The sequence below is a fragment of the Pseudomonas sp. CIP-10 genome (genome assembly GCF_020911845.1).
Taxonomy (GTDB): Bacteria; Pseudomonadota; Gammaproteobacteria; order Pseudomonadales; family Pseudomonadaceae; genus Aquipseudomonas; species Aquipseudomonas alloputida.
Genome location: NZ_CP087160.1, coordinates 3,646,637 through 3,704,307 on the forward strand (window position 1 = coordinate 3,646,637; position 57,671 = coordinate 3,704,307).

A 57,671-nucleotide genomic window follows, 5' to 3' on the forward strand; every position below is an offset into this window, starting at 1 on the left:
CCCTTGGCCGAAAAGCTGAGTACAGCCTGGGCACGCATCCTCCAGGTGCCGCGCCTGGACGCCAGGTTGAGCTTTGTCGAGCTGGGCGGCGACTCGCTGTCGTTCGTACAGGCTTCGCGCGTGCTCGAAGCACTCATCGGCCACCTGCCTGAACGTTGGGAAACCCTGCCGGTGTGCCAACTGGCCGAGCTGAGTGCGCCACCCAAAGGCACGTGGCGGGTAATGGAGATGCCGGTGTTCATCCGCATGCTCGCCATCATCCTGATTGTGGTCGGCCACCTGGGCGAGTTCGACCACTGGCTGATCGTCGGCGAAACCTCGGTGCTGTTTCTGGTCTCCGGCATCGCCCTGGCGCGCTTTCAGCTCAAGGCCATCGAAGCGCGTGGCGATGCACGCACGCTGCTCAGGTCACTGGCAGCCATCGTGGTGCCAACACTGTTGTATACCGCATTGATCCAGCTGGTATTCGACCGGCTGCATTGGCAATCGCTGCTGCTGGTTTCCAACTGGTTCCCCGCCAGCGAGGTCAGCCTGTTCAACTATTGGTACATCGAAGTGTTGGTGCAGATGATCGTGATCATTGGCCTGGTGCTGTCGATCAAGCGCGTGCGCCAGGTGCTGGTTGCCGATCCGTTTCGCTGGCTGATCATCGCTGCCTGTGCACTGGTAGCGCTGGATGTGTTCCTCAACCAGTTCGTATTCGACGCCAGTGCCCTGCTCAACCGGGTACCCCAGCACTTCCTGGCGGTGATGGTGCTGGGCATGGCCGTGCACCATGCCGACACGACCTCACGCAAATGGGTGGCCAGTGCGGTGGCCGTGCTGGTGGTGGGTGAGCTGGACCTGATGGCGGTTGCCGGTGTTGGCTGGCAAGCGTTCACACGCTATGTCGACATCGCCCTCCCAGCGATACTGGCGCTTGTCTGGTTCCGCTCGGTGCCAGTACCCGCCCTGGTTGCGCGGGCAGGTGCGGTGATCGCTTCGTCAACCTTGTATATCTACCTGACGCATTTCCAGTTCGAGTCGGTGGCGGACCATGTTTTCAGGCACCCGCTGTTCGAGGTGGCCCTGGCAATCGCTGGAGGGGTATTGGTGAGCTATTGCTGGAACACCCTGTTACGTCTGCTGTTTACCCGCAGGCGCAAGCAGCACCAGGCGCGTGGAGCCGATCCAGCTGAGCGCGCCACCTCTGCCTGAACGAAGATGTCCCCGCCGGCGCATGCACTACGCGCGTCCGGCCAGTTCAGCCAGCACCTCGGCCGAGGTGGTGACCTGGCGGAAGTGGTGCTTCCACAGGTCGGTCCCCAGCTTGCCCGAGCGGTCCAGCGATGACCCTATTGTCATGTCTGTCACCAGCGTGGGCATCAGCCCTGCATCGAACAGGGCAAAGCCGGCGGCCAGCACGCAGGTTTCGGTCTGCAACCCACACACCAGCACCCGCTCGACACCCAGTTGCCGGATGTAGTCGATAGCTTCGGCACTTTGCCCATAGCCATGCTTGACGAACACCTGGTCGGCCTCGACCAGGCTCTCGTCCTCGGCCGCCGGGTGCCAACCGAGCTGGCGCTCGAACGGCGTGACCTGTTCATCGTGCAACTCGACCGAGGCTATGGTGGGAATGTTCGCTGACAACCGCCGCAAACCATCGACCAGCCACTCGGGCGGGCTGAAGGTGGACTGAACATCGACGATGAGCAAAACCTGGCGCATGGGCGGATTCCGGCACGGGCAAAAGGCGCGAAGTATAACGCGAAGCAACTGCCGTGGTCGCTGGACAGGCCCGGGGAACCATTCGGCGACTCTTTGCGCAGAAAAAGGGGCTGCTGCGCAGCCCCCCTGTTGTACCCGTAACAGCTAACCCCAGCGCCCCTCAACCGGCCAGGATGAAGTCTGCGGCGGTCACCGTGGTTGCATCTGCCACCCCCACCAAACGTATGGAGTCGGCAGCACCGATGCTTACCAAGGTGTCCGCACCAACATCGGCGATGGTCACACTGGCACCAAAGGTGGCTGCGGTGATGTTGAGGGCGGTGATATCCAGCCGGTCCTGGCCACCTGCCGCAATGGCATCGAAATTGATGATCAAGTCGTTGCCAAAGCCTGCAGCGAACTGGAACACATCGTTGCCATCGGTGGCTATCAGGGTGTCGTTACCGGCCCCACCCACCACCGTATCGTTACCTGCCGCACCGTTGAGGAAGTCGTTGCCGGCCCCCCCGATCAGGGTGTCGGTACCCACGTCGCCGAACAGTGTGTCGTTACCATCGCCGCCCTGCAGGGTATCATTGCCGTTGCCGCCATCCAGGCTGTCATCGCCAGCGCCCCCGTTCAGGTTGTCGTTACCGGCCTCGCCCAGCAACGTGTCGTTGCCGCCACCGGCATCGAGGCTGTCGTCCCCCCCTCCACCGCGCAGTTGGTCGTCACCCAGGCCGCCGAACAGCTGGTCGTTCCCGGCGTCGCCGTTGAGGATGTCGTTGCCGGCATTGCCGTTGAGCACATCGTTACCGCCGTCGCCGCTGAGCGTGTCATTACCTGCCCCACCGTCGATGATGTTGGCCAGCCCGTTACCCGTGCCGGTGAAGTTGCCCACCCCGGTATAGGCCAGGTTCTCGACGTTGGCGGCCATGGTGTGGCTGGCCAGCGTGGTACGTACAAGGTCCGTACCGGCCCCCGTTGCCTCGACCACTACATCCCCGGCGTCATCCACCACATAGGTGTCGTTGCCCACGCCACCCACCAAGCGGTCGGCACCCGCACCGCCGTTGAGCAGGTCGTTGCCGGCCCCCCCTGTGAGGGTGTTGGCCAGCGCGTTACCGGTACCGGTAAAGGCGCTGCTGCCGGTATAGGTCAGGTTCTCGACGTTGGCGCCAAGGGTGTAGCTGGCCAGGCTGGTCTGCACCTGGTCCGTGCCACCATTGAGTGCCTCGGTGACCGTATCCCCGGCGTTGTCGACCAGGAAGGTATCGTTGCCGGCACCGCCGTTCATGGCATCTGCGCCAAGCCCGCCGTTGAGGGTGTCGTTGCCATCCTCGCCATTGAGGAAGTCGGGGTCGTCACCGCCATTGAGGATGTCGTTGCCAATGCCACCGAACAGCTGGTCGCTGCCGCCCAGGCCGTTGAGCGTGTCGTTGCCGCCCAAGCCCGAGATCACGTCATTGCCTGCGCCACCGGTCAGGGTGTTGGCTCCATTGGTACCAACCAGTACAACACCCGGTGGCACGGTGACTGCAGCGGTCGCCGCCGAGGTCAGCGACTCCAGGGTGCCGAAGCCGTCGGTGTAGCGCACGATCACCCGTAGCTGCTGGTTACCCTGGGCGAAGCCGGGGGTGAAGGTGGCCGCCGTGGCCCCGGCAATATCGGCGAAGGTGCCGCCGGTGCCTTGCTGCCACTGGAAGCTGAAGGCCCCCAGGCCGTCGATGTCGGCAATTGCGCCGGTGAGCGCGGTCAGCGTCTGGCCTTGGTCGGGCGTGGTGTCGCTGATCAGCAACGCACCGGTCGGCGCATCGTTGACGTTGGCCACCGGGTCGAGAATGTCGGAGGCGACGCTTTCCTGCACGCCAAAGTCATCCACGTAGCTGACCACCACACGCATGTTCTGCCCCACTTGCGCCTGGGTCAGGACGAACGTGCTGCTGATGGCGCCGGCGATGTTGACCCAACCAACACCCCGGTTGGACTGCCACTGGAAGGTGAACTGAGGGTTGCTCAGGCCGTCGGCGTCGACGATGGTGGCCGGGTTGGCGGTGAGCGTTTGATTCTGCACCAGCAGCCCGGTCACGGTCGGCCCGGCGCTCGGCGCGCTGTTCGGCGTCGAATCGACGATTTCCAGCGTGCCCTTGGCATCCTGGTACACCGCACGCACGCGGATGTTCAGGCCGGCGACGTCGTCCGTGACGCGGTAGGTCGTACCGGTGACCCGTGTCGCTTCACCAGCGGCCACAACCGTGATGTCTTCATAAACCCCGGAACCCGGCAGCGCCTCGACTTGCCAGTAGTAGGCCACGGGGCCGTTCACCGCACCGGTCGCATTGGTTGCGCTGACATTGTCCGCGTCATGCACGGCGAGGTTGCTTACCCTCAGAAGCTGGCCACTGACTGGCGTATCGTCGCGCAGGCCGGTGGTAGCATCGAGAATCGCCAGGTGGCCGGTGGGGCCGGCGTTGACTGCCGTACCGACGCCAGAGGCCTGCGAACTGTCAGAGAACTGCAGGCGCTCGATGCCGGTCAGGTGGTCGACGCCATCACGACCAGCCACCAGGTCGGTGACGGTCACCGAGTTGCCATCGACCACCACGCTGTAGTCGGTGGACACCCCAGAGTACACCGCCGTGTCGTAGTGGTCGGTGCCGCTGAGTATCTCCCGCACGATCACCAGCTGGCCCGGCTTGTAGGTGCCATTGAGCATGAACGGCACCATCGGCTCCATGCTGTTGAAGCTGGCGATTTCCGGGCCGGTGCCATCAGGGTTGGCGCGTACGCTGATGCGCACGTTCAGCCACTTGTCGCCGTCGAGGATATCGTCGCCACCCCGGCCTTCGAGCAGGTCGCTACCGCTGCCACCGAGGATGATATTGCCACCGTCATAGAAGGTCGCCCCGGCCGCCAGCAGGCCGGCCAGGCCGTCGATCAGGCTAATGTTGGTCAGCACGCTGCCGGTAGCACCTGCAGTAGGCAGCGAGGTGGCGTCTTCGCTGTCGCCGCGCAGGAAGTCGCCATGCGCCGAGCCCGACAGGCCTTCCATGATGTCGAAGCGCACCAGCGTCGAAGCGCCCGAACCCGGTACCAGCGGCACATCGAAGAAGCGGTCGCTCATGTCGATGGACACGCCTTGGGCCAAGTCCTTGAAGGTTGCCCAGTCGTAGCCTGAGCCACCAATGTAGCGGTCACCAAACCCCAGGCTGCCGACCATGATGTCGTCGCCGCCTTCACCGTTGAACTTGTCGTTCTCGTTGCCGCCGACAAATACGTCGTTACCGATGATCGGGTCGTTACCGAGCGGGTCGAAGTTGTCGCCAGGCGCGCCGTCCGAGGTGCCCTTCTCGATCCAGTCGTCACCTTCGTTGCCCATGTCCTGCTCGTTGGCCTTGCTGCCGAGGATGAAGTCATTGCCCTGACCGCCGATGGCTTCGGAGGCGTCCTCACCAGTGACGATAAAGTCATTGCCGAAACCGCCGATGATCAGGTTGATGCCATTACCGCCATGCAACACATCGTTGCCGTCGCCGCCCTGGATGTTGTCGTCACCGCCCATGTCGCTGATGATGTCGTCCCCGGCCCCACCGCGCAGCTGGTCGTTGCCGTCGCCACCCTCGATGCGGTCGTTGCCGGCATCACCCCAGACCGTGTCGTCGCCTTCGCTGGAGACCAGAATATCGTCCCCGTTGGTGCCGCCCAGCACGATGTGCTCGGCACCGGCATAGCGGATGTAGTGGGTGTCCGGGCCAGCCGTCAGCGGGCTGTCGCGGAACACCACCTGCTCGCCGTTTTCGCCCAGCGGGTCGGCGCTGCCAAGGCCCTCGTTGTACTGCTTGGTCTGGTCCAGTTCCAGGTAGAAGCCAGGGTCGGAAAACACCAGGCCTGGCAGGTGGGTGGCCGAGCTGTTGGCCATGATCAGCTTGGCGAACGAGTTGCTTTCCAGCTCGGCGTTCATCGACAGGCCCGCGGTGCGCTCCAAATAGTAGAAACGGTCGCCGTCCTGCAGTTTCTCCATCTGGTTCTCGAACACAAAGTTGAAGGTGCTGCCGAGCATGCCGCCAAACGGTGCTTTTGCTTCCGCCAGGCCGCCGATCCACAGGTCGATGGCATCGACACCGGTCACGGTGACTGCCTTGAGGTCATCGGCAGTACCCAGTACACCGTCCTTGCCGGGCAGGGTCACATTGGCCCAGGCGCCGCTGCTGTTGAGGAAGTCCATGCGGTCGGCGGGTGCGCCATCGCCGCCGAACACCAAGGCCATGGCCGCGGCGCGTTTTTCCAGCAGGGTGGTGGCAGCGGTGATGGTGCTGTGGGTGCCGTAGGCCGCGATGAAGTTGATCAGCGACTCTGGATGTTTCAGGTGTTGCACCAGGTCGACCCAACTGCTGTACGGTTTGAGCTGGGTATCGCCGGTTTGCCCGTAGATTTCGCGGCGCACAGCGTTCAGCGAAGGGATACCGACGTCGCGGCCACGGGCGATGTTGATCGCTGGCAGGTCCAGTGGCAGGCCGAGCAGGTTGTTGCGCAGCGCCTCGGTGACGAACTCGTCGATTTCGTTACCGGCCTGGCGAGTGACCCCGCGCACGATAGCGCTGGTGGCGTCCTCGGGGGTTACGCCACTGGCGGCATAAGCCAGCGGGTTGAGGAAGGCCGCTATCAGCCCCAGTTGCTGATCGGGGTTGGCGCTGGCCGGGTCCTGGATGACGTTGAAGTCGATGTCGAAGCGGTCGACAGTCTCGGTCAGCATCGAGTGGCCGAAGCGGTACACGGTGTGGGCGAACTCGGCCACGATCGAGGCATCGAGGTCGACGTCGTACACCTGGGTCGGGGCAAAGAACAGGTCGACCCGAGGTTGCACGGTGCGGGCGAACTCCTCGAACACCAGGTGCTGGTACTGCATTTCGGTGCCGAACTTGGCCGCCTGGAACAGCCGCTCGCCATTCCACACCAGGGCACCGATCTCGGCCGGGGTGACTGGCAAGGCGCTGACCGGGTTGAGCAGCCATTCGTTGAGGAAGGCCAGGTCACCCGAGTCGAGCACGGTGTCCATGGTCTGCGCCACCAGCCGGTTGTGCTCGGAGTGGAAGATCGCATGCACGGCGGTCAGGCCGATGTTCTCGTTGACCCGGCCGTCACCGGCGATGTAGTGCGCGTCCAGCAGTTCGTTGTCGTAGGCCAGGTTGGCACCGGTCTGCGGGTTGACCGGCACGGCATTGCCGGCCACGTTGTCGGCATCCGGCGCCAGCACGCCGCCACTGAACACCGGCACGGCATTGTGGGCGATGTCGGCAAGGAACTGGTGCCCGGTACGCACGGCGTTGGTCAGGTCGAGCGGCGCCAGCGGGTTGCCTTCGACCTCCTGGTCATCAGCGGTGCCGGCAATACCGTCCAGGCCTTTCATCACCACCATCGGGTAGCCGTTGGGGCCTTTGATGAAGTTGCCGTAGGCGTCGGTGGCCAGCAGCGGCACGTTGTCGACGTCGGCATCGGTCAGGTTGATGCCGAGCAGGTCGCGGGCCTGGGCCTTGACCACCTTCCAGGTGGCCATGCCGCCAATTTCGGTGTCGTCGGCCGTGCCGAACCTGCCATCAGCGCCCAGGTCGCGATTGGTGATCAATCGGCCCGTGGCGACCGGGCCGTCGTCAGTCATGACATAGGCGCGCAGGAACACCTGGTGCGAGGGATGCGAGCTGTAGGTCTGGTTCTGGTCGACGAACGGCGTGGTGGTGTTGGTGTGTTCGCGGATGTCGTCGGCGTTGCCAAGGATGCCGTCCGGCCCAGGCAGGTTGGTGGCACGGGTTACCACCATGAAGTTGGTGAAGCCACCCTCCACGTACAGCGGGTCATCCGGTTGCAGCGGGATGTAGATGGTACCGGAGCCGCCCTTGGTGACCAGGTCCAGGCCATGGTCGAAGAACTGCCCGAAGAAGGTCATCCACGCGTTGAACGGCGCAGACAGCCCGGCATCGGCAGCGGTGTTCTCGAACAGGTACACGTCATGGTCGTCGGTGGTGCCGAACTGGCCGTCCATGCCTGGGCTGGCGACGATGCGCACGCCATCCTTGAGCACGTCGTCGTTGCCTGCGGCGCCGAAGTTGAGCACGCCATCCGCACCCGGGTCATACGCGGTGGCATAGGCTGCCGGGTTGTTGGAGGTCTGGTCGACAATCAGGTTGCTGATGGTACGTGGCTGCGAATCGAACACCGGCCCGCTGGTCTGCTGGTACGACGACCCCGGGATCGCCGGGGAACCTGGGCCGAAGAAACCGGCTGGCGCACCTTCGGCCGGGTTGAATACCGGGTCGGTCACGCGCGGGAAGACGTTGTCGGCGGCACCGTATTGGGTGTTGTTGTTGCCGTTCAGGTTCATCAGGTTGTTGTTCGAGCCATCCACCGCACGCAGGCCCATGGCTGCGCGGACGTTGGGGATCAGCGAGAGGATGTCCTGCCCGGCGGCATCGGCCTCGGCAATCTTGATTTGCGCGAGGATGAAGTTCAGGTCGGAGCGCACCATGTGCAGGCCGGCACCGCCGTCACTGGCATCCACCACCGGGGTGGCCACTGTCGGCACCACGGGCGCGCCAGGTTGCACCACGGTGGTAGGCTGCGAGTAAAGCACTTCGGTGGTGCCATGGGCATCCTGATAGATCGCCTTGACCCGCAGGCTCAGCCCGGCCAGGTCTGGCGACACCTTGAACGAAGTGCCATCGGCGCTCTGGAAGGCCAGGTCGCCGGCCGGTAGCAGGATGATGTCCTGGAACACACCGCTGCCCGGGTCGGCCTCGAACTGCCAGTAGTAAGACACCGAACGGTCGGCGAGCGAGCCCGTCGGGTTGCCCGCACTGATGTTGTCGGCGTCGAGCACGGCGGCCACGCTCACCGTCAGCATATCACCCACGGTAATCGCACCGCCGTTGCTGTCGAGCAGGGTCGGGCTGCCGGTGGGTTGTGCGTTCACCCCCTCCACCAGTACGCGCTGGCTATCGGCAAACTGCAGGCGCTCGATGTGCAACAGGGTATCGACGCCATCGCGGCCGGCCACGGTGTCGGTGACGGTCCAGACGTCATCGGCAACATCGGCGGTGCCCTTGGTGTTCTGGGTCACCACGTACTCGCTCTGTAGCCCAGAGAATATTGCCGTGTCGAAGGCGGCCCCGCCGGTCGAAGTGCCGGGCAGGATTTCGCGCACGGCCTTGAGCTGGCCGGGGTTGTAGGTGCGGTCAAGCATGAACGGAATCATGTCGGCCATGCTGTCGAAGCTGGCGATTTCCGGGCCGGTGTGGTCGACGTCGCCAGGGGCGTACACGGCGATGCGCACGTTGAGCCACTTGTCGCCATCGATCAGGTCATCGCCACCCCGGCCTTCGATCAGGTCACTGCCATTGCCGCCGAGCATGATGTTGCCAGTGGCAAAGCCGGTGGTGGGCAGGCCGGCATCGGCCAGGAACTGCTGCAGCCCACGTATCAGCGCCACGTTGGTCAGCGCACTGCCGGTGGCGCCGCCATGGTTGAGAATGGTCACGGCATCGACGTCGTCGCCCTTGAGCACATCGGCGTAGGCCGAACCGGACACCCCTTCGACCTCGGCGAACCTGTCCAGAATCGAGGCAGGCGAAGCGCCCACCGGGTTGAACACGCCAGCGTTCTGGTTAGGCGCGTTGCCATGGGGCTGAGCCAAGGCGGCCAGGCTGAGGTCCACGGTGACACCCACGCGGTCATTCTTGTTGGTGACCCAGTCGAAACCGGACATGCCATCCATTTTGTCTTGGGCATCGCTGCCGACGAAGATATCGTCGCCGCCCTCACCGATCATTTCGTCGAAGCCGCCGCCCCCGACGAAGATGTCGTTGCCAATGACTTCGTCACCCAGCAAGGGCGCGAAGTTGTCACCAGGTGCGCCGTCCTGGGTGCCCTTCTCGATCCAGTCGTCACCTTCGTTACCGGTAGGTGGCAGGTTGGTCTTGGCGCCGAGGATGAAGTCGTCGCCCTGGCCGCCGAAGGTGGTGCTGATGTCCTCGGTGGTGATGATGAAGTCCTGGCCATCGCCACCCAGGATCAGGTTACCGGCAACCCCCATGCTGCCAGCGACGATCACGTCGTTGCCGGCATTGCCTTCAAGGCGGTTGTCGCCGAACGAATCGGTGATGATGTCGTCGCCCGCGCCACCCAGCACCGCGTCGTTGCCGGCACCGCCTTCGAGCAGGTCATCACCGGCATCGCCATAGAGGGTATCGTCGCCTTCGCTGGAGATGATGATGTCGTTGCCAGCGGTGCCACCCAGCACCACATGGTCTTCACCGGTGTAATGCAGGAAGTTGCCGTCTGGCCCGACAGTATCGGGGTTATCGCGGATCACCAACGGAACGATTTCAACCCCGTTGATCTCGATGCCGCCAGTGGGGTCGGCCTTGCCGTCGGCACCCAGCCCGGTGAACTGGTTGGCCTGGTTCACTTCCAGGGTAAACGTGGGAGTGAGGAACACGGTGTTGGACAGGTGGGTGACGTCGGAGTTGGCCATGATCAGCTTGGCGAAGGAGTTGTTTTCCAGCTCCGTACCAAAATTCATGCCCGCCGTGCGCGACAGGTAGTAGAAGCGGTCACCGTTCTGCAGCGCTTCCAGCTGGGTTTCGAAGACAAAGTTGAAGCTGGAACCGAGCATGCCGCCAAACGGCATTTTCTTCTCGGCCAGGCCGCCGACCCAGAAGTCGATGGCGTCGACCCCGGTCACGGTCACCCCGGCAATGTCGTCGGCCGTGCCGGCGATGCCGTCCGCGCCGGCCAGCGTCACGTTGGCATAGGCACCGGTGCCGTTGAGGAAGTCGAGGCGGTCAAGGGGGGCGCCGTCTCCGCCAAGTACCAGTGCCACGGCGGCGGCGCGCTTGGCGGCCTCGGTGGTGGCCCCGGTAATGCTGCTGTGGGTGCCGTAGGCGGCAATGAAGTTGATCAGCGACGCCGGGTGCTTGAGGTGATCGGCAAAGTCGACCCAGCTGATGTAGGGCTTGAGCTGGCTGTCGCCGGTGGCGGCATAGAACTCGCGGCGGGCCTCGTTCAGGCTGGGGATGCCGGTATCACGACCGCGGGCGATGTTCAGCGCAGGCAGGTCCAGTGGCAGGCCGAGCAGGTTGTTGCGCAGGGCTTCGGTGACGAACTCGTCGATCTCGTTGCCCACCTGGCGGGTAACGCCGCGGATGATTGCACCCGCCGCTTCATCGGCCGTGGCCCCGCTACCGGCGAACGCCAGCGGGTTGAGGAACGCGGCAATCAGTCCCAACTGCTGGTCGGGGTTGGCCGGGTCGGCAGAAACCGGGTTGAACGCCGGGTCGTAGCGGTCGACGGTTTCGGTCAGCATCGAGTGTCCGAAGCGGTACACCACATGGGCGAACTCGGCGAGGATGGCCGGGTTGATCGAGGTGTCGTAGCCGTTGGGGGCGAGGAACTCGTCGATCTGCGGCTGGATGGTGCGGGCGAACTCTTCGAACACCAGGTGCTGGTACTGCATCTCGGTGCCGAACTTGGCGGCCTGGAACAGCCGCTCGCCATCCCACACCAGCGCGGCGATGTCGGCAGGCGTGGTGGGGATAGCGGTTACGTCGTCGATCAGCCACTCATTGAGGAACGCCAGGTCGCCCGCGGCCAGCAGAGTATCCTTGGTCTGCTGCACCAGGCGGTTGTGCTCGGAGTGGAACACATGGTGCACGGCAGTCAGGCCGATGTTCTCGTTCACCCGGCCGTCACCGGCGATGTAGTGCGCGTCGAGCAATTCGTTGTCGTAGGTCAGGTTGTTGCCACCCTGCCCGACCGGCTGTGCGTTGCCCACCAGGGTGTCGGCGTCAGCCTGCAGCACACCCCCAACCACCACGGGCGCGGCATTGTGGGCGATGTCGTCAAGGAAGCCATGCCCGGTGCTCACGGCATTGGCCAGGCTGATCGGCGCATTGCGGTCGCCCTCGACCAGCTGGGTGACGTCATCGGCGGTGCCAGCGATGCCATCGGCGCCGTTGTTCACGCGCATGACCACCTGCGGCATGCCGTTGGGTCCGCGCAGGAAGTTGCCGTAGGCATCGGTGGCCAGCAGCGGCACGCTATGCACGTCGGCATCGGTCAGGTTGATACCCAGCAGGTCACGGGCCTGGGCCTTGACCACTGCCCAGGTGGCCATGCCACCGCTTTCGCCGTTGCCATCGTCGGCGGTACCGAACTTGCCGTCGGCGCCCAGATCACGGTTGGTGATCAGGCGCCCGGTAGCCACCGGCTCACCTGCCGCGTTGACCGTGTATTCGCGCAGGAACACCTGGTGCGAGGGATGCGAGCTGTAGGTCTGGCTCTGGTCGACGAAGGGCGAGGTGGTGTTGGGCTGGCTATCGTCGGCGGTACCCACCACGCCATCGGCGCCGGCGGTGCGCACGGCGCGGGACAGCACCATGAAGTTGGTCGGGCTGCCGGCCACGAACAGTGGGTCGTCCGGGCGCAGCGGGATGAACACGATGTCGGTGCTGCTCTTGCTGACCAGGTCCAGGCCGTGGTCGAAGAACTGGCCGAAGAAGGTCATCCAGGCGTTGAAGCCGGCGGTCAGCCCGGCGTCTGGCGACACGTTGGGGATGAAGAACACAGGCTTGTCGTCAGCGGTGCCAAACACGCCATCGATACCAGGGCTCATCACCGGCGCGGCACCGCCGTTGGCCTCGACGGCGGCCGGGTTGTTGGCTGTCTGGTCGACGATCAGGTTGCTGATGGTGCGCGGTTGCGAATCGACGACATTGCCGGTGCCGACATAGTTGGCGCGGTAAGACGCTTCGAGCAGGCGCAGGAACGAGTTGTCGGCTGCGCCGAACTCGCTCTGCCCGGTGACCAGGTTGTTGTAGCTGCCATCCACCGTGCGCAGGCCAAAGGGTACCTGGCTGTTGGGCAACAGGTCGATCAGGCTGGCGCCATCGGCGTGTGCCTCAGCGATGAAGATCTGTTTGAGGATGAATTCAAGGTCCGACTTGCTGAAATTGGCCATTGCAGTTGCCCTCGATCTGTCCGGAGATGACACAGGGCAACAGGGTCCTTCCCGCGCCCAGTCAGTGTTGACGTGCGCAGAATCTGGTGGATGTACCGGGCTCAGTAGCCCAGCACTCGTGTGCTGAAACCTCTGGCCTCTTCTTGGCAAGCTGGCCCCCGTTGCAGGAGGGGCCCTGTAAACCGTGCGCAACAGGTGTAACGCGCGTGTATCGATCCCAGCTCGCACAGGGCCCGAATACTTCAGACTAAAGTCGTAGGCCAAAAGCTTGTCAATATTTCGTCAAAAAAATCTTAGCCGTTGATAATCAGATGCAACTCACTGTTTTTTCGTGACTTATAAAAAGTTCAAAGTATTTATAGAGCGAAATGATATTACTGGATGTTTCGTTGCAACCTACGCTGCTGTCTGTGGGAGCAACGCAGCGTTTGGGCAATATCGCCATCAGTGCGACCCGCCTGCGAGCCGACCAAGAAGCCACAACAGCCGTTGTACGGGGCGCCGCAAGGGCTTCCCGCTTTGTGATAAAGGGAGGCCCCCGATGCCTAAGCCACCACGCACCCGCTCCGAGCTGGCCGACGTGCTGTTTCGCTTGCGCCGCAGCTTCTACGCCCTGGCCGCCTTCAGCGGCGTGATAAACGTCATGATGTTGACGCCAGCCATTTATATGTTGCAGGTGTACGACCGCGCCCTGGTCAGCCGCAATGTCACGACCTTGGGCATGCTCACCTTGCTGGTGGTCGGGCTGTTCCTGCTGATGTCGGCCCTGGAGATGGTCCGCACCCGGGTGTTGATAAGGGTGGGCAACGGCCTGGACATGAGCCTGAACCGGCGCCTCTTCAGCGCTGCCTTCGAACGCAACCTGAGCCGTGCCGGCGGTAACCCGGCCCAGGCCCTGCAGGACTTGGCGCAGGTTCGGCAGTTTCTCACCGGCAACGGCCTGTTCGCGTTCTTCGACGCCCCCTGGACACCGATCTATCTGCTGGTTTGCTACCTGATCCACCCCTGGCTCGGGCTGGTCACCACGATTGGCTCGCTGATCCTCGTCGGGCTGGCCTACCTCACTGAAAAGGCTACGCAAAAGCCCTTGGCCGAAGCCAACCAGGCAGCCATGTCGTCTGCCAGCTACGCCAACAACAACCTGCGCAACGCCGAAGTGATCGAAGCCATGGGCATGCTGCCGTCAATCGGCAAGCGCTGGTACCAGGGCCACTTGCGCATCCTGCAGATGCAGACCCTGGCCTCCGATCGCGCGGCGCTGATCAGCAGCACCGGGCGCTTCGTGCGCATCACCCTGCAGTCGCTGATCCTCGGCACCGGCGCGCTGCTGGCGATCGAGGGCACGATCACCCCCGGCATGATGATCGCCTGCTCGATCCTGACCGGCCGAGCCTTGGGCCCGGTGGAACAGGTGATCGCCGCGTGGAAGCAACTGCTGGGCTGCCGCCTGGCCTGGGGCAGGCTCAATGACCTGCTGCAGGACTACCCGCAACGGCCACCAAGCATGTCGCTGCAGCGGCCGATGGGCATGCTGGCCGTGGAGAACGTGATCGCCGGCGCCCCTGGCAGCACCACCAGCATCGTACGCGGGGTGAGCTTCAGCCTGGCCCCGGGTGACAGCCTGGGTGTCATCGGCCCTTCGGCCTCGGGCAAGTCCACCCTCGCCCGCCTGCTGGTAGGTGTGTGGCCGGCCCAGGCCGGCAAGGTGCGCCTGGACGGCGCCGATATCTTCACCTGGAACAAGGCCGAACTGGGCCCGTGGCTGGGCTACCTGCCGCAGGACGTGGAGCTGTTCGAAGGCACCATCGCCGAAAACATCGCCCGCTTTGCCGAGGTGGACAGCGACGCGGTGATCCGTGCTGCCCGCAGCAGCGGTGTACACGACATGATCCTGCGCTTCCCGCAGGGTTACGACACCCGCCTGGCCGCCGATGGCAGCCCATTGTCTGGCGGCCAGAAGCAACGCATCGCGCTGGCCCGCGCCCTGTATGGCGAGCCCAACCTGGTGGTGCTGGACGAGCCCAACGCCAACCTCGATGACGTGGGTGAAAAAGCCCTGGTCGATGCCCTGTCCGAGCTCAAGGCACGCGGCGCCACGGTGGTGCTGATTTCCCACCGGCCCAATGTGCTGTGCGCGGTCGACCAGATACTGATGCTGCGCGACGGTGGTGTGCACATGCTTGGCAGCCGCGACGAAGTGTTCGCCGCGCTGCGCAAGGCCGCGGTGATTCCGGCAACGGCTGCGGCACCGCTGGCTTCGGTCAAAGTACGGGAGTAACCAACCATGCAGATGACTCAACATGCCGAACTGATCCCCGCCGAGACCAGCCACCTGATCGACCTGGACGCGGGCCGCCCGGTACGCTGGGGCGTATGGCTGGTCATCGCCGGCTTCGGCGGCTTCCTGCTGTGGTCCTGCCTGGCGCCACTGGACGCCGGCGTGGTCGCCACCGGTACGGTCAAGGTCACCAGCAACCGAAAGGCGGTCCAGCACCTGAGCGGGGGCACCGTTGAAGCGATCATGGTGCGCGAAGGCGACGTGGTGAAGAAAGGCCAGGAAGTGGTGCGCCTCGATGCCCTGCGTGCGGTGGCCGAACAAGGCGCACTCAGCGCCCAGTACATCGTCAGCAAGACCGTGGAAAACCGCCTGGAAGCCGAGCGCGATGGCCGCGATACCGTGACGTTCGACCCTGCCCTGCTGGAAACCTACGCCAATGACCCACGCCTCCTGGCCGCCATGGACCTGCAACAGCGCCTGCTCGATACCCGCCGCGCGGGCCTTGCCGGTGAACTGAGCATCCTTGAAGAAAACCTGACTGCCTCGGCAGTGCAACTGAAGGGCCTGCAGCAGGTGTACGGCGCCCGCGCCTCGCAGATCGGCTTCCTCAACCAGGAACTGCAAGGCACCCGGGTACTGGCCGCCGAAGGCTATGTACCCCGCAATCGCCTGCTGGAGCTGGAGCGCAGCAATGCCGACCTGTCCGCCGGCCAGGCCGAAAACCTCAATAACATTGCCCGGGCGCGCAGCCAGGCCACCGAGATCAAGCTGCGCATCCTGCAGCGCCAGCACGATTACCTGAAGGAGGTGGAGTCGCAACTGACCGATACTGCCAAGGAAAACACCACCCTGGCCGATCGCTTGCGCGCACTGGACTATGAAGTGACCCACACGGTGATCCGCTCGCCGATCGACGGCATGGTGCAGGGCCTGAGCATCGCCACGGTCGGCGGCATCATCCAGCCCGGGGCCAAGATCATGGAAGTGGTACCGCTCGACCAGCCGCTGCAGGTCGATGCGATGATCCCGGTGCAGGCGATCGACAAGATGGTCCCAGGCCTTGCCGTGGACATCGCTTTCCCGGCCTTCAACCATGCGCAGACACCGAACATTCCCGGCCGGGTAAAAACCATTTCCGCCGACCGGCTGCTCGACGAAGAAAGCAAGCAGCCGTTCTACCTGGCCCAGGTCGAAGTGACGCCGGCCGGCATGGGCTTGCTGGGCAGCAACCACATCCGCCCCGGCATGCCTGCCACCGTCACCATCAAGACCGGCGAGCGCAACCTGCTCAGCTACCTGCTCAAACCAATGCTCGAACGTGTGGACGCCGCGTTCAAGGAGCAATGACATGAAACGCCCATGCCTGATGGTGTGCCTGCTGGGAGTTGCCGTACAGGCCAGTGCCATGGACCTGAAGCAAGCCTGGGACCTGTTGCAGTACCAGGGCCCGATCTACCGCGCTGCCGTGCATGAGAAACAAGCCGGTGGCGAAAACCGCGCCATCGGCGAGGCCGGCCTGCTGCCGCAGATCAACGCCTCGGCCTACTTCAACCAGGTCAATGGCAGCCAGCGCCAGAATGGCCAGGACAATGACCTCGACTATGACTCCAAGGGCGCCAACGTGCGCCTGCGCCAGCCGCTGTTCAACAAGCAGAAGATGGCCGAGTACCGCCAGGGCCAGCAACGCGCCGACTACAGCGTGGCGGTGTTCGATGCCAAGAGCCAGGACGCAGCGGTGCGCCTGGCCGACGCTTACTTCGACGTGCTGCTGGCCAGCGAAACCATCACCCTGGCCAAGGCCAAGCTGAACGCGTTCGAGGAACAGCTGGCATCGGCGAAGCGGCGCAAGGAACTGGGCGCCGGCACCATTACCGACGTCGACGAGTCGGTGGCCCGGCGCGACCTGGCCGAGGCCGACCTGATCGACGCCCAGGACAACCTGGTCAACGCCCGGCGCAAGCTGGAGGAATACATTGGTGAAACCCCGCAGGCGTTGACCACCCTGCAGGCGGGCTTCAGCACCCCGCCGCTGATGCCGGGCAACCTGCAGGAGTGGCTGGTCAAAGCTCAGGCTGACAGCCCGCTGATTCATGCGCGCCGGCACAGCTACGCGCTGGCCGAGGAAGAAGTCAACCGCGCCCGCGCCGGACACTACCCGACCCTGGATTTCGTGGCGGGTTACACCGCGGGCAGCAGCCAGTCGATTTCCGAGCTGAACCAGCGCAACCACTACAGCTCGATCGGGCTGGAGCTGAACATCCCGCTGTACAGTGGTGGCAGCACCCGTGCCCTGGCCCGCCAGGCCAGCGCCAACAGCGCCAAGGCCCTGGATGAACTGGACGCCACTCGCCAGGAGGTGATTTCCAACACGACCCGCGAATACCGTGGCGTGCAGAGTGGCGCCCTGCGCATTCAGGCACTGGAAAAGGCCGTGACCTCCAACGAGCGTTCGCTGACCTCGACCCGCAAGGGCTTCAAGGAAGGTGGCACCAGCACCAACTCGGATGTGCTCAATGCCGAGGAGCTGCTGTATGACGCCCGCCATGACCTGTTCGAGGCCAAGCTCAACTACCTGATGTCGCGCCTGCGGCTGGCCTCGTCGGTGGGCAGCCTGGGGGATGATGATATCGAGCAGATCAATGATTACCTGGGGCCGGAGCTGATAGTCAGCAATTGATAGCGACCTCAAGCTATGCAGTGTCCCTGCACGAGCAGCCTTGTACTGCGAACAGGCCAGCAAGGCCTGACCGGTGGCAACGATCCACGAGACCCGCCCCTTTCGATGCGGTCGTTGCCAGTTTCAAGGAAGGGGCACCCGCCCTGCAGGCTGCCGTAGCTGCGACGTATTCCTTCAGGCTATGATCGGTCACCCTGCCGCGGACACCCTGAGCCATGCCCGTAGACCTGCAAGCGTTGTATCCCAGGCTGATCCACCTGATGCTGGACACGGTATTCGTGGTCGACAGGGACAACCAGATCGTGTTCGTCAGTGATGCCTGCAAGACACTGCTGGGCTACGAGGCCTGCGAACTGATCGGCGCGCCGATCACCCGCTACATGCACCCTGACGACCTCGCGGCCACGCGCGCCTCGATCATGCGGGTGATGAACGGCCAGCCGCACTACGACTTTTGCAACCGTTACCTTCGCAAGGACGGCAGCGTGGTGCACATTCTGTGGGCGGCCTGCTGGTCCGATGAGGCCCAGGCGCGTATCGGCGTGGCGCGGGACGTTACCGCCCAGCGCAAGGCCGAAGACGAACTGCGCTTCCTCGCCCATCATGACCCGCTGACCCGGCTGGCCAACCGCGCCATGTTCAATGAACGGCTGGACACTGCCCTGGCCGCGGCCCGGCGTCACAACCGCAGGCTGGCCTTGCTGTTCCTCGATATCAATGACTTCAAGCAGATCAACGACAACCACGGCCACAGCGTGGGTGACCGGGTCCTGTGCACACTGGCCCGCCGCCTGGAACGCTGCGTAGGGGCGGCTGGCACGGTAGCGCGGATGGGCGGTGACGAATTCACCGTGTTATTGCCCGATTGCCCGTCGCCGGAGGCCATTGCCACGCACGTACAGCACATTCTCGCGGTCATGGCCGAACCGCTCGACGCCGAGTTTGCTGGCATCGATGCACCGTCCTGCAGTATTGGCGTGGCCCGCTTTCCCGAAGACGGCAACGATGCCGACATGTTACTGCGCCATGCTGACGGGCACATGTACCGAATCAAGCGCCAACGCGCTGCGACTGGCTGAAAGCAAGGGCACACCGCATGGCTGAACACCTGCAAGCAACTGCCGGGCAAACACCCGCCTCTGTCGGCCTGGGCCAGGCATTGCTGTTCTGGCTGAAGCTGGGTTTCGTCAGTTTCGGCGGCCCGGCCGGGCAGATTGCGATCATGCACCAGGAGCTGGTGGAGCGGCGCCGCTGGATCAGTGAACGGCGTTTCCTGCATGCCCTCAACTACTGCATGTTGCTGCCCGGGCCCGAGGCCCAGCAACTGGCCACCTACATCGGCTGGCTGATGCACCGCACCTGGGGCGGGGTGATGGCAGGCGCTCTGTTCGTGCTCCCGTCGCTGTTCATCCTGATCGGCCTGTCGTGGGTGTACCTGACCTGGAGCGAAGTACCGGTGGTCGCCGGGATTTTCGAAGGGATCAAGCCGGCCGTGACCGCCATCGTCGTGCATGCCGCCCACCGCATTGGCACGCGGGCGCTGAGGAACGGCTGGTTATGGGCCATTGCCGCGGCCTCGTTCGTGGCCATTTTCGCGCTTGACGTCCCCTTCCCGCTGATCGTGCTGGCGGCCGCACTGCTGGGTTATGTCGGTGGCCGGCTGCTGCCGGCACAGTTCGCGCCCGGTGGTGGCCACAGCGCAGCCAGCCCCCGCCAGCGCCCGGCGTTGATCGACGACGATACCCCGATACCCGCGCACGCCCGCTTCAGCTGGGGCCGCCTGGTGACCTTGCTGCTGGCAGTTGCAGCGCTTTGGCTTCTGCCCATGGGCCTGCTGATGGCGGCCTTTGGCTGGCACGGCACACTGACGCAAATGGGCTGGTTCTTCACCAAGGCGGCGCTGCTGACTTTCGGCGGTGCCTATGCGGTGCTGCCCTATGTCTATCAAGGGGCTGTCGGCCACTATGGCTGGCTGTCGCCCACGCAGATGATCGATGGCCTGGCGCTGGGCGAGACCACGCCCGGGCCGCTGATCATGGTCGTGGCCTTTGTCGGTTTCGTCGGCGGCTACCTGCAGCCGATGTTCGGTGCCCACCAGGCGTTCCTCGCGGGCGCAGTGGCAGCGAGCCTGGTGACCTGGTTCACCTTCCTGCCCTCGTTCCTGTTCATCCTCGCCGGAGGCCCGCTGGTGGAGTCGACCCACAACGAACTGAAGTTCACCGCCCCACTGACCGGGATCACTGCGGCGGTGGTGGGGGTAATCCTCAACCTTGCGCTGTTCTTCGGCTACCACGTGCTGTGGCCGGCCGGGTTCGATGGCGCGTTCCACTGGTCCTCGGCGGTGATAGCGCTCGCGGCGGCTGTGGCGCTGTTCCGCTACAAGCGCGGGGTGATACACGTGTTGATCGGCTGCGCCGTTGCCGGGCTTGCCCTTCACCTTTTCCGCTGATGGAGCCGATCATGCGCAACCCTGAAGACGCCTTGCTCGACAGTTGGCACCATAACGCCCAAGTCTGGATCGACGCCGTACGCAGCGGCGCCATCGAAAGCCGTCGCCAGGTCACCGACCAGGCCATCCTGCTGGCCATCCTCGGCCGCCAGCCCGAACGGGTGCTCGACCTGGGCTGCGGTGAGGGCTGGCTGCTGCGCGCGCTGGCCAGCCGGGGTATCGAGGCCGTGGGCGTCGACGGCGACAGTACCCTGGTGGATGCAGCGCAGGCTGCGGGCGCGGGTGAGGTGCACCTGGCCAGCTATGCGCAGCTGGCTGAGGCGAAGGTGCATGTTGGCAAGGACTATGACGTGATCTGCGCCAACTTCGCGCTGTTGCACCAGGACATCATTGAACTGTTGTCGGCCATGCGTACTTTGCTGGTGCCAGGCGGTGCACTGGTGATCCAGACCCTGCACCCGTGGAGCGTGGCCGGCGGGGCTTATCAGGATGGCTGGCGAGAGGAGTCTTTTGCCGGGTTTGCCGGGGATTGGCAACCGATGCCTTGGTATTTCCGCACCCTGGCCAGCTGGCTGAATGCGCTGGACATGGCGGGGTTGAGACTGGTCAGTCTGCAGGAACCGCAGCACCCGCAGAGCGCGGTGCCGCAGTCGTTGTTGATGGTGGCTGAGCGTCACTGAATCGGGCCGTAACGATCCTGCGGAAGCAGGGTTCACCCCGCTCCCACAAGACAGGCCGGTGCAGGCGACTACAGCACCGGCTTGCGCGCCGCCCCGCTACGGGCCTTGGCCATGGCTGCCAGGCGCACCGCAACGTTGGCAGCGCCGTAACCGGCGTACCCCGCCTTGCGCTGGATGATCTCGAAGAAGAAACGCTCCTCGAACGGCTCGGTATAGACGTGGAACAGCTCGCCACCTTGAGCGTCACGGTCGTACAGCACGTTGTAGTACGCCAGTTCGCTGAGGAACTCGTCGTCGAAATCGAAACGCGCCGCCAGGTCGTCGTAGTAGTTCAGCGGGATTTCCAGCAGCGGTACCCCTGCCAGCTTGGCCCGCGCCACTTCGCGGAAGATGTCGTCACAATCGAAGGCGATGTGATGCACGCCCGAACCACGGTAGCTTGACAGCGCATGGGCGATGGCGGTGTTGCGGTTCTCCGAGATGTTCAGCGGCAGGCGCAAGGTGCCGCATTGGCTGCGCAGGGCGCGGCTCTTGACCAGGCCATACGGGTCGGGCAGCACCACTTCGTCGTCGGCGGCGAAGTCGAACAAACTCTTGTAGAACAGCACCCAGCTGTCCAGCGACTCGGCCGGCAGGGCCAGGGCCATGTGGTCGATGCGGCGCAGGCCGCCGGTAGCGGTTGCGTTGTTGTCCAGGCTGAAGTCGGTGTCGTACAGGGTGTGGCCGGCAGTGCCCTGCTCTACCAGGTACAGCAGGCTGCCATCGGGCGCACGCACCGCCGGCACTTCGCATTCGTTGGGGCCGACCAGGCCGCGGAACGGCTGGCCACGGAAGGCGGTGGCCCGCTTCAGGGCCGCTTGCTGGTCCTTGACCCGCAACGCAGTGGCGCACAGCGACGGGCCATGGGCCTCGAAGAAGTTGTGGCCAAAGGAATACGGTTCGGCGTTCAGCACAATGTTGATATCACCCTGGCGCAGCAGTTGCACTTCTTTGCTGCGGTGCTTGCCGGCTTCGGCAAAGCCCAGGCGCTTCAGCCAGTTGCCCAGGCGCGCGCCGACGGCTTCGTCGACCGCGAACTCCAGGAACTCCACGCCGTCATAAGCGCTGGCCGGCGGCGGGGAGAACAGCACGCCAGGTTCGATCGGCGTGTTTTCCTGCTCCAGGCGCAAGCGGGTCTGCTCTTCGAGGTACAGCAGCGAACGCAAGCCGTCGGCGGCATTCTGCCGGGTCGGTGCGGCGCGGAAGCCGTCGTTGAAGATTTCCAGCGACAGCGGGCCACGATAACCCGTGGCGAGGATCGGCGCGAGGAAACCGGCCATGTCCATTTCGCCCTGCCCCGGGAAGCAGCGAAAGTGGCGGCTCCACTCCAGCACATCCATGGCCAGGATCGGCGCATCGGCCATTTGCACGAAGAAAATCTTGTCGCCGGGGATGTCGCGGATCGCGCTGGGGTCACCTTTGAGCGACAAGGTGTGGAAGCTGTCGAGGATCACCCCGAGTGCCGGGTGGTCGGCCTGGCGCACCAGGTTCCACACTTGCTGGTAAGTGTTGACGTGGCGGCCCCAGGCCAGCGCTTCGTAACCAATGCGCAGGCCACGCTTGCCGGCATGTTCGCCCAGCAGGCGCAGGTCGTCGACCAACAGTTGCTCGTCACCCAGGGCATCGGCCTGGACGTTGCTGCACACCAGCACCAGGTCGGTACCCAGCTCCTGCATCAGGTCGAACTTGCGTTCGGCGCGGTCGAGGTTTTTCTGCAGGCGGTCACGGCGGCAGCCTTCAAAGTCGCGGAAAGGCTGGAACAAGGTGATGGCAATGCCCAGGTCGGCGCACATCTGGCGTACCTGGCGCGGGCTACCAGCGTAATAGAGCAGATCGTTCTCGAAGATCTCGACGCCGTCAAAACCGGCGGCGGCGATGGCTTCGAGCTTTTCCGGCAGAGTGCCGCTCAAGGACACGGTAGCGATCGAACGCTGCATGGCGGGAGTTCCTTGTTGTTGGAAGAATACGGTGCCATTCGGGCAAACAACCCCTGTCACAGTTTATGGCACGATCGATTATTCGCAGGTAAAGTCGTCGCTTCAATCTCTTTGTACGGAATGGTTAGTTTTGCGTTCGATTATCGCACAAAACCCGATTTAGCGAATTGCTAGACCGCGGGCCCGTGGTCAACATGGACCACAGACGCAGGCACACCGACCGTTGCCTCCTGCCTTGGCATAACCTCTGGCGGAACCTGCGCAAACAACAATAACAACGGAGACAACGATGGCTCACTCCAGCTCGCAAGCAAAGAAAGCGACCGCCAGTGGATGGATAGGCTCGGCACTCGAGTACTACGACTTCTTCATCTACGCCCAGGCCGCTGCGCTGATTTTCCCGCAGATTTTCTTCCCTAACACCGACCCGAAAATGGCCATCATTGCCTCGTTGGCCACCTATGGCGTGGGCTACCTGGCACGCCCGATCGGCGCCTTCGTACTGGGCCACTGGGGTGACACCCGCGGTCGCAAGAACGTCCTGCTGCTGTGCATGTTCCTGATGGGCCTGTCGACCATGGCTGTCGGCCTGCTACCCACCTACCACGACATCGGCTACCTCGCACCGGCCTTGCTGGTGGTGTTGCGCCTGATCCAGGGCTTTGCCGTGGCCGGGGAAATTTCCGGTGCCAGCTCGATGATCATGGAGCACGCGCCGTTTGGCCGAAGAGGCTACTACGCCAGTTTCACCCTGCAAGGTGTGCAAGCGGGCCAGGTCCTGGCGGCGGCGGTATTCCTGCCACTGGCGTACTTCATGCCCAGCGAAGCCTTTACCGAATGGGGCTGGCGCATTCCGTTCCTGATGAGCGCCATCGTGCTGATTGCCGGCTTCATCATCCGTAAGGAAGTGCACGAAACCCCAGCGTTCGTCAAAGAAGAGAAACAGGACAAGGTTGTCAAGTCGCCCATCAGCGAAGCCTTCCGCCACAGCTGGAAGCACATGGTGCTGGTAATGTTCATGGCCCTGATGAACGTGATCCCGGTCGTGGCCACCATCTTCGGCGCGGCCTACGCGGTGCAGCCGGCGTATGGCATCGGCTTCGACAAGAGCGTGTACCTGTGGATTCCGGTGGTCGGCAACATCGTTGCGGTGCTGGTGATCCCGTTCGTGGGCAACCTGTCTGACAAGATCGGCCGTCGCCCGACCATGATCGCTGGCTGCCTGGGCTCTGGCCTGCTGGCCTTCGTCTACCTGTATGCGATCAGCATCCAGAACGTGCCAATGGCGTTCGCCGCCTCGATCGTCATGTGGGGCATGGTCTACCAGGGTTACAACGCAGTGTTCCCAAGCTTCTACCCAGAGCTGTTCCACACCCGCTACCGCGTTACGGCCATGGCCATCGCGCAGAACATCGGCACCATGCTGACCGCCATGCTGCCCGCGCTGTTCGCAATGGTTGCCCCACCTGGCTCGGACAACATTCCGCTGGTAGTCGGTGGGCTGGCCTTCTTCATCACCGGCGTGTGCGCCCTGGCGGCCTACATTGCCCCGGAAACCCATCGCCTGGCGATGGACGACCTGGGCAACCCAGACGCCAAGCCGATGGAAAAGGCTGCCTATGAAGCCAGCCGTAAAGGTAGCTTTCAGGCGGTGAGCCACTGATAGATTGCAGGGGCTGCTTTGCAGCCCCTTCGCGGGCAAGCCCGCTCACACAGGTACCGTACAGGCTTCAGCCCTGATGCGATCCCTTGAGAGCGGGCTTGCCCGCGAAGGCTTCAGCCCTTGATCACGTCCTGCAGACGTGCCCACAGCCGCTGCACATCCCCCCGCTCGGTCGGCAGCGCACCAATCGAAACCCGCACCATCCACCGCCCGTCCAGTGTAGCCGGCGTCACATAAGCATCGCCGGATGCATTCAGCCGCTCGGCCCAACCCTTGGTATGCGTATCCAGCGCCTCCCCTTCAAGCCCCGCCGGTCGATGGCGAATGCACAAGGTCTGCAGCTTTACTGGCGCCAACACTTCCCACTCCGCCGCCGCCTCGACCTGCCCCGCCAGCCACTGGGCATTATCCAGGTCACGCCGCAGCCGCGCCTGCAATGCATCGACACCCTCGCTGCGCAACATGAACCACAGCTTCAACGCACGGAACCGACGGCCCAGCGGAATGCCCCAGTCGCGCAGGTTCTTCACCTCGCCATCCACCGCCGACTGCAGGTAGCTGGGATTGGTGCTCATCACGCGAATCAGGTGCTGCGGATCGCGCACGTAGTAGATCGAGCAATCGAAGGCCACACCCAGCCATTTGTGCGCGTTGACCACCACCGAATCGGCCAGCTCGATGCCGTCCCACATCCAGCGGCACTCGGGCAGGATCATCGCCGAGCCGGCCATGGCCGAATCAACGTGCAACCACAGCCCATTGGCCTGGGCGATTTCGCCCACCGCGCGCAGCGGGTCGAGGGCAGTGGTCGTCGTGGTGCCGGTGGTGGCAACCACGGCGCAGGGCTGGTTGCCGGCAGCCAGGTCCTGTTCGATCGCCGCCTGCAGTGCTTCTGGGCGAAGGGCGTAGCGGTCGTCGGTGGGGATCAGGCGGATATTGTCGCGGCCAAAACCTGCCAGCAGTGCAGCCTTGTCCACCGAGCTGTGGGCGTGGGCGCTGACATACACGATCAAAGGCTTGGGCTCGGCCTGCAGGCCACCACGTACCAAGGCGTAGTCAGTGGCGCGTTCACGGGCACTGATCAGCGCCACCAGGGTGCTGGTCGAGGCAGTGTCCTGGATCACCCCACTCCACTGGCCAGACAGGCCAAGCAACTGGCGCAGCCAGTCGAGGGTGGTTTCTTCCAGTTCGCTCAGGGCCGGGCTGGATTGCCAGGACAGGCCCAGCACGCCCAGACCGGTACTGAGGAAGTCCCCCAGCACCGAGGACAGGGTGCCATTGGAAGGGAAATAGCCATAGAAATCCGGGTGCTGCCAATGGGACAGGCCGGGCATGACCAGGTTATTGACGTCGTCGAGAATGGCCGCGAAAGGTTCGCCTTGTTGAGGGGCAGTTGCGGGCAAGGCGGCCTTGAGATAGCCAGGTTCGACCTGGGCCATGACCGGGCGTTCGCCCACGGTCTGGCGGTAGTCGGCAATCAGGTCGATCAGTTGGTGGCCGTACTGGCGGAATTGTTCGGGGGTCACGCTAGCTCTCCTGGGGTTATCCATTGCCTGTGCTGGCCCTTTCGCGGGTAAACCCGCGCCTACAGCCGCGAAGAAGCCGCACAATCAACACAATGCCCCAGTCTAGGCACCTATCCCCAGCCGAATAACCCCCGCTTCACGCATAGCTGCTATGGCAAACCCGCATGCCCACCCTGCACCCCGAACTGCGACTGACGCCACAGCTCGAACACCCGGTTGCGCAACCAGCGGTGCTCGGCCGAAGCCTGCAGGCGCTGGTGCCACACCACCCAATAGCGCTGGCTGTGGTCAATGAAGCCCAGTGGCCGCCAGGCCAGGTGATGTAAACGGCACAACTGCCGGGCAATATGCTCGGGGACCGTGGCCACTGCCTGACTGTTGGCAATCACTTGTACCGTGGCGCAGAAGAACGGCACTTCCAGGCTGACCCGCCGCTGCAGGCCCTGTGCACGCAAGTGCCGGTCGATGAAGCTGTCCTTGTCGCCACCGCCCGAAATGCGCACATGCTTGTACGCCAGGTAGTCGGCCTGGCTGAGCGCGGCCTGCGCGGCCAGCGGGTGATCCTGGCGCATCAGGCATACCGCGCGGTCCTCACCCAGCAGCCGTCCATGCAGGTTGGGCGGCGACTCGTCGAACAAGGTGGTCGCCAGGTCGATTTCTCCGCTGGCCAGCAAGGCGTACTGGCCGGCCTGCCAGGTGCGGTACTCCAGCGACACACCTGGCGCTTCGCGCTCCAGCGCCGCCACCAGCAGCGGCAGCATGTGCTCGGCCACATAGTCCGAAGCGGCCAGGCAGAACCGCCGCTCGCAACGCGCCGGGTCGAAGATGGCGGGCTGGCGCAGCGCGTGCAGTTCTTCGAGCACCTGGCGCAAAGGCTCGACCAGGGCTTCGGCGTGTTCGCTAAGCACGTAACCACGCCCTTGGCGCACCAGCAATGGATCATCGAAGGCTTCGCGCAGGTGGGCCAACTGGCGGCTCAGGGCCGATTGGCTGACACCCAGGCGCTCGGCTGCGTGGCTGAGGTTTTTAAGCTGCAACAGGTGGTCGAGGGTACGCAGGTGGGCGAGGCTGAGGGAGGCGAAGGTGGGGTTCATGCAGGCTCCCTGCGGTGGAATTCAAGGGCCCTCTCGCGGGCAAGCCCGCTCTCACAGGGTTCTCACATCGTTCAGCATCGTGAAGAACCTGCGGGAGCGGGCTTGCCCGCGAACAGGCCGCAACGCGGCCCCGACGATTACTCGGTCAGGCCAACATAGACGTTCTGCACGTCATCGTGCTCGTCGATCGCCTCGAGGAACGCTTCGACCTCGGCCAACGCTTCAGCACTCAGGCTGGCCGCGCTTACCGGGTTTTTAGGGGTGTAGCCGATTTTTGCTGCGGTCACGGTGAAACCATGCTCTGGCAGGGCCTTCTGCACCGCGTCCAGGTCGGTGGTGTCGGTGATGAACAGGGTCGAGCCCTCTTCTTCACCTTCCTCGAAGTCCTGGGCACCGGCTTCGATCGCGGCCATTTCCGGATCAGCGTCAGCGCTCGCAGGCGTGGCTTCGATCAGGCCTACATGGTTGAAGTCCCACGCTACCGAACCGCTGGCACCCAGCTGGCCCTTGCGGAACAGCACGCGGATCTGCGCGACGGTGCGGTTGATGTTGTCGGTCAGGCACTCGACGATCAGCGGTACCTGGTGCGGTGCGAAACCTTCATAGCTCACCGCATGGTATTGCACGGCATCACCGTCCAGGCCAGCGCCCTTGCGGATTGCCCGATCCAGGGTCTCGCGAGTCATCGAAGCTTTCTTGGCTTGCACGATGGCCAGGCGCAGGCGCGGGTTCATGTCGGGATCGGCACCCGACTTGGCCGCGATCTGGATTTCCTTGGACAGCTTGCCCATGATCTTGCCTTTGGCATTGGCCGCTGTTTCTCTATGTTTGGCTTTCCACTGTGCGCCCATGTCGACTCTCTTGTTTCAGCGGCCGGTTCAGGAAGCGACCGGCCAAAAGTGGGTGCATTTTATACGCCCTCGAGCATGGGATCGACAAGAAATCTCATCAGCCTTTATCGGCCTTGCCCGCCGCTGCGGCAAACCGCGCCAACCGCACGTCCAGCCTTCGCGGGCGCACACCACGATCTTCGGCCTGCTCCTTGCGGCGGATGGCATTGCGCACCATCAGCGAGCCCAGGTAGCGGATCGGCTCGGGCGGGAACAACCCCAGCGGCCCTTTGACCAGCGGCGACCGGGTCCACGGGTTGTCCAGCCCCAGCGCCAGCGACGAAAGAATCTGCCCGCCCATGTGGCACGGGCCAACACCGCTGCCGGAGTAACCAAAGCCGTAGAACACGTTGCCCTGCCCGTCCAACCGACCAAAGAACGGCAGGCCGGTTACCGAGCGATCCGACGGCCCGTTCCAACTGGCCGCCAGTGGCACCTCGGCCAAGGCCGGGAAAAAGCCGCCAAGGCTTTCGCGCAGCAACCGCCGATACGGCGACGGCTGGTCGAACACCGGCAACATGCGCCCGCCATAGGCAAACGTGTTGCCGCCCTTGCCGAGCATCAGCCGGCCATCGGAGGTGTTGTGGTAGTAGTGCACGAAAATACGCGAGTCGAGCACGCTGATGCCGCTGTCCAGGCCGATCTGGCGCAGCAGCTCGGGGCACGGTTCGGTAATGACCATGTCGCTGGAAACGATCGCCACACTGCGCTCGAACTGCGGGAAGACGCGCGCCATCCAGGCATTGAGGCCCAGCACGACACGGTCGGCGCGCAGCGAGCCGTGTGCCGTGCGTACCTGCACCGGGGCGCCGTGTTCCAGGCCGGTCATGGCGGTGCCTTCGTAGAGGCGCACGCCGCGCTGCAAGGCCACGCGGCGCAGGCCGCGCACCAGTTTGCCCGGCTGCACGGTGGCGGCGGCCGGCGAGAACCAGCCCTCCAGGTGCCGTGCCGAACCGGCCAGGCGCTGCACCTGCTCCAGCGGCAAGCGGCGGAACGAGTTGATGCCCTTGTGCTCCAACGCGGCGATCACCGCGTCGGTGGCACCGACCTGCGCTGCGTTGGTGGCCGTGTACAGCGTGCCGTCCAGGCGGTAGTCGCAGTCGATGCCATTGGCCGTGCAGAACACACCAATGTCTGCGATGCTGCGCTCCGACTCGCGCACCAGCCGCACCGCCTCCGCCGCCCCGAACAGGCGTTCGAGGGTGAAGTACTTGGCCGACCAGGACAACGCACACCCCCCATTGCGGCCGCTGGCACCGGCACCACAGATGTCGGCCTCGATCAGCACCACATCCAGGGCCGGCACCGCTTCCTTGAGCATCAGTGCCGTCCACAGGCCGGTGTAGCCGCCACCGACAATGCACACATCGCAACGGGTATCGCCTTGCAGCGGCGGGCATACCGCCTCCCGCGCCGAATCCAGGGCCTGTTGCAGCCAGAAGGGTCTCATTCGCTCGCTTTCCTTTAAGTACGCAGTGGCTTGATTGCCATGCTGGTGTTCGGTGCCACGTCGGTGCATTGCGCGCTGCTGGCCGGGCGGCTGTTCCAGTGCGGCAGCAACACCAGCGCCGAGAACAGCGCACAGCCCGCGAACACGATGAACACCGTGACGCCGTCGAAGTAACCCGGCAGCAGCCCACCCAGCACCGCGCCCACCGAGCCACAGCCGTTGACGAAACCTGCTGCGGTGGCGCCGGCCTTGGCGGTGCCGAAGTCGATGGCTGCAGCGCCGCTGATCATCGAGTCCGGCCCGTACAGGGTCAGGCCCATGACGAACAGCAGCGCCACCACCAGCAGCACGCTGCCGGTGTGCATGGCCGCCATGAACGCCGCCAGTGTCACGGTCAGCAGCACCAGGCTGATCACGCAGGCCGGCATGCGCCGGGCGCCAAACAGTTTGTCGGAGGCCAGGCCGATCATGATCGGGCCAAGCAGCCCGGCCAGTTCGAAAGCAGTCGGGATGATTGCCGCGCCCACTTTGCCCACCGAGGGCATCTGCTCGAAGACGATCACAGGGCCCCACAGCAAGATGGCGTAGCGCGCCGGCTTCAGCAGGAAATACGCCAGGCCCAGGGTCAACACCGTGCGGTTGCGCAAGATTTCCCGCAGGGGTGCCCACACGCTGCACAGGTTGTCGGCCGGGGCCATGCTTTGCGGCTCGGGCTCAACCGCCGGCAAGCCGACGTCCTCGGGTTTGTTGCGCTGCAGGAAGAAGAACAGCACTGCCACCAGCGCCACCACGACAGCGCTGGAGAAGAACGCCGCATGCCAGGTGCCCACCAGGGTGTAGGCCCACCAGCCCGCGAACGGCGAGGCCACCAGGCCGCCGAAGGCATAGCAGGAACTCCACAGGCCCAGCACCCGCCCGCGCTGCGAAGCCGGGAAGAAGCTGCCGATGTTCTTGCACAAGCCGGCCCAGCCGGTGGATTGCGCCAGGCCCTGTACCAGCATGCAGGTGGCGAAGATCGGGAAGGTTGCGTAACTGCCCATCACGACTGCTGCCGCCGCAGAAATCAGCAACCCGCCCAGCACGACCACGCGCGGGCCGAAGCGGTCGGCAAGCATGCCCCAGGTGAATTGGCCCACGGCATAGGCGGCCAGGTAGATGGCGTCCAGGTTGGCCATGGCGGCCTTGTCGAGCATGAAGCCTGGGTCTTCGGCGATGCCCAGTTTGGCCACCGAGAAGGCTTTGCGGGTGAAGTAGAAGGCGGCGTAAGCCAGCCAGGTGATGGCGAAAATCTGGATGCGCCAGCGTTTGAACGCGGCTAGGGATTGATTCATGTAAGTCTGACCTCTTGCTCAAGTGTGCCGGCAGAATGTGAAGAAACGCCTGTCTTGTTCTTGTGTTACGCACAGCGATGACGAGGCTGTCATCGGGTCAGGTGGCGCCGTGTGAGCGCCATGGCCCTGGCGGCATTCGTGGTGCCAGCGTCGGGCTGAAATCCATGGAAACAGTTGCTGTAAGATAAATAAAATCGATTTATCGTATTACACACATAAGCCCAGCTTGTTACTGAGGTCGTCATGTCGGTTTCCCACGCTCAACTCAAGGCTTTCCACGCGGTGGCCGTGCACGGCAGCTTTACCCGCGCCGCTGAAAGGCTGTTTCTTACCCAGCCTGCGGTGTCCGATCAGGTGCGCAAACTGGAGGAGCGCTTCGGCGTATTGCTGTTCCACCGCAACAAACGCTCAGTCCAGCTCACCGACCTTGGCGAGCGGCTACTGGGCATCAGCCAGCGCCTGTTCGCCTGCGAGGCCGAGGCACAAGAGCTGCTGCACGACTCGCGTGCGCTGCACACCGGCAGCCTGGTGCTGGCAGTGGATGCACCGGTGCACGTGCTGCCGCAGATCGCCCGCTTCTGCCAGCGTTATCCGGGTATCCAGGTGAAGATCGAAACGGGCAATACCGACGAATCGCTGGCGCGGCTGTTCAGCTATCAGGCCGACCTGGCCCTGCTGGGGCGGGATGTCGACGATGAGCGCCTGCATTGCCTGCCGCTGCGTCGTGACCCGATGGTGGCGTTCGTTTCCCACCACCACCCATGGGCCAGCCGTGGCTCGATCAGCCTGGCCGACCTGGACGACACGCCACTGGTGCTGCGCGAGCCCGGCTCGGTAACGCGGCAAACGCTGGAAGAAGAGATGCAACGTGCCGGCCTGCGGATACGCGCAGCGATCCAGGTGGAGGGCCGGGAGGCGGCGCGTGAAGCGGTGGTGGTAGGCATTGGCGTGGGCGTGGTGTCGGCGGCGGAGTTCGGTGCCGATGCGCGGGTGTGTGCGTTGCCGATTGTCGATTGCCAGCGGCATTTGACCGAGACTCTGGTGTGCCTGAGCGAGCAGCGTACGCGCCGGGTGGTGGCGACTTTCCTGCAGATGGTCGAGGAAGGGGTGTAGGCCTGTGCTGGCCCCTTCGCGGGCTCGCCCGCTCCCACAGATCCTGCGCAGCATCCGGAACCTGTGGTGATGCTGCGGAAGCGGGCAAGACCGCGAAGGGGCCAGATCAGGCCACCCAACTATGCTGGGATAACCTCTATTCGTGGGCACCCCACCCATGCTCTACCGCCTTGCCGCCGACACCCTGGTGCTGCTGCACCTGGCCTTCATCCTGCTGGTGCTGTTCGGCGGGCTGCTGGTGCTGCGCTGGCGCCCTGCCCTGTTGCTGCACTTGCCGGCCCTGGCCTGGGGCCTGGCGGTGGAGTGCCTGCACCTGGGCTGCCCGCTGACCACCTGGGAAAACCGCATGCGCAATGCCGCCGGTGACGCAGGTTACCAGGGCAGCTTCGTCGAGCACTACGTCTGGCCACTGATCTACCCCGCCGGCCTGACCCCGCAGATCCAGCTGCTGCTGGGCACCCTCGTGCTGGCGCTGAACCTCGGCATCTACAGCTACGTGGCCTGGCGCTGGCGCCGCCCTAGCGGGTAGCGATCACGAACAACCGCGGGAAGGGCAACAGGACCTTGCCATCAGAGGCCGGCGGATAATCGCGCTGCATGGCCTGCAGGTACATCTGCAGGAAGTCGGCCTGCTCCTGCTCATCAAGCCTGGCCAGATAAGGCCGCAACGCCGAGCCCTTGAACCATTCCACTACCGCTTCGGCGCCCCCCATCAACGGGTGATGATAGGTGGTGCGCCACACATCCACCCGTGCGCACAGCGGGCTGAGCAAGTCGTAGTAGAACGCCGCGTTGTGCCGTGGCGGCAGCTGCAAGTCGGCGAATTTCGCCGCCCAGGGGCCTTGGCTTGCGATCTCGCGCAACTGCCGGTGGGCCGGCTCGTCGAGGTTGTCCGGGGTCTGCACGGCCAGGCTGGCGCCTTCGCTGAGCTGGCGCACCAGGTGCGGATACAGCAAGGCGTGGTCAGGTACCCATTGCAGCGAGGCATTGGCCAGGATCAGGTCCTGCGGCTCGGGGGCAGCCCAGCCGGCAATGTCGGCAATGACCGTGCGCACACGCGGGATGCACAGCCGCTTGCGCTCACGGGCCTTGTCGATCATGTCCGGGTCGCTGTCCAGCGCCGTCACCTGAGCATCGGGGTAACGTTGCAGCAGCACTTCGGTCGAGTTACCGGGACCGCACCCCAGGTCGGTGGCGTGGCGCACCGGCCGTGGCGGGATGGCGGCAATCAGGTCGCGTACGGCGCGTGTGCGTTCGTCTTCGAACAGGGAATACTGGTTGGCAGACCAGGCCATGTGCGGCTCCTTTGGGCGGGCAATGTGCCTAGCATATGCCATCTGTCGCCCGGCGGGACGGTTGCGAACGGATTACCCCGGAACTGATCACCTCTGCTTGAAGTCAGTCCTTGCATGCGCACGCCCTTGAAGACCTACATCGCCCTCGCCATCCTGGCCCTGATCGCTGCGGCCGCCCTGCTCGGTTCACCGTGGATGAACCAGCGTTTCCACATGCCTGCAGAAAAAGCCCAGGCCCAACAACGCGAAACGGCCGGGTCCCCAAGGGAGCCGGCCGTTTCCAGACGCGAGTGACGCTTAGTGCTGCTTGCTACCAGAGCGGATCTGGTGCACCACACCCATCGCCACCACGACCGCCGCAGCGATACCGGTGGAAATGACCAGAATCTGGTAGTCAGGCATGAAGGCCATGGTGACCAGGGCAGCCACGATGAACGCGATCACCAGGTAGGTCAGCCACGGGAACAGCCACATCTTCAGGCGTACTTCCTTGCCCTCGGCAATCAGCTTGCGGCGCATGCGCAGCTGCGAGAAGGCGATGACCAGGTACACCAGCAGGGCGATCATACCGGTGGTGTTCATCAGGGTGTCCAGCACGTCTTTCGGGCGCAGGGTCTCGCTGAAGTTGATCAATGCACACACCACGGCCACGGCGCACGAGCCCATGATCGCGTACACCGGTACACCGGTACCGGCGCGGGTGATCTTGAAGAACGACGGCGCATCGCCACGCTGGGCCAGGGAGAACAGCATGCGCGAAGCGGTGTAGTGGCCCGAGATCAGGCAGCTGCTCACCGAAGTCAGCACCACGAAGTTCATCAGCAGCTCGGCATACGGCACGCCCAGCAGTTCCAGGGTACGGCGATAGGCGCCATAGCCAGAAACACCCAGGTGCGGGTCGTTCCACGGTACCAGGCAGACGATCAGGAAGATCGAGCCGACGTAGAACAGGCACACACGCCAGACCACCGAGTTGGTCGCCTTGACGATCTGCGCAGCCGGGTCTTTGGCTTCGGAAGCGGCGATGGTGACGATTTCGGCGCCGAGGAAGGCGAACATCACCCCGAGCAAGGCACCGATCACAGTGGTGATGCCATTGGGCATGAAGCCTTCGGCGGTGAGGTGGCTGATGCCACGCACTTCACCGAACTGCCAGATGTTCATCACGGCAGCGGTACACACGATCAGGAAGCAGACGATCGCAATCACCTTGATCAAGGCGAACCAGAACTCGAACTCACCGTAGTGCTTGACGTTGAAGAAGTTGACGGTGATCAGCAACAGGGTCGTGGCCAGCACGAACACGTTGACGCTGACGTCGGGGAAGAAACCATGCAGGATCTTGCCCGCCACATAAGCTTCCCAGGCCATGAGGATGACCCAGTACCACCAGTACAGCCAGCCGATGGTGAAACCGGCCCAACGGCCAATGGCGCGGTCGGCGTAGGTTGAGAACGAGCCGGTGTCAGGCGAGGAAGTCGCCATTTCACCCAGCATGCGCATGATCAGCACCACCAGGATGCCGCCTGCCAGGTAGGCCAGGACAGCGGCTGGGCCGGCACTGTGGATCACGCTGCCGGAACCGACGAACAAGGCGCCGCCAATAACCCCGGCGATCGACATCATCGTCAGGTGGCGCGACTTCAGCGAGGCACTGAGCTTGCTCTCGTGCCCGCTTTTCGCGGTGGTGGTTGTGGATGTTGCGTCCATCAGTTGTGTACCCCGTGCTTCTTTTTATCCAAGGAAAACTGTGAAACCCCGATGGCTGGCGATTTCACCTGTACATCAGTGCTAATGCGGGCAGGATGGTGTGAACTTACACACGCAGGCCTTCCATGGCGGCCTGCTGACGCGCCCCAGGGCGACTGCCTGAGGCGAACTGAACATGCTTTATGTGGCGATATCCGACACCTAATGTAAAAATGTCCGACGCAGAGAGCCATGCACAGTGGCATGAATCTCGCACTGCACTGTATAGGTCGCCCATGCAGTACACCCTGCAGACGCCAGGCGATACGCACCCTGAAGGCCCCGAATGTTCGAATTACATCCAGACTCCTCTACCCCGCTGGTCAACCAGATCATCGATGGGCTGCGCGAGCTGATCGACAACCAAACCCTCAAGCCAGGCGCCAAGGTCCCGTCGATCCGCGCCTTTGCCGCCAGCTATTCGGTGAGTACCTTCACCGTGGTCGAGGCCTACGACCGCCTGGTCGCCCAGGGGCTGCTGGTGAGCCGTGGCAATGCGGGGTTCTTCGTCAACCGTGCGGCGGGCGAACTGCTGGAGCAGCACAACACCGAGGCCGACACCAGTCGACCAACGTTCAACTCCGAGTGGTACCTGCAGCAGATTTTCGAAATCCGCCAGTTGCCGTACAAACCGGGGTGCGGCTGGCTGCCCAACGACTGGATGTACGAAGACGGCCTGCGCCGCGGCCTGCGCCAGGTGGCCGGCAGCCCGCTGGAGTTGTCGGGGTACGGCGACCCCATGGGCCTGATGGAGCTGCGTGCGCTGACCGCCCAGAACCTGCAACAAGAGCTGTCGATCGTCGCCAACCCAGCACAGCTGATGCTCACCCACGGCGCCAGCCAGGCCCTGGACCTGGCCGCACGCACACTGGTGCGCCCGGGCGATGTGGTGCTGGTGGACGACCCCGGCTACCCGAACCTCATGAGCATTCTGCGTACCCAGGGCGCGACCTTGGTCGGCGTGCCGCGCACCCCGGCCGGCTACGACCTGAATCAGCTGGAACAGTTGCTGACACACCACCGTCCGACCGCGTTTTTCACCCAGCCACACCTGCACAGCCCGACCTGCTCGCGCACCCCGCTGCCGCAGTTGCACCGCTTGCTGCAACTGGCCAGCCAGCACGGCTTCCGCCTGGTGGAGAACAACCTGTACGCCGACATGGTTGCCGAGCCGCAACCGTGCCTGGCCAGCCTCGATCACCTGCAGCAGGTGGTGTACGTGGGCAGCTACTCGAAGAGCATCTCGCCCAACGTGCGGGTCGGCTACATGCTGGCCAATCCTGAGCTGATGCAGAAACTGCTGCACCTGAAAATGCGTTCGGGCCTGACCACTTCGCAGGTGATGGAGCGCGTGGTGTACGCCGCGATCATCGACGGCCGCTGGCGTAAGCACCTCAAGCGCCTGCGCCAGCGGCTGGCCGAGGCGCACCAGGAAGTTGGCCGGCATCTGCATCGATTAGGCTTCGAACTGTTTACCGAATCGGATGAAGGCATGTACATCTGGACCCGCCACCCGGCCATTCCCGACAGTGCCGCGTTGCTGGATGATGCGCTGGAGAAAGGCATCATGCTCGGCCCAGGGCAGTTGTTCATGGTCGACGCCAAGGCGACCGGGTGGATGCGCTTCAACGTGGCGTTCAGTACGGACCCGGCGATGTGGGAGTTGTTGGAGAAGGTCTTCGTCAAGCATGTGCGCCGGGGTGGGATGTAGTTCGCCACGACATCCGCACCGCCTGTGAGATCAAGCGCCGCCCGCGCGCCACGACATCTCACAGGCATTGAAGATCTTGTGGCCTGCACTTATTGGCTCCATCACCCCCTTCGCGCTTGCTCCTCTCGCCCCAAATATTCCTGGCGCGTTAGAGCCTGTGACTACAAGGAGCAGGTGCAGGAAAGTGACTGGGGCAGGGAGCAGGTTTGAACTGTGTGATCAAAGAAGTTAAGAAGAAGTGTTGTGCCTCATGAGCCACCGAATTATAAAGACTGCATCTACTGCTTCCCGCCAGAGTCAGGCCTACCGCCACTGTAGGTGGTTTTCAATTCTCCCTATCCCGGCGTGAGAATTATAGGGGCTTACAGCTGACGCCCCTACAACCTGGACAAAGCCGGGGGCCCAATCGAACGAATGGATTGGAGAGAGGCCCGGATCACAGCAGGCGGCGTCGAGTTAGTCAAATTACAAACAAGTCGACTTCTGCCGTCAGGCGCGAACAAAATGATGATAGATAGACTCGAAAAAAATCTACAGCGCACACTACAAGCAACCGACATCGACAAGCGATTTTTCATACATGAAATAAGGGGGCTTGAGCACCTCCGCGCCCTTGGCATTGCTGATAAAATTCTACCAACTGATGGCGGCGAGACTTGGAACAATATTCACGCAGCCACGTTGGAAGACTATCAGCCTGAATCAGACGCCGAGCTATTATATACAGCGCAAGCGCTAGAAGCAGAGGTAATCCAGCTTGAGCGGGAAAACCATGGATACCATTCACGATGTAATTAAAAACGAATCTCCTACGGATGTAATTTTATTTTTCACCAGAGGCACTGGCATCTCCCACCCGCAACTAGACAGGCTTTACACCCAGAACAATTGGATTCACTTAGGTGACTGCATTGGCCTCATCGAACTGATCAGAAAAATGACGAGCGACGGCTTGATTGAGCAAAAAGCCGGTGGATATGTGAAAGGTCCAAAATGGACGGCACCAAAATTCATGCTCGAAAATAAGTACACTTTCAATCAAAGTTGACAGCACACCAGCGGGCGTTGGCCGGCGTACCCGGTGCGGTGCAGTTCGTTGGCGACACTGATGCCATCGGCACCGCGAATGGCCAGCGCCTCGGCCAGCGCGAGGCTGCCGGTGAACACCGCCGAGCCGAACAGGGCCGGGATGAAACGCGCGCCCTCCTCGTTGGTCCATACGGCAATTTCCAGTGGCTTGCGGGTTTGGATGTCCAGGTCGCTCAGGCGGCGCACCACTTGACCGAGGCCTGACGCCACAACTTGGATCCCATCTTGTGACGAGGTATGCTAGGCAATAGCTAAACGCCACTACCCAGGCAGGCTTGATGCCTGCCTTCAAGGATGAGCCCTTTGCCCAGCCACCCGACCCGCCACACCATCGCCCGCCAGTGGCAACTGCTCAAGTTACTGCCCAGCCGCCACCCAGGCATGAGCTCCACCCAGTTGCAGGCTGCCCTGACAACCGTGGGCCATTCCACCAGCAAACGCACCGTCGAGCGCGACCTGGTGGAGCTCGCCGCACTGTTCCCGCTACAGTGCAACAGTAAAGGCATGCCTTATGGCTGGTACTGGCAACCGGGCTTGAGCCTGGGCGAAGCGCAGCAGCTGCAACCCGACGCACTTACCCCCCCGACACACGTTGTACTGTATGCCTGGGTCGATGACGCGCTGGCCCGCCGCCTGGAACAGTCACCCCTGTCCGTCGATATGCAACTGACGCCGCAGGCTGGCGGCGGCGCCGCGCTGGTGGCCACCGTCGACGACAACCGCGCGCTGATGGGCTGGCTGCTGTCCCAGGCGGGTTCGATCCGCATCCAGGCGCCGCAGGCGCTACGTGCGGCCATGATTGAACAATTGCGCCAGAGCCTGGCGCTGCATGAGGGCGAAGGCGGCTGCAAGCAATAGCGCCAACGGCGTCAGTAGGTTCCCGGATACGCCCCGCCATCAATCAGCAGGTTCTGCCCGGTGATGTACCCGGCATGCGCACTGCACAGAAATGCGCAATACGCGCCAAACTCCGCGGCTTCGCCAAAACGCGACGCCGGAATGGCCTTGCGCCGCGCCTGGGCAGTGACTTCCACATCACCACCCGCAGCCTTCAAGGTCTTTTGCAGGCGCGCCGTGTCGAACGCCCCAGGCAACAGGTTGTTGAGTGTCACATTGCGGCCCGCCAGGCGCTGCTGCCGGGCCAGGCCGGCAATGAATCCGGTCAGGCCACTGCGGGCACCGTTGGATAAACCCAGCATGTCGATCGGTGCCTTCACCGCGCCGGAGGTGATGTTCACCACCCGGCCAAAACCACGTTCGGCCATACCATCGACCACCGCCTTGATCAGCTCGATGGGCGTGAGCATGTTGGCATCCAGCGCCTTCAGCCAGTCATCACGCCCCCAATCACGGAAGTCCCCCGGTGGCGGGCCACCGGCGTTGTTGACCAGAATGTCGACCTGCGGGCAGGCCGCCAACAGCGCCAGGCGCACCTTGGGATCGGCCACATCACCTGCCACGGTATGGACCTCGATGCCCGGGCAGGCCCTGCGCAACTCGCTGGCGGTCTGCTCCAGGGTGGCCTGGGTACGGGCATTGATGACCAGGTTGACGCCTTCTTTGCCCAGCGCTTCGGCGCAGCCTTTGCCAAGGCCTTGGCTGGCCGCGCAGACGATGGCCCAGCGGCCGGTGATGCCTAGATCCATTGGTTTGCTCCTAGATGCAATCAGGGTTACAGGGTGACTGACAGGCACTGCCGGGGCAATCTAGAGCACAGGACAGGGCCACCGGTAATGAAAAGAACTGATCCACCGATAACCGCCGCTTATCCCTGCCAGCGCTTCGGCAACGGGCTGGAAATAGAGGGGTAGCGTCACACTTCACCCGCCGTCAGTTCCTCCACCAGCAATCGTGCCGCAGGCGATAACGGCGCCGCGACCCGGTGGACGATGCCGAACGGCTCGCTCAGCGCCCGTAGCGGCACCGCCAGCGACACCAGCAACCCGCGCTGCTCGGCAAAGGCCGCCACTGCACGGGGAATGACCGCCACCAACGTCGGGTCATCTTCAAGCAGCATGAAGGTGGCGAAGGTGGAGAAGGTCTCCAGCGGATAACGCGACACCTCCACCCCCGCCTCGCTCAACTCGCGTTCCAGCGCTTGGCGCATGGGCATGTTGGCCGGATAAACCACCCAGCGATAATGGCTAAGGTCGCTGATCTTGAGTGCCGCCGCCCCGGCCAGCGGATGCTGCGGATGCGCGACCACCGCCAGCGGCTCCTGGGCCAGTTCGACAAAGCCATATTCCGCCGCGTTGCGGCCCAGCCCTGGCCGGCAGATGGCCAGGTCCAGGCGCCCTTCGTCCAGCTGGGCGAGCAGGTTGGCGCTGGTATTCTCAGCAATTTCCACTGCCAGTTGCGGCTGTTTGCGGCGCAAGCGCCCGAGGGCGCTGACCAGTGTGGGCATTGCCCCCATGATACTGCCCACCGCCAGCCGCCCGCCCTGGCCTTGGACGATGCCCAACACCTCTTCGCGCAGATGCCCCAGGTCACTGTGGATAAGCCGCGCGTAGCGCACCACGCAGCGGCCCACGTCGTTGGCAACCAGGCCACTGGGCATTCGCTGGAACAACGGTACGCCCAGCACCTCCTCGACCTCGCGCAGGGCCTTGGTGGCGCCGGGCTGGGAAATGGCCATGGCTTCAGCTGCCTTGTGCAGCGAGCCACAGCGGTCCAGCTCAATCAGCAAGCGCAACTGGCGCAGGCGCAGGCGAGAAAAAATGGCGTCCAGAGAAGGAATCATCAGGCAGGCTCGGCAGGGGTTTCGTCATGCCGAGCACTATAGAGGGTCGTCTGCGGGGGCGTGTTGCGTTTTCAGCAAATGACCCTTGATCGCAGAACGCATGCACGCTTTTTTCTGCAGGCTGTTTTACCGCGGAACACGACGCGCCAGGCAGGCATAGGCCAAGCCCAGTACGCTGGCCGCCAGTATGCCAAGCAGTATCATCAGCTCACGGCTGTAACGGGCCACCATGGCCGGAAAACCGATGACTTCGCGGTACACTTGCACATTGGCCTCACCATCGGCATGACTGATACTGACCCCGCCATGGCGAATCTGCGAGTAGTCGGCATCGAAATACACCCACACCTTGCAGGTGCCACCTGGCTCGATGGCCGGGATATCAACCTGGGCGGCGGGGGTTTCCAGCAGCGTGTCGTTGCCGGCAGCATCGCGCACCTGCACCAGGCCTTTGGCTGGCAGGCGGATTTTTACCTGCCGGACCTGCGCATTACCGCTGTTGTGCAGTTCGATCAGCAGGCCGGCACGGTGGTCGACCAGCCCGGCCTCGAAAGGCTTGGCGAACAGCTGGGCATAAGGGGCCTGCGCCATTTCGATGAGCCGCTCGACCTGATCATGGCCCAGCTGGCCTTGAACGATACCGTTGATTTGCCCCTGCAACTGCTCGTACTTCAGCTGTTCGCTGGCCTTGCTGATCCGCTCGCTGAACTGGCTGGGGTAAGTGAGGTAGGCATAGGTCAGTGACGCCTCAAGGCGCGGATTGCCCCTGAGCAACGCATAGGCGGCCAACAGGACCACCAGGCCGATCAGCACGGCGACGAGAAGCTTCCCCACCTTGTCCCAGCTCAATGCATGCTTCCTTCTGTCGTGTTGCAGACGATTAAAACCGCCCAAGGGTGCCAAGTTCGCGGCCCCCAGGCAAGCCTGGCTAGGCTTCGCCCCCGCCTTCGCGCGCCTGACGTATCTGCAGCAGCTGGCCGTCGATCAGTGACTTGGCCATCCCGGCCAGGTAGTACGTGGCCTTCATCATCACCTGGCGGTCGTCAGGCCTGTCGATGGCCTTGCGGGTGATCTCGGTGATGCAGCCCATGATGCCCGAAGCTTCCATCAGTGCGGTGCGTATTGGCAGTTGCGGTTTCATTTGCACCAGTTCGGCATCGCTGTTGCCAAAGCGGCTCGCGGCTTGCACGACATAGGGCTTGCTGCTGTTTTTCGGCGTTTCGCTGTCCATGTCCATTCCTCAAGGTTAGGCGCTTGCCGAGGCTAGGCCGCTGCCTACCCCATTACAATGACAAAGGGGTGGAAAGGGTCACTTTAGGAAATGGACTACAAGAACCCTGCACAGGGAGCGCCGAGCCCCCGCTCAGCCCCCTTGACCCGCCCCCGGCAGTGGCGGACGATCAACCTCCCCCACACAAGGACGAACACCATGCTGCGGATACTGGGAAGAGCCTCTTCCATCAATGTGCGAAAAGTCCTGTGGGCCTGCGCCGAATTCGAGATCGCGTTCGAGCGCGAAGACTGGGGTTCTGGCTTCAAGGCCACGGACAGCACCGAGTTTCTCGCGCTGAACCCCAACGCCATGGTTCCGGTGATCCAGGACGGCGACTTCACCTTGTGGGAATCCAATAGCATCATCCGCTACCTGGCCAGCCGCTGCGGCGCCACCGCGTTCTATCCCGGCGAGGCCCAGGCGCGGGCGCGGATCGACCAGTGGATCGACTGGCAGGCCTCGGACCTCAACCGCTCTTGGAGCTACGCGTTCATGTCGCTGGTCAGGCATTCGCCCGCTCACCAGGACCCGCAAGCACTGGCTGCCGGTTGTGCCGAGTGGTCACGGTACATGCGCATCCTCGACCGCCAGCTGGCCAGCACCGGTGCCTATGTGGCCGGCAGCCAGTTCACCCTGGCCGACATCCCTATCGGCCTGTCGGTCAACCGCTGGTTCGAAACGCCGTTCGAGCACCCGCACCTGCCCGCGGTGCGCGATTATTACGAGCGCCTGAGCGAGCGCCCTGCCTATCACCTGCATGGCCGAAACGGTACCCCGTAGTACCCGCAAGGACGTGTATCGAGGGGCGCAAAGCGCCCCAAGGTTCCGGCCTGTTACAGCGCAACCTGCCGCCCGGCTACCACCCCTCGCCCACGCCAGGCAAGCAGCAGCACCAGCACCAGCCCCAGCGCCGCCATCGCAGCCCCCGCCAGGGAAATCGCCGGGTAGCCCAGCCCGGCGTTGATCACCGCGCCGCCCAGCGCCGCACCGATCGCATTGCCCAGGTTGAACGCGCCAATGTTAACCGCCGAGGCCAGGTTGGGCGCATCCTTGGCCGCTTCCATGACCCGCATTTGCAGCGGCGGCACCAGGGCAAAGCTGGCCGCCCCCCAAACCAGGATCGCCAGGGCAGTCGGCAGCGGCCAGTCCAGTACCAGCGGAAACACCAGCAGCACGGCAATCAGCCCAGCCAGTGACAGGATCAGGGTACGATCGATCGAGCGGTCCGCCGCCTTGCCGCCCCACACGTTGCCCAAGGTCAGGCCGACACCGAACAGCACCAGCATGGCCGTCACGAAAGGGGTGGACGCCGCCGCTTCATGCTGCAGGATCGGCGCAATGTAGGTGAACACCGTGAACATGGCGCTGGAACCCACCACGGTCAGCAACAAGGCCGCCAGTACCGGCCTGCGGCCCAGCACACGGATCTCGGCCAGGGCACCCTCGCCCTTGGGCGACGCAACATTGGGCAGTGCGTACCAGAGCGTGGTCATCGCCACCAGGCCAAGCCCGGCAATCCCCCAGAACGCCGTGCGCCAACCCAGCATTTCACCCAACCAGGTCGCCAACGGCACGCCACCGATGGTGGCCAGGGTCAACCCCATGAACATTGCAGCCACGGCCCCGGCGCGCTTCGCCGGCGGCACCACACTGGCCGCGACGATCGAGCCGATGCCAAAGAAGGCGCCGTGGTTGAGTGAAGTGACCACGCGGGCCACCAGCAGGCTGGCGTAGTCGCTGGCCAGGGCCGCCATCAGGTTGCCCAAGGTGAAAATGGCCATCAGCCCGATCAACAGGTAACGGCGCGGGATCTTCACCGTGGCCAGGGTCATCAGCGGCGCGCCGATCAGCACGCCGATGGCATAGGCACTGACCAGCAGCCCGGCAGTAGGGATGGAAACGCCAAGGTCGGTAGCGATACCGGGCAACATGCCCATGGGGGCGAACTCTGTAACGCCGATGCCGAAGGCACCGATGGCGAGTGCGATAAGCGGTGGATTGATACGCATGGCAAGCTCCTTATCTATGCCGCAAATGCTACGATCCGTTCCAAACGCGCACTAGACTGCATTTTTGCGAACCACCTTTGCTTGAGAGGCACAAATGGACTTCAGTGGCAGATCCGGAGAGATGGAGATTTTTGCCAAGGTGGCGCAAGCGGGCAGCCTGTCTGCCGCCGCCCGGGCGCTGGGCCTGACACCCTCGGCGGTCAGCCGTATTCTCGCCCGCACGGAACAGCGCCTGGGTACCCGCCTGCTGCTGCGCACGACCCGGGCGCTCACCCTCACCCCCGAGGGAGAGGCCTACCTGCGCGGCGCACGGCGAGTGCTGGCGGACATGCTGGAAGTGGAAGAAGCCATCACTGACCAAGGCGTGCCACGCGGGCGCTTGCGGGTCAGCGCTGCGCTGGGCCATGCCCGGTTGACCGTAGTGCCGCTGCTGGCGGCCTTCAGCGCACGCTACCCGCAAGTGCTGGTTGACCTGACCCTCAGCGACGAGGTGGCTGACATTCTCGGCGGCCAGGCCGACGTGGCGCTGCGCTTCGGTCACCTGCCGGACAGCTCGTTGAGCGCTCGCGCCATTGGCGAGACCGGCCAGGTAGTGGTGGCCTCGCCCGATTACCTGCAACGCCACGGTACCCCGCTTGCACCTGAAGACCTGGCCCAGCACAACTGCCTGCGCTTCAACTTCCGCCGCGCGATGCCCGACTGGCCGTTTCACCGCGACGGGCATACGTTCTCACTGAAGGTTAAAGGGAATATCGAATGCAGCAGCGGCGAGGCGCTGGCGCAGTTGGCCAGGCTGGGCGCCGGCGTGGCGCGTATCGGCACCTTTACCGTGGCCGATGACCTGGCCAACGGGCAACTGGTGCCGTTGCTGGAGGCTTACAACCCGGGTGATCGGGAACCGATTCATGCGGTGTTCGTCGGCGGCCCGGCGATGCCGGCGCGGGTGCGGGTGTTTGTGGATTTTCTGGTGGAACAGCTATCTGACGGCCTGTAGGGCCGGCCTCATGTCGCGACAGGGCCGCCCACGCGCGCGCTGATCAGTCTCTTCGCGCTTGCATGCCGGCCAGGATAAAGCCCATGAACCGCCGCACATCCGCCCGGTGTGCCGTCATGTCCAGCGGCTCGCGGCTGCAAAGGCGCAGCAACTGAAGGTGCCCGTAATCGTTGATCAGGAACGCCGCATAGCCCACGTCCAGCCCAGCCGCCAGCCTGCCGCTGTCGCACAAGTCCTGTAGCAGGCATTTCAACTCGTTGACCAACGCGTCGTTGACGCGCCTGTAGGCATCCGGCACGCCCTGCTGCTCAGCCCCCAGCAACGGCAGCAACGGCGGCAATATCTCGCGCCAGAGCGGTGCAGGCAGCACCTCGAATGCGTAATCGGTCAAGTGCGCTTCGTAGCAGCACAGGGCCTCCAGCGCATCGTCGAATTCCGGCAGGCGCCGCCGGGCTTCGGTCACCGCCCGGTGGTCGGCCTCGCGGAGCTTCTCCAGCAAAATTTCCTGCTTGCTGCCGAAATAAGCAAACACCGTGGGCACCGACACTGCGGCCAAGCGCGCGATCTGCTCCATGGTGGTGGTCTGGTAACCCTGCGTTTCAAACAGGCCTAGCGCCGTTCGGCTGATGGTTTCACGACGCATCGCCTTCTGCTGCTCGCGCAGTCCGCTCACATTCACACCTTTTTCGAATCGTACACGTCGGCGCACAGCATAACGCAAAGCTGCGCCGTAAAAATATTTTATTGACTAAAGGTTTTAATGAACTCAAAACTAATGCTCCATTCTGACCTGGGAGTTGCCATGTCCACCGCCGCAGACCTCATTATTCACAATGCCCGCATCTACACGGTCGACCCGCACAGGCCTTGGGCTGAGGCGGTGGCCATCTGCGGCGAACGCATCGTTTGCGTGGGCGACCACGGCAGCGTCATGGCATACGCCGGCCCTGCCACACGCCTGCTGGATGCCGGCGGCAAACTGGTGCTGCCGGGCTTCGTCGAGTCTCACTGGCATTTTTCCTCTACCGCCTTTGCCTTTCAGGCGCTGGTCAATCATACCGACCCGCTACAGGTGCTGGCCCTGCTCCAGGCCTACGTCGAGGCCAACCCCTGTGAAAAAGCCATTACCGGCATGGGCTGGATCCAGCCATTGATGCCTGGGCATATGTTGCGCCGCGAAGTACTGGATGCCATCTGTGCGGACAAGCCCGTGTGCCTGCTGTCCACCGACTATCACACCATGTGGGTCAACAGCTTCGCCCTGAACGCTGCCGGCATCGACCGCAACACCCCGCCAGTAGAAGAGGGCGCCAGCTGGTTCGAAAAGGACCCGATCACCGGCGAGCCCACGGGTGTGATCATTGACTGCGCCGCCTATTCGCTGCTGATGCAACGTCTGAGCGAAGCCGGCTACCTACCGACAGGCATCGACCTGTACCTGCGCTCGATTCCCTTTTGGCAAGAGAAACTGGTGGCGGCCGGGATTACCACGGTATTCGATGCCGGGTTCCTCGACCCCGCTGGCGACCAGTCGCTGCTGTATGAAACCCTGCAGCAACTGGAGCGTGAGGAGCGCCTGAAACTGCGGGTGGTCGGCAGCTACATCAACATGGGCACCGAGGACGATCCGGTCATGCGGCTGCAGGCCCTGCGCGAACGCTACGACTCGCCGCTGGTCAAGGCGCAGACCCTCAAGCTGATGCTGGACGGGACCGAGCTGAACCACACCGCGTTCCTGCTCGAGCCCTATTGCGACAAGCCACACAGCTGCGGGTCGACGACCATGCCCGAGGAAGTGTTCGAGGGCCATGTGCGCAAGGCCGACGCCCTCGGTATCGACGTGATGGTGCATGCAGTGGGCGATGCCGCCGTGCGCATGGCGCTGGACGTGTTCGAGCGCACGTTCTCCAGCAATCCGCCCCGCGACCGTCGTCACGTCATCACTCACGCCTTTCTCACCCACCCCGACGACATACCGCGCTTTCGCCGTATCGGCGTCATGGCCAACACCCAGTTGCAGTGGGGCGTGGTCGACGCCTACGCCGAGGCCATCCAGCAGACCTATGGCTACCCACGCTGGGCGTCGATGTATAAATTCCGCAGCTTCATCGACCAAGGTGTGACCGTGTCCATCGGCATGGACGGCCTGGTGTGCCAATGCCGATGCCAGCACAAGCCGGTGGAACACATCGAATCGGGCCACACCCGCCAGCTCAGTGGCGAACCCGATGCCCCTGTGATGCCCGATGCCGACGAGCGCCTGAGTATCCCGCAACTGATCGCCGCCTATACCCTCAACGGTGCATACCAACTGGGCCTGGAACGGGAAATCGGTTCGATCACCGTTGGCAAGCGTGCCGACATCATCGTGCTGGAGCAGGACCTGTTCGAACTGGACCGCTACCAGATCGGCAATACCGAAGTAGCGCTGACCGTAATGAACGGCCGCATCACCCACGACGCAGGTACCCTGCCCCGCGCCTGACCCCGGACCCGACCATGCACAACAATAACAACACCCTGCTTCTGCGTGCTGCGCTGATCTACATCGCCGCCACGGCCTTGATCATCATTGGCGTACAACCCATCTTCATCGGCCTGCTGGCCGAGCGGTTGCATCTGGACCTTAGCCAACAGGGCTGGGTACTTTCCAGTGAAATGAGCGGAACACTGCTCGGCTGCCTGCTGCTATCGATACCAAGGCGTCATCCAAGTGGCCGTGGGCTGTACCTGGCGGCAGCCTTTGCAGCGCTGATGTTGAACCTCCTCAGCGCTGCGCTGGACACTTTGACGAACCTGATTCTGTGCCGTTTTGCCTGTGGTATCGCTGCGGGCCTGCTGTATGCCGGGTCGATCAGCGGGCTTGGCCGGCTGCCGGGCCAGGATCGCTCGTACGGCCTGTCGCTGCTGATTCAAACCGCTGTCTTTGCCCTGTACGCGACCTGCCTGCCACAACTGGCAGAGCAGTTCGGTCACCGCACGGCGATTGCATCACTGGGTTTCTGGTTCGTGCTGATCGCTATGGCTGCGTTGTTCATTCCGGTACGGCTGCAGCGTGTAACCCCCGTGCGCCTGGCGCAGCCAGGCGGCGGCTCCGCGATTATCGGGCGCTACGCCCTGCTGGGGATGCTGTGCCTGCAGTTGGCGATCTATTCGTTGTGGGGGTTTGTCGAACAGTTGGCGCGCGAACGTGGCATCGAGGCGGTGGATGTGGGCTGGGCGTTCGGGCTGGGAATACTGGGTGGCTTGCCTGGCGGCGCCCTGCCCAGCCTGCTGGGCGCACGGGTGAGCCGTGGCCCGATGATCGGCCTGGGCTCGCTGGTAGTGCTTGTGTCAATCACCCTGCTGGCGCGCTATACACATGATGCCGATCAGCTGTGCATGGCACTGTTTCTGATGAACTTCGGCTGGGTGCTGGCGCTAACCTACTACATGGGGGCAATTGCCACCAATGACCCACGCGGCACGTTGACACCCTGGGTCAGTGCGCTGCAACTGGGGGCCGCGGCGGCAGCGCCGGCGTTAGTGGCGTTGCAGCAACAGAGTGCCGGGCGGGAAATGATCTTTGCCAGTGCAGGGACGGCGGTGGTGTTGGGGTGCGTGCTGAAGAGCGTGGCCGGCGTGGTTCATCGGCGGGCAATTCGTGAAGCTGCTTGATAGAGCGCATGAGCCGGTGATGGTGTGCGACGACTGCAGCCCGATCTGACACCGATACCGCCCGTTAGGTTATCTTCGACGCTTCACTGTACCGCCCGGGCCAGACCACCATGCGCATTGTCATTCCCGACGACTACCAAAATGTAATCCGTACCCTCGATTGCTTCGGCAAGCTGAGCGGGCATGCTGTCAGCGTCCTTCATGAGCTCCCGCCTGCCACGCTGGAACAACTTGCCGCACGTTTTGCCGATGCCGACGCCCTGGTACTCACCCGCGAACGCACACGCATCGACGCTGCCTTGCTCGACCGCCTGCCCAACCTCAAGCTGATCAGCCAGACCGGCAAGGTGTCCAGCCACCTCGACCTGGCTGCCTGCACCGCGCGCGGCATTGCCGTGACCGAGGGACGCGGATCGCCGGTAGCGCCTGCCGAACTGGCCTGGGCGCTGATCCTCAATGCCCGCCGGCAACTGGTGCCGGCCATTGATGCCTTCCACCAAGGCCAATGGCAGGTCAACCTGGGCCAGGCGCTGGCCGGGCAGACGCTGGGCATCTGGGGCTATGGCAAGATCGGCCAGCGCCTGGCGCGTTATGCGCAGGCTTTCGACATGCCCGTGCTGGTGTGGGGCAGCGACAGCAGCCGCGCCGCAGCCAAAGCCCATGGCCACGCTGCTGCCGCCTCGCGTGAGGCGTTTTTTGCCGAGGCGGATATTGTCAGCCTGAACCTGCGCCTTTCGGATCAGACACGCCATGGAGTGACCTTCGACGACCTGTCCCACATGAAGCCCGACGCCTTGCTGGTGAACGTCAGCCGCGCGGAACTGATTGCACCAGGCGCATTACTGCAGGCATTGGATGCCGGGCGGCCGGGCTACGCGGCGGTGGATGTTTATGAGGAAGAGCCGTTACTCGACCCGGCCCATCCACTGCTGCGCCACCCACGTGTACTCAGTACGCCCCACCTGGGGTATGTGGAGAAGAACGGCTACGAGCTGTACTTCGGTGACGCCTTCGACAATGTGCTGGCGTTTTTCGAAGGGGTGCCGAAGAACGTCGCCAACCCGCAAGCTTTGGCACTTCAACGCTGAACCCAGTGCAGCCTTGAGGTTGCACTACCCAAGCAGGTGCAGCCCCAGCGTAAACACAGCCACGGCCAAGGCGACCAACGACACCCCATGACGTTCCAGGTACGCGGGCCAACCGGCTGCTGACTGCGCCACGCATTGACATTGGCGCTCGGCCAGGCCGGTCAAGCGCGTCTCCACACTGTCCACACGGTCTGCCTGGGTGCTCGCTGCCAGCGCGAGCTTCTTCAGTGCCGTGGTCACCGTGATGGACAGCCCCTCCCGAGCCTGATTGCTGGCGGCCAGTTGCTGCTGGCACTGCTCAAGGTGCTTGCGAATCGCCCCTTCCTTCTGCACACGGGCCAGGGTAGTTGCCACGAGCTTTTTGTTCAGCGCCTCGATACTGGCCTGCAGTGCGTCATGCCCGGGGGCCTGCTGGACCGACGCGTCTGCCTCATGGTGGGGCTCGTGCATCGTGTTCCCATTCGCCTCGGCAAGCGGAGTCAGGGTGCCGTGTTCATGTAGCTGGTTCATCAATCACTGTCCGGATACTGCGGTAAGGGGCGAGAAGCTATCAAAATGACATTACCGGATCCACTGATCAGTCGCGCAATTGACGGCTTTCGTCAGAACGTGCGCGTACACTTGCCTTCATGCCACTCGCAGGAGCCGCTTCATGCCCTACCCCATTGAAGAAAAACTGGTCATCGGCGTTGCCTCGAGTGCGCTGTTCGACCTCTCCGTCTCCGATGACATCTACCAGACCCAAGGTGTCGAGGCTTACCGCCAGCACCAGGAGCAAAACCTGGACGAGCCGTTCCCCAGGGGGGTGGCGCTCCCGTTCATTCGCCGCTTCCTGAGCATCAACAAGGCGTTCCCCGACCAGTTGCCGGTGGAAGTGGTGCTGCTCTCGCGCAACTCGCCGGAAACCGGCCTGCGGGTGTTCCGCTCCATCAGCCACTATCAGTTGGACATCACCCGCGCGGCATTCATGTCGGGCCGCTCGCCCTACGAATACATCCCGGCGTTCAATGCCTCGTTGTTCCTCAGCGCCAACGAGGAAGATGTGCAAAAGGCCATCGACGCCAACTACCCTGCCGGGCGTGTACTGCCTACGCGCATCTACGATGATGAAATCGATACTGAGCTGCGGGTGGCCTTCGACTTCGATGGCGTGATTGCCGACGACGAGGCAGAGAGTGTTTACAAGCGCAACGACAACCTGGACGACTTTCAGGAACACGAGCGCATGCACAAGGGCACCCCGCATTCGCCGGGGCCACTGGCAGACCTTTACCGCAAACTATCGCGGATACGCATGCTGGAGGACCGCAAGCTGGCCGAGGACCCGACGTACCAACGGATTCTGCGCATTGCCATCGTCACGGCGCGCAACGCGCCTTCGCATGAGCGAGTAGTGACGACCTTGAAGGATTGGGGCGTATCCCCGGATGAGTGCTTTTTTCTAGGCGGTATGGATAAACCCAGGGTGTTGTCGATATTGAAGCCGCATGTGTTTTTCGACGACCAGCGCACGCACCTGCAATCGCCAGCGGGAAACCTGCCGATGGTGCATGTACCGTTTGGGGTGGCGAACAGCGTGCGCTCGCCTCAGGAACCCGACGTGAAGCAGGATCAACTGCCGATCAGCGCATCATCCTGCATGCCCTAAGGCGCAAACACCGGCGCTGTGCCACGCGCGGTTCGGGCGACCAAGGTGCATGCGCCCGTGCCGGGTACGCGCTTGCAACCCGGCCGAGAGGGCGCGGTCCGTCGCGGGGTCAACTTAGCGCGGGCCGCCACCCTGATGGCCACCAAAACCACCGCCGTGGCCACCCCCACCATGACCACCGCCACCACCCGGCGGCATGAACATCCAGCAACCCGACAAGGCGGATACCAGCGCCGCCACCAAGGCTGCGCGCAAAAGGTTTTTCGACTTCATTGAAACGCTCCACAAGGCTAGATCTGCTGCCTGCCTTAGCTGATTGGGCAGCGACAGGATTCTAGAGCTGCGGTGTGATGGCACGGGGGAAACTTTGCATATCTTTACTGTCGACCCCGTGGCCGCAAACGCCGCGCAGGGACCACCAGCATGATCCTCCTTGACCCATGCCCACTCGCCGCCGCATGCTCGAACGCTTCCACCCACGCTCAAGGAACGATTGCATGAAGCTGGAAACGCTTGCCATCCATGCGGGCTTCAGCCCCGACCCGACCACCAAGGCGGTGGCCGTACCGATCTACCAGACCACCTCCTTCGCCTTCGACGACACCCAGCACGGCGCCGACCTATTTGACCTGAAGGTTGCCGGCAACATCTATTCGCGCATCATGAACCCCACCAACGACGTGCTCGAGCAGCGCATGGCCGCCCTGGAAGGCGGGGTTGGCGCGCTGGCCGTCGCCTCGGGCATGGCGGCTATCACCTACGCCATCCAGACCGTCGCCGAAGCCGGCGACAATATCGTCTCGGTGGCCAAGCTGTACGGCGGCACCTACAACCTGCTGGCGCACACCCTGCCACGCATGGGAATCCACACCCGCTTCGCGGCCCATGACGATATCGCCGCCCTCGAAGCGCTGATCGATGCGCGTACCAAAGCGGTATTCTGCGAGTCCATCGGCAATCCCGCCGGCAATATCGTTGATATCGCTGCGCTGGCCGAGGCCGCCCACCGCCACGGGGTGCCGCTGATCGTCGACAATACCGTGGCCACCCCGGTGCTGTGCCGGCCGTTCGAGCACGGCGCCGATATCGTCGTGCACTCGCTGACCAAGTACATCGGCGGTCACGGCACCAGCATCGGCGGCATCGTCATCGACTCCGGCAAATTCCCCTGGGCCGAAAACAAGGAACGCTTCGCCCTGCTCAACACCCCTGACCCGTCCTACCACGGCGTCACCTACACCGAAGCTTTCGGGCCTGCCGCCTTCATCGGCCGCTGCCGTGTGGTGCCCTTGCGCAACACCGGCGCCGCGCTGTCGCCATTCAACGCCTTCCTGATCCTGCAAGGCCTGGAAACCCTGGCCCTGCGCATGGAGCGCCATACCGAGAACGCGCTAAAGGTCGCCCATTACCTGCAAGCCCACGAGCAAGTGGCCTGGGTGAAGTTCGCCGGGCTGCCCGACCACCCCGAACATGAACTGGCCCAGCGCTACACCGGCGGCAAGCCGGCGTCGATCCTGTCGTTCGGTATCAAGGGCGGCCAGGCGGCTGGCGCGCGCTTCATCGACGCATTGCAGTTGGTGGTACGCCTGGTGAACATCGGCGACGCCAAGTCACTGGCCTGCCACCCCGCGTCCACTACTCACCGTCAGCTCAACGACGAGGAACTGGAGAAGGCCGGCGTGCCACGGGACATGGTGCGCCTGTCGATCGGCATCGAACACAGTGACGACATCATCGCCGACCTGGCCCAGGCCTTGGAGGCCAGCCGCGGCTGATTCCTCCGCGCCCTACCCAATGTCGAAGGCGGGCGCACCTTCATCAAGCGTGGATGCACCCGCAATGACCCTGTTTTACCTGAAACTCACCATCACCCCCCTGCTGATGTGGGCCATCTCCCTCGCCTCCCGGCGCTGGGGCGGCCTGCTAGGCGGATTGCTGTCCGGCCTGCCGATCACCTCGGCGCTGGTGATGACCTTCCTGTGCCTGGAACAGGGCACGGCCTTCGCCCTGGGCGCATTGCCCGGCGCACTGGGCGGCCTGGCAGCGGTGCAGGCCACCTACACCGTCTACCTGCTGGCCACGCGCACACTCGGCATCGCCGTGGCCGTACTGCTGGCGTTGCTGTTCTATGGCCTGGCCGCCTATGCCTTTACCCACTGGGGCAGCCTGTACCTGTCGATTGCAGTGGCGTTGGTGCTGATCGGCGTGCTGATCCGCGCCAGCGGCCGCGAGCCCAAACCTGATACCTTGGCCCGCCCCCGGCACCGGCACTGGGAAATCCCGTTGCGCATGGTATCTGCCACTTCCCTGCTGATGATCACCACCAGCCTGGCCAGTTGGCTGGGCCCGGCGACCAGCGGGATGCTGGCGCCGATTCCGGTGATTGCCTGGCCACTGGTGGTGTTCGCCCATGTGCAGGGCGGGCGAGCCGGGATGGCGGCGATGGTGCGGGGGAATGCGATCGGCGCGGTGGGGGTGATTGCGTTCTATCTGGTATTGGCGGGGCTGCTGGAAACGTGGGGCGTTGGCGTGACCATCGGGCTGGCCATGCTGTGCGCTGTGGTGCTGACCCTTGGGCTGGCCGCGGTGTTACGGCGGCGTTGATAGGCCGTTGGGCCGTTGGGCTGCTGCGCAGCCCATCGCAGGCACGCCAGCGCCTGCAGGGACCGAGCGGACTGCTCGCACCTGCGGCCTTAGTCGAACGCCCCGTTCAACACCTCATAGATGATCCCGGTCGCCACGGCGACCAGAATCAGGTCTGCGCCCGCTTGCATCCACTCATACCCGTCGTAGCGAGGCAGCTGCCCCAACAGGCGGCCATCCAGTTTCTTGGCGATACCAGGTGGCAGGGGCTTGCCGCGGGCCAGGTTCTTCTGAATACCTGGAGGCAACGCCGGACCCGGGCTCCAGTAGTTGCGGTGGCCACCGAGGATGCCCAGTACATCGCCACGGTCGATGGACGGGCCGCCGTGCCAGTCATTGCCGCCGGCGCTCTGCTTGTGGCCGCCCGAATTGCCCTGGCCCTGACCCTGGGCGTGCGGCGCCTGACCCTTGCCGTGCCCCTGACCTTGGCCCTGGCCTTTGCCATTACCCGGGTCGGCGAGCACCGGGCCAGAGGCCAAGGCCACCGCCAATGAGGTGACAATGGCTGTCATGATTGTTGATCTGGCCATGTGAGCATCCTTTGCGCGAGAGGTTGCCCCACACTATAGACGGTGCGCACGCCTGCTTCACTTGCAACAGCCTCAGCAGGGGTGGCTGACAAGGCAGGCACGCTTCGGCCACAATCGGTCGCCTGGTCCACGCTGGGAAGCACTGCATGCTCACTACCCTCGCCATCGGCAACTACCGCTCGATCAACCACCTGGTGCTGCCGCTGAGCCAACTCAACCTGGTGACCGGTGCCAACGGCAGCGGCAAATCCAACCTGTACAAGGCGCTGCGCCTGCTGGCCGAAACCGCACAGGGCGGTGTGGTCGAAGCCCTCGCCCGTGAAGGCGGGCTGGATTCGACCTGGTGGGCCTGCCCAGAAACCAGCGCACGAATGCGGCGCGGCGAAGTGCCCATCCAAGGCCAGCATCCGAGCGAAGCCAGGCGCCTGCGCCTGGGCTTTGCCACCGAAGACCTCGGTTTTGCCATCACCCTCGGCCTGCCAATTCCCCTGCCGTATCCGAGCGCGTTCATGCTCGACCCTGAAATAAAGTGCGAGGCCATCTGGGGCGCTGGCGCCTATCGCCCCTCTTCCTTGCTGGTCGAGCGCAAGAATGCCCTGGTGCGGGCCCGCGAGGGCAACCGCTGGGCAGTGCTCGATCAGCATGCTGACAGCGGCGAGAGCTTTTTCAACATCGTCGGCCGGCCACGCCAGGCACCGGAAATCGGTGACCTGCGCGCGTTCATCAACAGCTGGCGGTTTTACGATCACTTCCGGATTGACCGTGATGCGCCTTGCCGTCAACCCCAACTGGGCACTCGCTCGCCGGTACTGCATCACGACGGGCGCAACCTTGCCTCAGCGTTGCAGACCATTATCGAAATTGGCGATGTGGAGGATCTGGTGGAAGCGCTGAATGACGCGTTTCCCGGCAGCCGTCTGGAGGTCAATGCGCCACCTGGCGGGCTGTTCAGTGTACGGCTGCACCAGCACGGTCTTTTGCGCCCGCTCGAGGGTGCTGAATTGTCGGACGGCACCCTGCGTTATCTTCTGCTGATGGCCGCCCTGCTCACACCACGGCCGCCATCGCTGATGGTGTTGAACGAACCGGAAACCAGTCTGCACGCGGACCTGCTCCCGGCCTTGGCGCGGCTGATCATTCGTGCATCACGCCGTAGCCAGGTTTGGGTGGTATCGCACAGTGCGCCATTAATCTACGCGCTGGCAGCCTGTGACGGGTGCAATGTGCTAGAGCTGGAAAAAATACAAGGGCAAACCCAGCTGCGGGGGGTTGGGTTGCTGGATGAGCCGCTGTGGCGCTGGGCTGACTGAATTCAAGGACGGCACAAGCCCGGCATGACTAACCGGCCCCGGTAATCTCGTCCATGAACTGGGTAAGAAAGGTTTCAAGCCGGGTATGACGCTCGGCAGCAAGGCGAGCCCCTTCTTGGGTCTTAAAGCCCGAGGCGAGCTTGAGCAGTTTGGTCTGGAAGTGCTCGATGGCATACGCCCCGTCCTGGTACGCCCTCTGCTGCGCGAAAGGATCCTCGACGTCATAGAGCGCCGACCCCATTCGCCCGGCGACGTAAAAACACCGGGCAATACCCACCGCGCCTATGGCGTCAAGCCGGTCACTGTCCTGAAGGATGCAGGCCTCACGTGTCAGCGGTTCGAACCCCGCCGAGTAACTGTGTGTTTTGATCGCATGCACTACCTGCTCAACACGCCCACTCGGCCAGCCCATCTCAGCAAGGACTGATGCAGCCTTGTTCGCCGACAACGTCGAGGCCTGCCCACGTAACGGCGAATGCTTTTCCACCGCCACACAGTCGTGCAGCACCGTCGCCGCAAGCAAGATTTCAAGGTCGCCACCCTCTACCCACTGAATCCGGTGCGCATTGACCCACACGCGCTGAATATGGGCCAAGTCGTGGGAGCCATCACGCTGGTCGGACGGCAGATACTTCAGCAAGTCAGTGGCAAGGCACTGATAAGGGGCAAACGCTTGGCGGGTCATCTTCGGTAGGTTCCATTTCCGGTGAATGCGCGGGTTCACGGGCGCCGCCCGACACTGCCTGGGCAAGTACCGAGAGCCGGCATGTCGGTTTCAAAGCCTGTACAGCACTGGCAGGAGCAGCCTTGTGCTGCGATGAGGATGTTACTGCCAAAGTAGATCCTCAGCCCTATCTGCACCTTGCTACTAAGTATTTCCGTCAACAACACGTTTGTTACTGGGAGCACTTGTATTCGATCAGCAAGGAGTCAATGGATGTCCGCTCGCTTTTCCTCCCCCGCCACCCGTATTCGCCAAACCGCGCTAGCGGTCAGCTTCGCGGGCTCGCTGCTGGGCACTGCACATGCCTGGGCCGAGCCTGTGGGTTACAGCATCCCGGCAGGGTCATTGGCTCACGCACTCGACCAGTTTGCCGACGCCAGCGGGGCAGTCATCAGTTTCAGCCATGAAGCAGTCGCAGGCTTGCACAGCAAAGGGCTGAACGGCAATTACGCGCTGCATCAGGCGTTGGCAGAACTGCTGCAAGGCAGTGGCTTGCAGGTGCAGGCAGCGGGCGACAAGCACTTCATGCTGGTCAGTGCTGAACAGGATGGCGCCATGGAGCTTGCGGCAACCACCGTCTCCAGCATGGCCCTGGGTGCCACCACCGAAGGCACCGGCAGCTACACCACCGGCTCGGTCAATACCGCAACCGGGCTGCGGCTGTCTGCACGCGAGACACCCCAATCGGTCAGCGTGGTCACCCGCCAGCAGATTGAAGACCAGAACCTGAACGATGTTGCCCAAGTGCTTGAACAGACACCAGGCGTGGTCGTTGACAGCATGGGGCCCGCCGGAAGCGACGCCAACCATATCTACGTGCGCGGCTTCGAGGTCGGCAGCATCCAGGTGGACGGCATCAACCGCCCCGATACCTTTGGCTTCAGGGACGACCTCTCCGACATGGTGTCGTATGACCGGGTAGAGGTAGTGCGCGGTGCCACGGGCCTGATGTCCGGCACTGGCGACCCGGGCGCCACCGTCAACCTGATCCGCAAGAAGCCGACCCTGGAAACACAACGCAAGCTGACCTTGAAAGCGGGCTCGTGGGACAACTACCGCACCGAGCTGGACGTTTCTGGCAAATTGACGCAAAGCGGCAATGTCCGCGGGCGCTTTGTCGCCTCCAATACCGACAGCCAGAGCTACGTCGACCGCCAATCGCTGGAGCGGCAGGTGGCCTATGGGGTGCTGGAGTGGGACATCACCGACAGCACGATGCTGACAGCAGGTGCGGAATATCAGGAGATGGACAACGACGGGGCAGGCAACCACGGCTTCCCGATGTTCAATTCAGATGGCAGTCACTTCAGCCCCTCCCGCGCGTTCAATTCGGCTTCGGACTGGAGCTATCACAAGCGTCGCACCAAGACGGTATTCACTACGCTGG

The 57,671-nt window shown here is 63.5% G+C and carries 45 protein-coding genes and 1 pseudogene (2 of these 46 running past the window's edge); 25 read left to right on the forward strand and 21 right to left on the reverse strand.

Annotated features, from left to right (window positions below; all coding sequences use genetic code 11):
• Window positions 1-1,197: the final stretch of an amino acid adenylation domain-containing protein gene (locus LMH93_RS16495; protein ID WP_003250800.1), read on the forward strand. Its footprint begins 1,575 nt before the window's first position; only the last 1,197 of its 2,772 coding nucleotides appear in the window; its start codon lies beyond the left edge, outside the window; its stop codon occupies window positions 1,195-1,197.
• Between the two features lie 27 nt (window positions 1,198-1,224).
• On the opposite strand, the gene LMH93_RS16500 is transcribed toward LMH93_RS16495, so the two are convergent.
• On the reverse strand, window positions 1,225-1,710 hold the full coding sequence (locus LMH93_RS16500) for an isochorismatase family protein (protein WP_003250798.1): 486 nt from the start codon (window positions 1,708-1,710) through the stop codon (window positions 1,225-1,227).
• Between the two features lie 160 nt (window positions 1,711-1,870).
• Window positions 1,871-12,697: a peroxidase family protein gene (locus LMH93_RS16505; protein ID WP_230064383.1), complete on the reverse strand. Its 10,827-nt coding sequence runs from the start codon at window positions 12,695-12,697 to the stop codon at window positions 1,871-1,873.
• Between the two features lie 541 nt (window positions 12,698-13,238).
• On the opposite strand from LMH93_RS16505, the gene LMH93_RS16510 reads away from it, so the two are divergent.
• The 6 genes from LMH93_RS16510 to LMH93_RS16535 all read left to right on the forward strand — a co-directional run bounded on the left by LMH93_RS16510 (window position 13,239) and on the right by LMH93_RS16535 (window position 20,781).
• Window positions 13,239-14,975: a type I secretion system permease/ATPase gene (locus LMH93_RS16510; RefSeq protein WP_102885254.1), complete on the forward strand. Its 1,737-nt coding sequence runs from the start codon at window positions 13,239-13,241 to the stop codon at window positions 14,973-14,975.
• Between the two features lie 6 nt (window positions 14,976-14,981).
• Window positions 14,982-16,322: an HlyD family type I secretion periplasmic adaptor subunit gene (locus tag LMH93_RS16515; protein ID WP_047603941.1), complete on the forward strand. Its 1,341-nt coding sequence runs from the start codon at window positions 14,982-14,984 to the stop codon at window positions 16,320-16,322.
• Window position 16,323: 1 nt separating this feature from the next.
• Complete coding sequence (locus LMH93_RS16520; protein ID WP_230064384.1) at window positions 16,324-17,652, forward strand: TolC family outer membrane protein; 1,329 nt, start codon at window positions 16,324-16,326, stop codon at window positions 17,650-17,652.
• A 215-nt stretch (window positions 17,653-17,867) separates the two neighbouring features.
• Entirely contained in the window at window positions 17,868-18,731 is an 864-nt protein-coding gene (locus LMH93_RS16525) for a sensor domain-containing diguanylate cyclase (RefSeq protein ID WP_230064385.1), read from the forward strand.
• Window positions 18,732-18,748: 17 nt separating this feature from the next.
• Complete coding sequence (gene chrA, locus LMH93_RS16530; RefSeq protein ID WP_185280218.1) at window positions 18,749-20,101, forward strand: chromate efflux transporter; 1,353 nt, start codon at window positions 18,749-18,751, stop codon at window positions 20,099-20,101.
• A gap of 11 nt (window positions 20,102-20,112) precedes the next feature.
• The gene (locus LMH93_RS16535; RefSeq protein ID WP_070095721.1) at window positions 20,113-20,781 is read left to right on the forward strand and encodes a class I SAM-dependent methyltransferase; all 669 of its coding nucleotides are present in this window, start codon (window positions 20,113-20,115) and stop codon (window positions 20,779-20,781) included.
• A 68-nt stretch (window positions 20,782-20,849) separates the two neighbouring features.
• On the opposite strand, the gene quiC is transcribed toward LMH93_RS16535, so the two are convergent.
• A complete protein-coding gene (gene quiC / locus LMH93_RS16540; protein ID WP_003250790.1) occupies window positions 20,850-22,757 on the reverse strand; it encodes a 3-dehydroshikimate dehydratase QuiC in 1,908 nt (635 codons plus the stop codon).
• Between the two features lie 289 nt (window positions 22,758-23,046).
• Between quiC and LMH93_RS16545 the strand changes: the two genes are divergently transcribed.
• Complete coding sequence (locus LMH93_RS16545; RefSeq protein WP_012052833.1) at window positions 23,047-24,420, forward strand: MFS transporter; 1,374 nt, start codon at window positions 23,047-23,049, stop codon at window positions 24,418-24,420.
• 113 nt (window positions 24,421-24,533) lie between these two features.
• Here LMH93_RS16545 and LMH93_RS16550 read toward each other — a convergent pair whose 3' ends face one another.
• From LMH93_RS16550 to LMH93_RS16570, 5 genes are all read right to left on the reverse strand, one after another.
• On the reverse strand, window positions 24,534-25,946 hold the full coding sequence (locus tag LMH93_RS16550) for a DOPA decarboxylase (protein ID WP_230064386.1): 1,413 nt from the start codon (window positions 25,944-25,946) through the stop codon (window positions 24,534-24,536).
• Between the two features lie 149 nt (window positions 25,947-26,095).
• Entirely contained in the window at window positions 26,096-27,040 is a 945-nt protein-coding gene (locus LMH93_RS16555) for a LysR family transcriptional regulator (RefSeq protein ID WP_003250783.1), read from the reverse strand.
• 137 nt (window positions 27,041-27,177) lie between these two features.
• Window positions 27,178-27,891 carry a YebC/PmpR family DNA-binding transcriptional regulator gene (locus LMH93_RS16560; protein ID WP_004575404.1) on the reverse strand — a complete coding sequence of 238 codons (714 nt, stop codon included), beginning with the start codon at window positions 27,889-27,891 and terminating at the stop codon, window positions 27,178-27,180.
• A gap of 97 nt (window positions 27,892-27,988) precedes the next feature.
• Window positions 27,989-29,380 carry an FAD-dependent oxidoreductase gene (locus LMH93_RS16565; protein ID WP_230064387.1) on the reverse strand — a complete coding sequence of 464 codons (1,392 nt, stop codon included), beginning with the start codon at window positions 29,378-29,380 and terminating at the stop codon, window positions 27,989-27,991.
• A 14-nt stretch (window positions 29,381-29,394) separates the two neighbouring features.
• The gene (locus tag LMH93_RS16570) at window positions 29,395-30,711 is read right to left on the reverse strand and encodes an MFS transporter (protein ID WP_003250778.1); all 1,317 of its coding nucleotides are present in this window, start codon (window positions 30,709-30,711) and stop codon (window positions 29,395-29,397) included.
• A 243-nt stretch (window positions 30,712-30,954) separates the two neighbouring features.
• Between LMH93_RS16570 and LMH93_RS16575 the strand changes: the two genes are divergently transcribed.
• Both LMH93_RS16575 and LMH93_RS16580 read left to right on the forward strand, forming a co-directional pair.
• Window positions 30,955-31,824 (forward strand): LysR substrate-binding domain-containing protein, encoded by an 870-nt coding sequence (locus tag LMH93_RS16575; protein ID WP_003250776.1) that lies wholly within the window; start codon window positions 30,955-30,957, stop codon window positions 31,822-31,824.
• A 157-nt stretch (window positions 31,825-31,981) separates the two neighbouring features.
• Complete coding sequence (locus LMH93_RS16580; protein WP_003250774.1) at window positions 31,982-32,353, forward strand: DUF2784 domain-containing protein; 372 nt, start codon at window positions 31,982-31,984, stop codon at window positions 32,351-32,353.
• Here the strand turns inward: LMH93_RS16580 and tam are convergent.
• Window positions 32,343-33,119, reverse strand: coding sequence for a trans-aconitate 2-methyltransferase (tam, locus tag LMH93_RS16585; protein ID WP_003250773.1), 777 nt, complete (start codon window positions 33,117-33,119; stop codon window positions 32,343-32,345). The two genes, LMH93_RS16580 and tam, sit on opposite strands and share 11 nt — an antisense overlap.
• Window positions 33,120-33,233: 114 nt before the next feature.
• Here tam and LMH93_RS16590 point away from each other — a divergent pair, with 114 nt between their 5' ends.
• Window positions 33,234-33,413, forward strand: a complete 180-nt coding sequence (locus tag LMH93_RS16590; protein ID WP_003250772.1) for a hypothetical protein — start codon at window positions 33,234-33,236, stop codon at window positions 33,411-33,413.
• Window positions 33,414-33,416: 3 nt separating this feature from the next.
• Here the strand turns inward: LMH93_RS16590 and LMH93_RS16595 are convergent, their stop codons facing one another.
• Complete coding sequence (locus LMH93_RS16595; RefSeq protein ID WP_004575400.1) at window positions 33,417-34,829, reverse strand: amino acid permease; 1,413 nt, start codon at window positions 34,827-34,829, stop codon at window positions 33,417-33,419.
• Between the two features lie 325 nt (window positions 34,830-35,154).
• Here LMH93_RS16595 and LMH93_RS16600 point away from each other — a divergent pair, with 325 nt between their 5' ends.
• The 3 genes from LMH93_RS16600 to LMH93_RS16605 all read left to right on the forward strand — a co-directional run bounded on the left by LMH93_RS16600 (window position 35,155) and on the right by LMH93_RS16605 (window position 37,627).
• Complete coding sequence (locus tag LMH93_RS16600; RefSeq protein WP_003250769.1) at window positions 35,155-36,579, forward strand: aminotransferase-like domain-containing protein; 1,425 nt, start codon at window positions 35,155-35,157, stop codon at window positions 36,577-36,579.
• A gap of 243 nt (window positions 36,580-36,822) precedes the next feature.
• The gene (locus LMH93_RS29935; protein ID WP_127644227.1) at window positions 36,823-36,897 is read left to right on the forward strand and encodes an S-type pyocin domain-containing protein; all 75 of its coding nucleotides are present in this window, start codon (window positions 36,823-36,825) and stop codon (window positions 36,895-36,897) included.
• A gap of 454 nt (window positions 36,898-37,351) precedes the next feature.
• A complete protein-coding gene (locus tag LMH93_RS16605) occupies window positions 37,352-37,627 on the forward strand; it encodes a hypothetical protein (protein ID WP_014753533.1) in 276 nt (91 codons plus the stop codon).
• 8 nt (window positions 37,628-37,635) lie between these two features.
• On the opposite strand, the pseudogene LMH93_RS16610 reads toward LMH93_RS16605, so the two are convergent.
• Window positions 37,636-37,878 (reverse strand): annotated as a pseudogene (locus LMH93_RS16610) (Zn-dependent hydrolase); the annotation flags it as partial.
• A 93-nt stretch (window positions 37,879-37,971) separates the two neighbouring features.
• Between LMH93_RS16610 and LMH93_RS16615 the strand changes: the two are divergent.
• Complete coding sequence (locus tag LMH93_RS16615; RefSeq protein WP_004575397.1) at window positions 37,972-38,526, forward strand: WYL domain-containing protein; 555 nt, start codon at window positions 37,972-37,974, stop codon at window positions 38,524-38,526.
• Between the two features lie 11 nt (window positions 38,527-38,537).
• Here LMH93_RS16615 and LMH93_RS16620 read toward each other — a convergent pair whose 3' ends face one another.
• From LMH93_RS16620 to LMH93_RS16635, 4 genes are all read right to left on the reverse strand, one after another.
• Complete coding sequence (locus tag LMH93_RS16620; RefSeq protein WP_003250761.1) at window positions 38,538-39,314, reverse strand: SDR family oxidoreductase; 777 nt, start codon at window positions 39,312-39,314, stop codon at window positions 38,538-38,540.
• Window positions 39,315-39,481: 167 nt separating this feature from the next.
• Window positions 39,482-40,408 carry a LysR family transcriptional regulator gene (locus LMH93_RS16625; RefSeq protein ID WP_020189917.1) on the reverse strand — a complete coding sequence of 309 codons (927 nt, stop codon included), beginning with the start codon at window positions 40,406-40,408 and terminating at the stop codon, window positions 39,482-39,484.
• Window positions 40,409-40,534: 126 nt separating this feature from the next.
• Window positions 40,535-41,257: a hypothetical protein gene (locus tag LMH93_RS16630; protein WP_003250756.1), complete on the reverse strand. Its 723-nt coding sequence runs from the start codon at window positions 41,255-41,257 to the stop codon at window positions 40,535-40,537.
• Window positions 41,258-41,336: 79 nt separating this feature from the next.
• Entirely contained in the window at window positions 41,337-41,639 is a 303-nt protein-coding gene (locus tag LMH93_RS16635; protein ID WP_003250754.1) for a DUF3077 domain-containing protein, read from the reverse strand.
• 198 nt (window positions 41,640-41,837) lie between these two features.
• Between LMH93_RS16635 and LMH93_RS16640 the strand changes: the two genes are divergently transcribed.
• The gene (locus LMH93_RS16640; RefSeq protein ID WP_230064388.1) at window positions 41,838-42,461 is read left to right on the forward strand and encodes a glutathione S-transferase family protein; all 624 of its coding nucleotides are present in this window, start codon (window positions 41,838-41,840) and stop codon (window positions 42,459-42,461) included.
• Between the two features lie 53 nt (window positions 42,462-42,514).
• Here LMH93_RS16640 and LMH93_RS16645 read toward each other — a convergent pair whose 3' ends face one another.
• Window positions 42,515-43,690 (reverse strand): MFS transporter, encoded by a 1,176-nt coding sequence (locus LMH93_RS16645; RefSeq protein ID WP_230064389.1) that lies wholly within the window; start codon window positions 43,688-43,690, stop codon window positions 42,515-42,517.
• Window positions 43,691-43,784: 94 nt separating this feature from the next.
• Between LMH93_RS16645 and LMH93_RS16650 the strand changes: the two genes are divergently transcribed.
• A complete protein-coding gene (locus LMH93_RS16650) occupies window positions 43,785-44,684 on the forward strand; it encodes a LysR family transcriptional regulator (RefSeq protein ID WP_019751931.1) in 900 nt (299 codons plus the stop codon).
• Window positions 44,685-44,727: 43 nt separating this feature from the next.
• Here LMH93_RS16650 and LMH93_RS16655 read toward each other — a convergent pair whose 3' ends face one another.
• Window positions 44,728-45,357, reverse strand: coding sequence for a TetR/AcrR family transcriptional regulator (locus tag LMH93_RS16655; protein WP_019751932.1), 630 nt, complete (start codon window positions 45,355-45,357; stop codon window positions 44,728-44,730).
• A gap of 129 nt (window positions 45,358-45,486) precedes the next feature.
• Here LMH93_RS16655 and LMH93_RS16660 point away from each other — a divergent pair, with 129 nt between their 5' ends.
• The 3 genes from LMH93_RS16660 to LMH93_RS16670 all read left to right on the forward strand — a co-directional run bounded on the left by LMH93_RS16660 (window position 45,487) and on the right by LMH93_RS16670 (window position 49,429).
• Window positions 45,487-47,169 carry an amidohydrolase gene (locus LMH93_RS16660; RefSeq protein WP_180988272.1) on the forward strand — a complete coding sequence of 561 codons (1,683 nt, stop codon included), beginning with the start codon at window positions 45,487-45,489 and terminating at the stop codon, window positions 47,167-47,169.
• Between the two features lie 14 nt (window positions 47,170-47,183).
• Window positions 47,184-48,341, forward strand: coding sequence for a YbfB/YjiJ family MFS transporter (locus LMH93_RS16665; protein ID WP_014860868.1), 1,158 nt, complete (start codon window positions 47,184-47,186; stop codon window positions 48,339-48,341).
• Window positions 48,342-48,451: 110 nt separating this feature from the next.
• Window positions 48,452-49,429, forward strand: a complete 978-nt coding sequence (locus LMH93_RS16670) for a D-2-hydroxyacid dehydrogenase family protein (protein ID WP_185280212.1) — start codon at window positions 48,452-48,454, stop codon at window positions 49,427-49,429.
• A gap of 24 nt (window positions 49,430-49,453) precedes the next feature.
• Here the strand turns inward: LMH93_RS16670 and LMH93_RS16675 are convergent, their stop codons facing one another.
• Window positions 49,454-49,939, reverse strand: a complete 486-nt coding sequence (locus LMH93_RS16675) for a hypothetical protein (protein WP_185280211.1) — start codon at window positions 49,937-49,939, stop codon at window positions 49,454-49,456.
• A gap of 142 nt (window positions 49,940-50,081) precedes the next feature.
• Between LMH93_RS16675 and LMH93_RS16680 the strand changes: the two genes are divergently transcribed.
• Entirely contained in the window at window positions 50,082-51,077 is a 996-nt protein-coding gene (locus LMH93_RS16680; protein WP_060537554.1) for a 5'-nucleotidase, read from the forward strand.
• Between the two features lie 114 nt (window positions 51,078-51,191).
• Here LMH93_RS16680 and LMH93_RS16685 read toward each other — a convergent pair whose 3' ends face one another.
• Complete coding sequence (locus LMH93_RS16685; RefSeq protein ID WP_004575389.1) at window positions 51,192-51,350, reverse strand: hypothetical protein; 159 nt, start codon at window positions 51,348-51,350, stop codon at window positions 51,192-51,194.
• A 224-nt stretch (window positions 51,351-51,574) separates the two neighbouring features.
• On the opposite strand from LMH93_RS16685, the gene LMH93_RS16690 reads away from it, so the two are divergent.
• The gene (locus LMH93_RS16690) at window positions 51,575-52,852 is read left to right on the forward strand and encodes a bifunctional O-acetylhomoserine aminocarboxypropyltransferase/cysteine synthase (RefSeq protein ID WP_004575388.1); all 1,278 of its coding nucleotides are present in this window, start codon (window positions 51,575-51,577) and stop codon (window positions 52,850-52,852) included.
• 64 nt (window positions 52,853-52,916) lie between these two features.
• Complete coding sequence (locus LMH93_RS16695) at window positions 52,917-53,681, forward strand: hypothetical protein (protein ID WP_003250736.1); 765 nt, start codon at window positions 52,917-52,919, stop codon at window positions 53,679-53,681.
• 89 nt (window positions 53,682-53,770) lie between these two features.
• Here the strand turns inward: LMH93_RS16695 and LMH93_RS16700 are convergent, their stop codons facing one another.
• Window positions 53,771-54,250 (reverse strand): anti-virulence regulator CigR family protein, encoded by a 480-nt coding sequence (locus LMH93_RS16700; RefSeq protein WP_102885244.1) that lies wholly within the window; start codon window positions 54,248-54,250, stop codon window positions 53,771-53,773.
• Window positions 54,251-54,396: 146 nt separating this feature from the next.
• Here LMH93_RS16700 and LMH93_RS16705 point away from each other — a divergent pair, with 146 nt between their 5' ends.
• Window positions 54,397-55,560 (forward strand): AAA family ATPase, encoded by a 1,164-nt coding sequence (locus LMH93_RS16705; protein WP_230064390.1) that lies wholly within the window; start codon window positions 54,397-54,399, stop codon window positions 55,558-55,560.
• 28 nt (window positions 55,561-55,588) lie between these two features.
• On the opposite strand, the gene LMH93_RS16710 is transcribed toward LMH93_RS16705, so the two are convergent.
• Window positions 55,589-56,245 carry an HD domain-containing protein gene (locus tag LMH93_RS16710; protein ID WP_185280210.1) on the reverse strand — a complete coding sequence of 219 codons (657 nt, stop codon included), beginning with the start codon at window positions 56,243-56,245 and terminating at the stop codon, window positions 55,589-55,591.
• 252 nt (window positions 56,246-56,497) lie between these two features.
• Here LMH93_RS16710 and LMH93_RS16715 point away from each other — a divergent pair, with 252 nt between their 5' ends.
• Window positions 56,498-57,671, forward strand: partial view of a TonB-dependent siderophore receptor gene (locus LMH93_RS16715; protein WP_185280209.1) — the 5' portion only. Its footprint extends 1,238 nt past the window's final position; only the first 1,174 of its 2,412 coding nucleotides appear in the window; its start codon is at window positions 56,498-56,500; the stop codon falls past the right edge of the window.

Bases quoted from the DNA above. Each gene is read 5' to 3' on its own strand.
- LMH93_RS16500 (WP_003250798.1), bottom strand. From the start codon at position 1,710: ATGCGCCAGGTTTTGCTCATCGTCGATGTTCAGTCCACCTTCAGCCCG.
- LMH93_RS16505 (WP_230064383.1), bottom strand. From the start codon at position 12,697: ATGGCCAATTTCAGCAAGTCGGACCTTGAATTCATCCTCAAACAGATC.
- LMH93_RS16510 (WP_102885254.1), top strand. From the start codon at position 13,239: ATGCCTAAGCCACCACGCACCCGCTCCGAGCTGGCCGACGTGCTGTTT.
- LMH93_RS16515 (WP_047603941.1), top strand. From the start codon at position 14,982: ATGCAGATGACTCAACATGCCGAACTGATCCCCGCCGAGACCAGCCAC.
- LMH93_RS16520 (WP_230064384.1), top strand. From the start codon at position 16,324: ATGAAACGCCCATGCCTGATGGTGTGCCTGCTGGGAGTTGCCGTACAG.
- LMH93_RS16525 (WP_230064385.1), top strand. From the start codon at position 17,868: ATGCCCGTAGACCTGCAAGCGTTGTATCCCAGGCTGATCCACCTGATG.
- chrA (WP_185280218.1), top strand. From the start codon at position 18,749: ATGGCTGAACACCTGCAAGCAACTGCCGGGCAAACACCCGCCTCTGTC.
- LMH93_RS16535 (WP_070095721.1), top strand. From the start codon at position 20,113: ATGCGCAACCCTGAAGACGCCTTGCTCGACAGTTGGCACCATAACGCC.
- quiC (WP_003250790.1), bottom strand. From the start codon at position 22,757: ATGCAGCGTTCGATCGCTACCGTGTCCTTGAGCGGCACTCTGCCGGAA.
- LMH93_RS16545 (WP_012052833.1), top strand. From the start codon at position 23,047: ATGGCTCACTCCAGCTCGCAAGCAAAGAAAGCGACCGCCAGTGGATGG.
- LMH93_RS16555 (WP_003250783.1), bottom strand. From the start codon at position 27,040: ATGAACCCCACCTTCGCCTCCCTCAGCCTCGCCCACCTGCGTACCCTC.
- LMH93_RS16560 (WP_004575404.1), bottom strand. From the start codon at position 27,891: ATGGGCGCACAGTGGAAAGCCAAACATAGAGAAACAGCGGCCAATGCC.
- LMH93_RS16565 (WP_230064387.1), bottom strand. From the start codon at position 29,380: ATGAGACCCTTCTGGCTGCAACAGGCCCTGGATTCGGCGCGGGAGGCG.
- LMH93_RS16570 (WP_003250778.1), bottom strand. From the start codon at position 30,711: ATGAATCAATCCCTAGCCGCGTTCAAACGCTGGCGCATCCAGATTTTC.
- LMH93_RS16575 (WP_003250776.1), top strand. From the start codon at position 30,955: ATGTCGGTTTCCCACGCTCAACTCAAGGCTTTCCACGCGGTGGCCGTG.
- LMH93_RS16580 (WP_003250774.1), top strand. From the start codon at position 31,982: ATGCTCTACCGCCTTGCCGCCGACACCCTGGTGCTGCTGCACCTGGCC.
- tam (WP_003250773.1), bottom strand. From the start codon at position 33,119: ATGGCCTGGTCTGCCAACCAGTATTCCCTGTTCGAAGACGAACGCACA.
- LMH93_RS16590 (WP_003250772.1), top strand. From the start codon at position 33,234: ATGCGCACGCCCTTGAAGACCTACATCGCCCTCGCCATCCTGGCCCTG.
- LMH93_RS16595 (WP_004575400.1), bottom strand. From the start codon at position 34,829: ATGGACGCAACATCCACAACCACCACCGCGAAAAGCGGGCACGAGAGC.
- LMH93_RS16600 (WP_003250769.1), top strand. From the start codon at position 35,155: ATGTTCGAATTACATCCAGACTCCTCTACCCCGCTGGTCAACCAGATC.
- LMH93_RS16605 (WP_014753533.1), top strand. From the start codon at position 37,352: ATGGATACCATTCACGATGTAATTAAAAACGAATCTCCTACGGATGTA.
- LMH93_RS16620 (WP_003250761.1), bottom strand. From the start codon at position 39,314: ATGGATCTAGGCATCACCGGCCGCTGGGCCATCGTCTGCGCGGCCAGC.
- LMH93_RS16625 (WP_020189917.1), bottom strand. From the start codon at position 40,408: ATGATTCCTTCTCTGGACGCCATTTTTTCTCGCCTGCGCCTGCGCCAG.
- LMH93_RS16635 (WP_003250754.1), bottom strand. From the start codon at position 41,639: ATGGACAGCGAAACGCCGAAAAACAGCAGCAAGCCCTATGTCGTGCAA.
- LMH93_RS16640 (WP_230064388.1), top strand. From the start codon at position 41,838: ATGCTGCGGATACTGGGAAGAGCCTCTTCCATCAATGTGCGAAAAGTC.
- LMH93_RS16645 (WP_230064389.1), bottom strand. From the start codon at position 43,690: ATGCGTATCAATCCACCGCTTATCGCACTCGCCATCGGTGCCTTCGGC.
- LMH93_RS16650 (WP_019751931.1), top strand. From the start codon at position 43,785: ATGGACTTCAGTGGCAGATCCGGAGAGATGGAGATTTTTGCCAAGGTG.
- LMH93_RS16660 (WP_180988272.1), top strand. From the start codon at position 45,487: ATGTCCACCGCCGCAGACCTCATTATTCACAATGCCCGCATCTACACG.
- LMH93_RS16665 (WP_014860868.1), top strand. From the start codon at position 47,184: ATGCACAACAATAACAACACCCTGCTTCTGCGTGCTGCGCTGATCTAC.
- LMH93_RS16670 (WP_185280212.1), top strand. From the start codon at position 48,452: ATGCGCATTGTCATTCCCGACGACTACCAAAATGTAATCCGTACCCTC.
- LMH93_RS16675 (WP_185280211.1), bottom strand. From the start codon at position 49,939: ATGAACCAGCTACATGAACACGGCACCCTGACTCCGCTTGCCGAGGCG.
- LMH93_RS16680 (WP_060537554.1), top strand. From the start codon at position 50,082: ATGCCCTACCCCATTGAAGAAAAACTGGTCATCGGCGTTGCCTCGAGT.
- LMH93_RS16685 (WP_004575389.1), bottom strand. From the start codon at position 51,350: ATGAAGTCGAAAAACCTTTTGCGCGCAGCCTTGGTGGCGGCGCTGGTA.
- LMH93_RS16690 (WP_004575388.1), top strand. From the start codon at position 51,575: ATGAAGCTGGAAACGCTTGCCATCCATGCGGGCTTCAGCCCCGACCCG.
- LMH93_RS16695 (WP_003250736.1), top strand. From the start codon at position 52,917: ATGACCCTGTTTTACCTGAAACTCACCATCACCCCCCTGCTGATGTGG.
- LMH93_RS16700 (WP_102885244.1), bottom strand. From the start codon at position 54,250: ATGGCCAGATCAACAATCATGACAGCCATTGTCACCTCATTGGCGGTG.
- LMH93_RS16705 (WP_230064390.1), top strand. From the start codon at position 54,397: ATGCTCACTACCCTCGCCATCGGCAACTACCGCTCGATCAACCACCTG.
- LMH93_RS16710 (WP_185280210.1), bottom strand. From the start codon at position 56,245: ATGACCCGCCAAGCGTTTGCCCCTTATCAGTGCCTTGCCACTGACTTG.